Source organism: Microlunatus sp. GCM10028923 (assembly GCF_042666975.1).
Lineage (GTDB): Bacteria > Actinomycetota > Actinomycetes > Propionibacteriales > Propionibacteriaceae > Microlunatus.
This window is the reverse complement of the sequence record NZ_JBHTFF010000002.1, coordinates 280,965-336,945: the sequence shown is the minus strand read 5'-3', so window position 1 is coordinate 336,945 and position 55,981 is coordinate 280,965. Positions and strand designations below refer to the sequence as shown.

General features: G+C 70.9%; 55 protein-coding genes and 1 riboswitch (1 of these 56 running past the window's edge). Of the genes, 29 read left to right on the top strand and 26 right to left on the bottom strand.

Annotated features, from left to right (window positions below):
* Positions 1 to 463 precede the first annotated feature (463 nt).
* Positions 464 to 754, bottom strand: a complete 291-nt coding sequence (locus ACFQU4_RS05745; protein ID WP_377487954.1) for a hypothetical protein — start codon at positions 752 to 754, stop codon at positions 464 to 466.
* Complete coding sequence (locus ACFQU4_RS05740; RefSeq protein WP_377487952.1) at positions 751 to 1,335, bottom strand: TetR/AcrR family transcriptional regulator; 585 nt, start codon at positions 1,333 to 1,335, stop codon at positions 751 to 753. The genes ACFQU4_RS05745 and ACFQU4_RS05740 overlap by 4 nt, the downstream gene beginning before the upstream one ends.
* Positions 1,336 to 1,364: 29 nt before the next feature.
* Here ACFQU4_RS05740 and ACFQU4_RS05735 point away from each other — a divergent pair, with 29 nt between their 5' ends.
* Both ACFQU4_RS05735 and ACFQU4_RS05730 read left to right on the top strand, forming a co-directional pair.
* Complete coding sequence (locus tag ACFQU4_RS05735) at positions 1,365 to 2,168, top strand: class I SAM-dependent methyltransferase (RefSeq protein ID WP_377487950.1); 804 nt, start codon at positions 1,365 to 1,367, stop codon at positions 2,166 to 2,168.
* An 11-nt stretch (positions 2,169 to 2,179) separates the two neighbouring features.
* Positions 2,180 to 2,806, top strand: a complete 627-nt coding sequence (locus ACFQU4_RS05730) for an FMN-binding negative transcriptional regulator (protein ID WP_377487948.1) — start codon at positions 2,180 to 2,182, stop codon at positions 2,804 to 2,806.
* 27 nt (positions 2,807 to 2,833) lie between these two features.
* On the opposite strand, the gene ACFQU4_RS05725 is transcribed toward ACFQU4_RS05730, so the two are convergent.
* Both ACFQU4_RS05725 and ACFQU4_RS05720 read right to left on the bottom strand, forming a co-directional pair.
* Positions 2,834 to 3,118, bottom strand: a complete 285-nt coding sequence (locus ACFQU4_RS05725; RefSeq protein WP_377487946.1) for a hypothetical protein — start codon at positions 3,116 to 3,118, stop codon at positions 2,834 to 2,836.
* Between the two features lie 140 nt (positions 3,119 to 3,258).
* Positions 3,259 to 4,008 (bottom strand): cupin domain-containing protein, encoded by a 750-nt coding sequence (locus tag ACFQU4_RS05720; RefSeq protein WP_377487944.1) that lies wholly within the window; start codon positions 4,006 to 4,008, stop codon positions 3,259 to 3,261.
* Between the two features lie 124 nt (positions 4,009 to 4,132).
* Here ACFQU4_RS05720 and ACFQU4_RS05715 point away from each other — a divergent pair, with 124 nt between their 5' ends.
* Positions 4,133 to 5,128: an ABC transporter substrate-binding protein gene (locus ACFQU4_RS05715; protein ID WP_377487942.1), complete on the top strand. Its 996-nt coding sequence runs from the start codon at positions 4,133 to 4,135 to the stop codon at positions 5,126 to 5,128.
* 2 nt (positions 5,129 to 5,130) lie between these two features.
* Positions 5,131 to 6,882, top strand: coding sequence for a siderophore-interacting protein (locus tag ACFQU4_RS05710; protein WP_377487940.1), 1,752 nt, complete (start codon positions 5,131 to 5,133; stop codon positions 6,880 to 6,882).
* A gap of 59 nt (positions 6,883 to 6,941) precedes the next feature.
* Here ACFQU4_RS05710 and ACFQU4_RS05705 read toward each other — a convergent pair whose 3' ends face one another.
* From ACFQU4_RS05705 to ACFQU4_RS05675, 7 genes are all read right to left on the bottom strand, one after another.
* On the bottom strand, positions 6,942 to 7,145 hold the full coding sequence (locus tag ACFQU4_RS05705; protein WP_179752795.1) for a cold-shock protein: 204 nt from the start codon (positions 7,143 to 7,145) through the stop codon (positions 6,942 to 6,944).
* Between the two features lie 212 nt (positions 7,146 to 7,357).
* Positions 7,358 to 8,332, bottom strand: a complete 975-nt coding sequence (locus tag ACFQU4_RS05700; RefSeq protein ID WP_377487938.1) for an aldo/keto reductase — start codon at positions 8,330 to 8,332, stop codon at positions 7,358 to 7,360.
* 42 nt (positions 8,333 to 8,374) lie between these two features.
* A complete protein-coding gene (locus ACFQU4_RS05695) occupies positions 8,375 to 9,859 on the bottom strand; it encodes a Vps62-related protein (RefSeq protein WP_377487936.1) in 1,485 nt (494 codons plus the stop codon).
* Positions 9,860 to 9,907: 48 nt separating this feature from the next.
* Positions 9,908 to 11,332, bottom strand: coding sequence for an ABC transporter ATP-binding protein (locus ACFQU4_RS05690; RefSeq protein ID WP_377487934.1), 1,425 nt, complete (start codon positions 11,330 to 11,332; stop codon positions 9,908 to 9,910).
* 60 nt (positions 11,333 to 11,392) lie between these two features.
* Positions 11,393 to 11,749, bottom strand: coding sequence for a hypothetical protein (locus tag ACFQU4_RS05685; RefSeq protein WP_377487932.1), 357 nt, complete (start codon positions 11,747 to 11,749; stop codon positions 11,393 to 11,395).
* A gap of 42 nt (positions 11,750 to 11,791) precedes the next feature.
* A complete protein-coding gene (locus tag ACFQU4_RS05680; protein WP_377487930.1) occupies positions 11,792 to 12,214 on the bottom strand; it encodes an organic hydroperoxide resistance protein in 423 nt (140 codons plus the stop codon).
* Positions 12,215 to 12,227: 13 nt separating this feature from the next.
* Complete coding sequence (locus ACFQU4_RS05675) at positions 12,228 to 12,683, bottom strand: MarR family winged helix-turn-helix transcriptional regulator (RefSeq protein WP_377487928.1); 456 nt, start codon at positions 12,681 to 12,683, stop codon at positions 12,228 to 12,230.
* Between the two features lie 111 nt (positions 12,684 to 12,794).
* Here ACFQU4_RS05675 and ACFQU4_RS05670 point away from each other — a divergent pair, with 111 nt between their 5' ends.
* The 8 genes from ACFQU4_RS05670 to ACFQU4_RS05635 all read left to right on the top strand — a co-directional run bounded on the left by ACFQU4_RS05670 (position 12,795) and on the right by ACFQU4_RS05635 (position 20,158).
* Positions 12,795 to 14,030, top strand: a complete 1,236-nt coding sequence (locus tag ACFQU4_RS05670; RefSeq protein WP_377487927.1) for a sensor histidine kinase — start codon at positions 12,795 to 12,797, stop codon at positions 14,028 to 14,030.
* Positions 14,027 to 14,686, top strand: a complete 660-nt coding sequence (locus tag ACFQU4_RS05665) for a response regulator (protein ID WP_377487926.1) — start codon at positions 14,027 to 14,029, stop codon at positions 14,684 to 14,686. Before ACFQU4_RS05670 ends, ACFQU4_RS05665 begins: the two co-directional genes overlap by 4 nt.
* Positions 14,687 to 14,860: 174 nt before the next feature.
* Positions 14,861 to 15,733 carry an ABC transporter permease gene (locus ACFQU4_RS05660; protein ID WP_377487924.1) on the top strand — a complete coding sequence of 291 codons (873 nt, stop codon included), beginning with the start codon at positions 14,861 to 14,863 and terminating at the stop codon, positions 15,731 to 15,733.
* Positions 15,708 to 16,526, top strand: coding sequence for an ABC transporter ATP-binding protein (locus ACFQU4_RS05655; protein WP_377487922.1), 819 nt, complete (start codon positions 15,708 to 15,710; stop codon positions 16,524 to 16,526). Before ACFQU4_RS05660 ends, ACFQU4_RS05655 begins: the two co-directional genes overlap by 26 nt.
* 5 nt (positions 16,527 to 16,531) lie before the next feature.
* Complete coding sequence (locus ACFQU4_RS05650) at positions 16,532 to 17,458, top strand: phosphotransferase enzyme family protein (protein ID WP_377487920.1); 927 nt, start codon at positions 16,532 to 16,534, stop codon at positions 17,456 to 17,458.
* On the top strand, positions 17,455 to 18,597 hold the full coding sequence (locus tag ACFQU4_RS05645; protein WP_377487918.1) for a sialidase family protein: 1,143 nt from the start codon (positions 17,455 to 17,457) through the stop codon (positions 18,595 to 18,597). The genes ACFQU4_RS05650 and ACFQU4_RS05645 overlap by 4 nt, the downstream gene beginning before the upstream one ends.
* A 183-nt stretch (positions 18,598 to 18,780) precedes the next feature.
* Complete coding sequence (locus ACFQU4_RS05640; protein WP_377487916.1) at positions 18,781 to 19,365, top strand: nucleoside kinase; 585 nt, start codon at positions 18,781 to 18,783, stop codon at positions 19,363 to 19,365.
* 100 nt (positions 19,366 to 19,465) lie between these two features.
* The gene (locus ACFQU4_RS05635) at positions 19,466 to 20,158 is read left to right on the top strand and encodes an NAD(P)-dependent oxidoreductase (protein ID WP_377487914.1); all 693 of its coding nucleotides are present in this window, start codon (positions 19,466 to 19,468) and stop codon (positions 20,156 to 20,158) included.
* Between the two features lie 10 nt (positions 20,159 to 20,168).
* Here the strand turns inward: ACFQU4_RS05635 and ACFQU4_RS05630 are convergent, their stop codons facing one another.
* The 5 genes from ACFQU4_RS05630 to ACFQU4_RS05610 form a co-directional block, all read right to left on the bottom strand.
* The gene (locus ACFQU4_RS05630; RefSeq protein ID WP_377487912.1) at positions 20,169 to 20,999 is read right to left on the bottom strand and encodes a helix-turn-helix domain-containing protein; all 831 of its coding nucleotides are present in this window, start codon (positions 20,997 to 20,999) and stop codon (positions 20,169 to 20,171) included.
* Between the two features lie 22 nt (positions 21,000 to 21,021).
* Positions 21,022 to 21,390, bottom strand: a complete 369-nt coding sequence (locus tag ACFQU4_RS05625; protein ID WP_377487910.1) for a VOC family protein — start codon at positions 21,388 to 21,390, stop codon at positions 21,022 to 21,024.
* 88 nt (positions 21,391 to 21,478) lie between these two features.
* Entirely contained in the window at positions 21,479 to 21,907 is a 429-nt protein-coding gene (locus ACFQU4_RS05620) for a GNAT family N-acetyltransferase (RefSeq protein ID WP_377487908.1), read from the bottom strand.
* Complete coding sequence (locus ACFQU4_RS05615) at positions 21,904 to 22,542, bottom strand: IMPACT family protein (RefSeq protein WP_377487906.1); 639 nt, start codon at positions 22,540 to 22,542, stop codon at positions 21,904 to 21,906. Before ACFQU4_RS05615 ends, ACFQU4_RS05620 begins: the two co-directional genes overlap by 4 nt.
* On the bottom strand, positions 22,539 to 22,943 hold the full coding sequence (locus tag ACFQU4_RS05610; RefSeq protein ID WP_377487904.1) for a hypothetical protein: 405 nt from the start codon (positions 22,941 to 22,943) through the stop codon (positions 22,539 to 22,541). Before ACFQU4_RS05610 ends, ACFQU4_RS05615 begins: the two co-directional genes overlap by 4 nt.
* A 163-nt stretch (positions 22,944 to 23,106) precedes the next feature.
* Here ACFQU4_RS05610 and ACFQU4_RS05605 point away from each other — a divergent pair, with 163 nt between their 5' ends.
* From ACFQU4_RS05605 to ACFQU4_RS05595, 3 genes are all read left to right on the top strand, one after another.
* Positions 23,107 to 24,162, top strand: coding sequence for an LCP family protein (locus ACFQU4_RS05605; RefSeq protein ID WP_377487902.1), 1,056 nt, complete (start codon positions 23,107 to 23,109; stop codon positions 24,160 to 24,162).
* Positions 24,163 to 24,189: 27 nt separating this feature from the next.
* Positions 24,190 to 25,545 carry an MFS transporter gene (locus ACFQU4_RS05600; protein ID WP_377487900.1) on the top strand — a complete coding sequence of 452 codons (1,356 nt, stop codon included), beginning with the start codon at positions 24,190 to 24,192 and terminating at the stop codon, positions 25,543 to 25,545.
* 61 nt (positions 25,546 to 25,606) lie between these two features.
* Positions 25,607 to 26,554, top strand: coding sequence for a hypothetical protein (locus ACFQU4_RS05595; protein WP_377487898.1), 948 nt, complete (start codon positions 25,607 to 25,609; stop codon positions 26,552 to 26,554).
* Positions 26,555 to 26,564: 10 nt separating this feature from the next.
* Here ACFQU4_RS05595 and ACFQU4_RS05590 read toward each other — a convergent pair whose 3' ends face one another.
* Positions 26,565 to 27,467: an SDR family oxidoreductase gene (locus ACFQU4_RS05590; RefSeq protein ID WP_377487896.1), complete on the bottom strand. Its 903-nt coding sequence runs from the start codon at positions 27,465 to 27,467 to the stop codon at positions 26,565 to 26,567.
* Between the two features lie 100 nt (positions 27,468 to 27,567).
* Here ACFQU4_RS05590 and ACFQU4_RS05585 point away from each other — a divergent pair, with 100 nt between their 5' ends.
* Together ACFQU4_RS05585 and ACFQU4_RS05580 are read left to right on the top strand one after the other, a co-directional pair.
* The gene (locus tag ACFQU4_RS05585; protein WP_377487894.1) at positions 27,568 to 28,233 is read left to right on the top strand and encodes a TetR family transcriptional regulator; all 666 of its coding nucleotides are present in this window, start codon (positions 27,568 to 27,570) and stop codon (positions 28,231 to 28,233) included.
* A 35-nt stretch (positions 28,234 to 28,268) separates the two neighbouring features.
* Positions 28,269 to 28,763, top strand: a complete 495-nt coding sequence (locus ACFQU4_RS05580; protein WP_377487892.1) for a hypothetical protein — start codon at positions 28,269 to 28,271, stop codon at positions 28,761 to 28,763.
* Positions 28,764 to 28,842: 79 nt separating this feature from the next.
* Here the strand turns inward: ACFQU4_RS05580 and ACFQU4_RS05575 are convergent, their stop codons facing one another.
* A complete protein-coding gene (locus ACFQU4_RS05575) occupies positions 28,843 to 30,249 on the bottom strand; it encodes a CCA tRNA nucleotidyltransferase (protein WP_377488778.1) in 1,407 nt (468 codons plus the stop codon).
* A gap of 186 nt (positions 30,250 to 30,435) precedes the next feature.
* Between ACFQU4_RS05575 and ACFQU4_RS05570 the strand changes: the two genes are divergently transcribed.
* The 6 genes from ACFQU4_RS05570 (at position 30,436) to ACFQU4_RS05545 (ending at position 38,925) form a co-directional block, all read left to right on the top strand.
* A complete protein-coding gene (locus ACFQU4_RS05570; RefSeq protein WP_377487890.1) occupies positions 30,436 to 32,706 on the top strand; it encodes a DUF6049 family protein in 2,271 nt (756 codons plus the stop codon).
* Between the two features lie 64 nt (positions 32,707 to 32,770).
* Positions 32,771 to 36,556, top strand: coding sequence for a murein biosynthesis integral membrane protein MurJ (murJ, locus tag ACFQU4_RS05565; RefSeq protein ID WP_377487888.1), 3,786 nt, complete (start codon positions 32,771 to 32,773; stop codon positions 36,554 to 36,556).
* Positions 36,553 to 37,215 (top strand): RNA polymerase sigma factor SigM, encoded by a 663-nt coding sequence (gene sigM, locus ACFQU4_RS05560; protein ID WP_377487886.1) that lies wholly within the window; start codon positions 36,553 to 36,555, stop codon positions 37,213 to 37,215. The genes murJ and sigM overlap by 4 nt, the downstream gene beginning before the upstream one ends.
* Before the next feature lie 53 nt (positions 37,216 to 37,268).
* Positions 37,269 to 37,736, top strand: coding sequence for a hypothetical protein (locus ACFQU4_RS05555; protein WP_377487884.1), 468 nt, complete (start codon positions 37,269 to 37,271; stop codon positions 37,734 to 37,736).
* 141 nt (positions 37,737 to 37,877) lie between these two features.
* Entirely contained in the window at positions 37,878 to 38,588 is a 711-nt protein-coding gene (locus ACFQU4_RS05550; RefSeq protein ID WP_377487882.1) for a hypothetical protein, read from the top strand.
* Positions 38,589 to 38,649: 61 nt separating this feature from the next.
* A complete protein-coding gene (locus ACFQU4_RS05545) occupies positions 38,650 to 38,925 on the top strand; it encodes a hypothetical protein (protein ID WP_377487880.1) in 276 nt (91 codons plus the stop codon).
* Here the strand turns inward: ACFQU4_RS05545 and ACFQU4_RS05540 are convergent.
* Positions 38,906 to 41,671, bottom strand: coding sequence for an AAA family ATPase (locus tag ACFQU4_RS05540; protein WP_377487878.1), 2,766 nt, complete (start codon positions 41,669 to 41,671; stop codon positions 38,906 to 38,908). The genes ACFQU4_RS05545 and ACFQU4_RS05540 overlap by 20 nt on opposite strands.
* A 130-nt stretch (positions 41,672 to 41,801) precedes the next feature.
* Here ACFQU4_RS05540 and ACFQU4_RS05535 point away from each other — a divergent pair, with 130 nt between their 5' ends.
* From ACFQU4_RS05535 to trxA, 5 genes are all read left to right on the top strand, one after another.
* Entirely contained in the window at positions 41,802 to 42,257 is a 456-nt protein-coding gene (locus ACFQU4_RS05535; protein ID WP_377487876.1) for a DUF6220 domain-containing protein, read from the top strand.
* The gene (locus ACFQU4_RS05530; RefSeq protein ID WP_377487874.1) at positions 42,254 to 44,164 is read left to right on the top strand and encodes a multicopper oxidase family protein; all 1,911 of its coding nucleotides are present in this window, start codon (positions 42,254 to 42,256) and stop codon (positions 44,162 to 44,164) included. Before ACFQU4_RS05535 ends, ACFQU4_RS05530 begins: the two co-directional genes overlap by 4 nt.
* 95 nt (positions 44,165 to 44,259) lie before the next feature.
* A complete protein-coding gene (locus ACFQU4_RS05525; protein WP_377487872.1) occupies positions 44,260 to 45,447 on the top strand; it encodes a hypothetical protein in 1,188 nt (395 codons plus the stop codon).
* An 87-nt stretch (positions 45,448 to 45,534) separates the two neighbouring features.
* Positions 45,535 to 46,587, top strand: coding sequence for a thioredoxin-disulfide reductase (trxB, locus tag ACFQU4_RS05520; protein ID WP_377487870.1), 1,053 nt, complete (start codon positions 45,535 to 45,537; stop codon positions 46,585 to 46,587).
* Positions 46,588 to 46,621: 34 nt separating this feature from the next.
* The gene (gene trxA, locus ACFQU4_RS05515; protein ID WP_377487868.1) at positions 46,622 to 46,945 is read left to right on the top strand and encodes a thioredoxin; all 324 of its coding nucleotides are present in this window, start codon (positions 46,622 to 46,624) and stop codon (positions 46,943 to 46,945) included.
* Positions 46,946 to 46,948: 3 nt separating this feature from the next.
* Here the strand turns inward: trxA and ACFQU4_RS05510 are convergent, their stop codons facing one another.
* Both ACFQU4_RS05510 and ACFQU4_RS05505 read right to left on the bottom strand, forming a co-directional pair.
* Positions 46,949 to 49,192, bottom strand: a complete 2,244-nt coding sequence (locus ACFQU4_RS05510; protein ID WP_377487866.1) for an ATP-binding cassette domain-containing protein — start codon at positions 49,190 to 49,192, stop codon at positions 46,949 to 46,951.
* A gap of 2 nt (positions 49,193 to 49,194) precedes the next feature.
* The gene (locus tag ACFQU4_RS05505) at positions 49,195 to 49,824 is read right to left on the bottom strand and encodes an ECF transporter S component (RefSeq protein ID WP_377487864.1); all 630 of its coding nucleotides are present in this window, start codon (positions 49,822 to 49,824) and stop codon (positions 49,195 to 49,197) included.
* 57 nt (positions 49,825 to 49,881) lie between these two features.
* Positions 49,882 to 49,986: riboswitch (TPP riboswitch) on the bottom strand.
* A 365-nt stretch (positions 49,987 to 50,351) separates the two neighbouring features.
* Between ACFQU4_RS05505 and ACFQU4_RS05500 the strand changes: the two genes are divergently transcribed.
* Complete coding sequence (locus tag ACFQU4_RS05500) at positions 50,352 to 51,143, top strand: hypothetical protein (RefSeq protein ID WP_377487862.1); 792 nt, start codon at positions 50,352 to 50,354, stop codon at positions 51,141 to 51,143.
* 74 nt (positions 51,144 to 51,217) lie between these two features.
* Here ACFQU4_RS05500 and manD read toward each other — a convergent pair whose 3' ends face one another.
* From manD to ACFQU4_RS05475, 5 genes are all read right to left on the bottom strand, one after another.
* Positions 51,218 to 52,456, bottom strand: a complete 1,239-nt coding sequence (gene manD / locus ACFQU4_RS05495; RefSeq protein WP_377487860.1) for a D-mannonate dehydratase ManD — start codon at positions 52,454 to 52,456, stop codon at positions 51,218 to 51,220.
* Positions 52,453 to 53,763 carry a mannitol dehydrogenase family protein gene (locus ACFQU4_RS05490; protein ID WP_377487858.1) on the bottom strand — a complete coding sequence of 437 codons (1,311 nt, stop codon included), beginning with the start codon at positions 53,761 to 53,763 and terminating at the stop codon, positions 52,453 to 52,455. The genes manD and ACFQU4_RS05490 overlap by 4 nt, the downstream gene beginning before the upstream one ends.
* A 36-nt stretch (positions 53,764 to 53,799) precedes the next feature.
* Positions 53,800 to 54,999 (bottom strand): Gfo/Idh/MocA family protein, encoded by a 1,200-nt coding sequence (locus ACFQU4_RS05485; RefSeq protein WP_377487856.1) that lies wholly within the window; start codon positions 54,997 to 54,999, stop codon positions 53,800 to 53,802.
* Positions 54,996 to 55,832, bottom strand: coding sequence for a sugar phosphate isomerase/epimerase family protein (locus tag ACFQU4_RS05480; RefSeq protein WP_377487854.1), 837 nt, complete (start codon positions 55,830 to 55,832; stop codon positions 54,996 to 54,998). Before ACFQU4_RS05480 ends, ACFQU4_RS05485 begins: the two co-directional genes overlap by 4 nt.
* Before the next feature lie 97 nt (positions 55,833 to 55,929).
* Positions 55,930 to 55,981 carry the 3' end of a LysR family transcriptional regulator gene (locus ACFQU4_RS05475; protein ID WP_377487852.1) on the bottom strand. Its footprint extends 824 nt past the window's final position, so 52 of the gene's 876 nt are visible here — the last part of the coding sequence; its start codon lies off the right edge, out of view; it ends in the stop codon at positions 55,930 to 55,932.

Genomic DNA, 55,981 nt, shown 5'->3' with positions numbered 1-55,981 from the left:
CTTGCGGTCGACGGCCGGGCGCCGCGATCCTGTCGACGGCCGGGATGCCGCCGTCGCCCTCGGGCAGGTCCGCCTTCAGCTCGGGCGTCCATCGGCGGATCCGCTCGGTCAGCCGGCATCGACTGGACGCTATGGGCAGGTTTCAGCGCCGGGAACTGCCCTTTGCGTCCAATCAGTGTCGCCAGATCACCGACCGAGAGTGAATCCTGCGATTCGCTTGTCCGGTCGCCCCATCGCGTTGTTCCAGGTCGCCCTCAGCACCCGTGGGTCGTCTCAGCCAGCAGGGCGACGCGGTTGACCCGCCGACAGCTCGCCTCGCCCTTGCGGGTCCCCTCAGGTGAGCGGCATCGCACCCCGCCCGCGTCCGCACTCCCCAATCCGCTGACTGGGCACAACAGCAGCGACACGCCGCCAGAACGCCTGCTTTTGTGCCCGGTCAGCGGAGTCTTTCTTGGAGGGGAGGTCAGGTGAGGTGGGAGACGCGGAGGAGCTCGGTACGGGCCACGGAGCGATCACGGTCCTCGGCCAGGGCGGTGCGGTCCGGGTCGGCCAGGTAGGCGTCGAGCGCGGCCTGGTCGGGCAGGTCGATCACCTGCACCTCGTACGGGAGCTGGTCGGTGTGGTCCGCGTTGGCGACCCGGCTGACCAGGGTCGCGCCATGCCGGCCGAGCAGGGCCAGCACTCGGTCCTCGTACTCCCGGAGGGCCTGCTCCTGACCGGGCCGGGGCCAGAGCAGCACGCAGAGGGTGATCATGAACCCGAAGGTAGGGCAGCTACCACGGTCCGGCGCAGCGCGGCGCGTTCGTCGACCGACTCGTCGGGCGCAGTGAAGATCAACTGGGCGGTCCCGATCATGGTCAGAGCGATCAGATCCGGCTCGACGGATGCCGGCAGCCGACCATGATCACGTTCCAAGGTGAGGTAGTCGGTGATCATGGCGACCGACTCGGTGAGCACCGGAATCCCTGCCACACCGGCTTCCCGGAGCTTCGTCCGCATCCCGTCGCGGGTGATCGTCAACGCCACCGCGGCGAGCGCGATCGGGTCGAACACGTCGACCAGCACGTCCAGCAGGTTGTCCGCGATCGAGCCTTCGCCGACCCGGGCCCGCAGCGCTTCGGCTTGATCATCGACCCGCCCGATCCGGCGCAGGACGAGCTCGGCAAGGAAGCCGTCGAAGTCGGTGAAGTGGCGGTGCAGCACCCCCTTGGCGCAGCCGGCCTCGTCGGTGACGGCGCGGCTGGTCAGGGCGTTCGGGCCGTGGTCCCGGAGCACCCGTTCCGCGGCGGCGAACAACTGCTCGCGGACGTCGCGCAGGGCGATGCCGGTGGGCATCCGTCGCCTCCCAGGGTTAGAGTGGGCACGTGCCCACTATCGAATCGACCGGTCCTCAGGAACCCCATCATGCCCGGCAGCTCGCGGAGTCGTTCGGCACCGATCCGGAACGGTACGACCGCGCCCGGCCGCGCTATCCCGACGCGCTGATCACCCGGATCCTCGCCGAGAGCCCGGGCCGGGACGTGCTCGACGTCGGCTGCGGCACCGGCATCGTGGCGCGCCAACTCCGGGCCGCCGGCGCCCGGGTGCTCGGCCTGGAGCCGGATCCGCGGATGGCCGCCTTCGCCCGGCGGGACGGGCTCGACGTCGAGCCGGGAAAGTTGGAGGCATGGGACCCGGCCGACCGGACCTTCGACGCGGTCGTCGCCGGGCAGACCTGGCACTGGGTCGACCCGGTGGCCGGCCCGGCCCGGGCGGCCGAGGCGCTGCGGCCGGGCGGTCTGCTCGCCGTGTTCTGGAACGGGCCCGAGTTCCCGCCCGACCTCGGCGCCGCGATCTCGGCGGCCTACCGGGAGGTGCTGCCCGACCTGCCGTTCCTGCATCAGGCCGGTTCCGGCACCACGGGCTTCGACGGCTTCCTGACCCGCACCGGTGACGGCATCCGGCAGGCCGGCGGGTTCGCCGAGCCGGCCGAGTGGCGGTTCGGCTGGGAGCGTACGTACACCAAGGAGGAGTGGCTGGACGGCGTGCCGACCGCCGCCGGGCACGAGCGCTTCCCGCCGGAAACCTTGCGCGAGTTGACCGAGCGGATCGGAGCCGCCGTCGACGCGGTGGGCGGCCAGTTCACGCTGACGTACACGACGGTCGCGGTGGTCGCACGCCGAGAGTGACAATGGCTCCCATGTACGTCCCGCCGGCCAACCAGGTCACCGACGAAGCCGAACTCCGTGCCATGGTCGAGGCGAACCGCACCGCCTGGCTGATCACCGCCGACGAGAACGGCCGGCCGGCGGCCACGCTGCTGCCGATCATCTGGCGCGACACGACCGTGATCGCCCACCTGGCCATCGCCAACGAGCACTGGAAGCTGATCCGCGAGGACCAGCCGTGCCTGGTGATCAGTGCCGGGCCGGACGCGTACGTTTCGCCGTCCTGGTACGCCAGCAAGGCCGAGCACGGCCGCGTCGTGCCGACCTGGAACTACACCGCCGTCGAGCTCACCGGCACCGTCCGGGTGCACCGCGATACGGACTGGCTGCGGCACGCCGTGACCGAGCTGACCCGGCTGCAGGAGGGCGAGCGGGAGCAGCCCTGGTCCGTGAGCGACGCCCCCGAGGCCTTCGTCACCGGGCAGCTGCGCGGCATCGTCGGGGTTGAGGTGACCGTCACGGGCGTCGCCGGCAAGGCGAAGCTGAGCCAGAACCGCTCGGCCGCCGACCGGGCCGGAGTGATCGACGGCCTGGCCGCCGAGCCGGCGCCCCGATCCGTCGCGGTCGCCGAGGCCATGCAGAGCCGAACTGGTAGCTGACCAGAGACCGTTGTCACTCGCTCGATCTCAACTCCCGGGGTCGCGCTCCCGGTAGAGCAGCGCCGCCGCGCCCAGGATCGACGTCGGAATGGCGACCAGGACCGCGCCGGCGAGCCGGCCCAGCCGACCTTGGGTACACAGGAGACTGTCTTGATGCCCGGGCTCGTAGGCAGTCTCTGCATCCGGAGTGTGCAGCACCGGGAAGCAGGCGGGCCCGCTCGTGGGATGCAGATTGAAACTCCCCAGCAAGATGAAGCCGATCGCGATCAGCCCGACGACCGCAAACAGCCCTGCCACCACTCGAACTCCCATCACGCCCATCCTTCCCGCAACGCCGGTCAGGATGCCCCGGTTCAGCGACGGAGCCGGGCGCCGATTCCGAATGGCGACATCACGGATCAGAGATGGGCGCGGACCTCGTCATGGCCCGAGCGCGCTCGGCGGGGGCGCGGTCAGCGCGACTGCCCCGCCAACGACCCGAGCGGGTCGGCGGCGAGCGTGCGTTCGGGGAGGCCGGACTCGCGGCTGAGGGCGCGGAGCAGGCCGGTCCGGGTGGCGTAGCCGGCGGCGAGGCGGGCCGCGTCCAGGTCTCGGCCGGCGCGCAGGGCGGCGACGGCGCGGTTGAGTCGGCTCCGGGTCCGCCAGCGGGCGAACGGCAGGCCGGTCTGGTCGAGGAAGATCCGCTGGACCTGGCGCACGCTCAGGTAGTGCCGGTCGGCGATCCGGTCCAGCGTCTCGGTTCCGGTCACGGCCTCGTTCCCGATCAGCCGGGCGACCGGGTGCGTGGGCTCCCGGACCCAGAAGTGCGGTGCGTCCAGCCCGTCGAGCAGGTCCTCCAGCGCCCGCCGGAACGGCGCCACCTCGTCGGCGGTCTCGGGTGCCGCACCGAGAATGGTCGTGATCAGCGCGGACAGGGCGGGCAGGACGCCGAGCCGACGCACCCGCGCTCCCGCCGGCGCGTGATCCGGCGACAACATCGGCCCGACGGCCAGGCTGCCGGCCGGCAGCCGCATCGCGTGCGGCACCTCCGCGGCGAGCCAGACGCTCTCCCCCTCGTGCAGCCGGAGCGGTTCGCCGTCGACGGTGAGCCGGGCGGTGCCGCGGACCACGTGGATCAGGTGCGGCACGTCGTGCCTGTGCTCCTCGTGTCCGAGGAACCGGATCGAGTTCTTCGTCACGACCCGTTCCAGCAGTTCAGTCACGCCCCACCTCAGCCGATCTGTCGCGTCCGTCGCGGAGGACGGCAGTCCTGTCGCGAGCCGTACCAGCTTCGCACATTAAGTTAGGGTGCACTAACTTGCCGGGGGTTCGATGGTCAGGGGTTCCATGTCCAGCACACAGCTGCAGCGGTCCGCGGTGGCCGCGTTCGTCGCGCTCGTCGCCGTCCTGCTCGCCTCCTGCGCCGGCGGTACGGCGACGCCGGCCGCAACGAGCCCGGGTCCGGAGCGGGTGGTCAAGACCGGTCAGGGCGACGTCACGGTGCCGGCCGACCCGAAGCGGATCGTGGTGCTCAACTTCGCCCTGGCCGGCTACCTCTACGCGATGGACGTGCCCGTGCTGGCGACGATCCCGGAGGACGCCGACGCCAAGGAAGGCGTCTTCTCGCCGTTCTGGGCCGAGGACGCGAAGGCCGACGGGACGGTGTTCCTGCCCTGGAGCAGCGACGGGTTCGCGATCGAGGAGATCCTGGCGCTGGAGCCGGACCTGATCATCGGCGGCGGCCAGGGCTTCCCGCTGGCCCAGGCGGTCAAGGCGTACGACCAGCTCAGCGCGATCGCGCCGACGGTGCTGGTCGGCAACGAGCTGCGGTCCTGGCAGGACCAGTTCTCCTTCCTGGCCGAGCAGGTCTTCGACCGCGGCGACCGCTACGCCGAACGGCTCGCCGGCTACCAAGATCGGATCGCCGAGGTGAAGGCCAAGATCACTCCCCCGCCTGGACCGGTCGGCTACCTGAGCTTCACCTCCGACCAGCGCCCGTTCGGGATCGTCGAGGACTTCGGGCTGCCGCAGGAGCTGGCCCAGCTCGGCTTCGAGCCGGCGCCGTTCTTCGCCGACAACGACTTCGAGACGTACGGCGGTGCGGGCGACATGTTCGAGATCTCGCCGGAGCTGATCGACCGGGCGGTCACCATGCCGACCGTGTTCGTGCTCGGCTTCAACGCCGAAACGATCAAGGTCGAGGATCTGGCCAAGAGCCCGATCTACGCCCGGCTACCGTCCTTCAAGAATGATCATGCCTATCATCTGCCCTACTGGGCACTCCGGGCCGACTACCACGAGACGATGGCCCTGCTGGACACCCTCGAAGAGCAGTTCTCCTGATCATGGCCCAGCACCGGATCCAGACCCACCCGATCATCCTGCGCCGGGTCGAGGTGGCCCGCGCCGTCGACGTCACGCCACGGCTGCGCCGGGTCACCCTGACCGGTGATCAACTCGGCGCGTTCAGCCGGGACGGGCTGTCGCTGCCGGCCTTCCACTCGCCCGGCTTCGATGATCATGTGAAGTTGATCTTCGCCGCGGACGGTGATCTTGACGCCGCACTGCCGCGCCAGCTGGCCGACGGGATCGAATGGGGCCCGGCGCCGAACCGGCAGGGCCGGGACTACACGCCGCGGCGGTTCGACCCGGCGACCGGCGAGCTCGACCTCGACTTCGTACTGCACGGCGACGGGCCGGCGGCGAGCTGGGCGACGGCGGCCCGGCCGGGCGACGCGCTGTGGTTCGCCGGGCCGAAGTCGTCCACCGTGCTGCCGGACGACCTGGACTGGATCCTGCTGGCCGGCGACGAGACCGCACTGCCCGCGATCGGCCGGTTCCTCGACGAACGGCCGCTCGACGTACCGGCCCACGTGGTCGTCGTGATCACCCATCCGGCCGCCGAACTGCCGCTGGCGCTGCGGCCGGGCGACACCCTGCACTGGGTACGGGCCCGGCACGCCGACGGACCCGACCTGGAGCAGGCGATCCGCGAACTCGACTGGTGGCCCGGCACCGGCTATGCCTGGTGCGCCGGCGAGAGCCGCGCCCTGCTCCCGATCCGGCGGCACCTGACCCGCGAGCGCGGGCTGCCCAAGAGCCACCTCGACGTGACCGGCTACTGGCACGCCGAGGAGTCCGGCCCCGCCGCCCGCGCGACCGAGTGGCGGCCGGCCGACTACTCGACGGCGACGATCGGCTGGTTCGCGATCCGGTCCGCACTCGACCTCGGCCTGCTGGAGCCGCTGGCCACCGGCCCGGTCGAGCTCACCGACATGGCCGAGGCGGTGGCCGTACCGGCGGACCGGCTCGGCGTCCTGCTCGACGTGCTGGTCCGGTCCGAGGTGCTGGCCACGGCCGGCCCGACGTCGATCACCCTGGGCCGGCTCGGCGAGCAGTTGCTCGACGACGAGCATGATCAGGAAAACTTCACCGGGCCGGAGGCCGACCTGATCCTCGCGCTGACCGAGCTGACGCCCAGCCTGCGCCGGGGCACCTCACCCTGGTCGCGGCAGCACGGGCAGACCCTGCAGGCCACTCTGGACCATGATCAGGACCGGTACGCGGAGCTGGTCGAGCAGGCCAGCCGGCTGCAGTACGTGGTCACCGGGCTGGCCCGACTGGACTGCTGGCGCGGCGTGTCGGAGGTCGCGCTGACCGGGCCGGGCGCGGTGCTGATCGCGGACCGGCTGCGCACCGACGGCGCGGTGCGGGCGACGACCGTGGTCGAACGACCGGGGCCGCTCGCCGTACTCACCGAGGAGCCGGCCGATCACAAGCACACGTTCACCGCCGACTGGCCGGCGACGGAGGTCGCGGTCAGCGTGCTGGCACTCGGCCAGCGGACCGACGACGAGACGATCGACCTGCTGGGTGAGCTGGCGAAGGCGGCGGACCGGGCGGTGATCATCGACGCCCTGCGACCGGACGCGCTCAGCCCGGCGGCCGCACAGCAGGGGCTGCTCGGCTACGCCGGCACCGGACTGCCGCCCCGGTCCGCGGAACGACTCCGCGAGCTCGCCGCCGCGACCGGCTGGACGGCGACCGCCGGCCAGGCCCTCGGCTGGGGCATCGAGCTGTTCGTCCTCGAACGCTGAGCAAAGCGAAACGGCGCCGGTCGCAATGACCGGCGCCGTTCCTCAAGCATTGCGTGCGATCAGATCGCGCGCACCTTCTCGGCCTGCGGGCCCTTGGGCCCCTGGGTGGTGTCAAACTCGACCCGCTGACCCTCGTCGAGGGACCGGTAGCCGGTCGACTCGATCGCGCTGTAATGCACGAACACGTCAGCTCCGCCGCCGTCGACCTCGATGAAGCCGAAGCCCTTTTCAGCGTTGAACCACTTGACGGTTCCTTCTGCCATGGTTGTTTCTCCTAGACATCTTGGGCCGCACCTCACAGCCCAACTGCTGTCGGACCTTGAGGCGCCTGCCCCGTGCCCGCGCAAGATCTCAGGCGCAGTACTTCACCACGACTCAGGAATTGCCAGCGCGAGCAGTCTTGCACAAAGTGGCGACTGTCCGCTTGTCTCTCGGCCCATGAACCTCGCTGACGACTAGGAAGTGCGGAAGAGATTCACAGGAAATAGGGGTACGGGACCTGTTCCGGCCGACTCGCGACGTCCAGCCGGTCCAGTTGGCCGGCGGTGAGTGTCCAGTCGACGGCGCCGAGCAGATCCTCCAGGTAGTCCGGGGTTCGCGGGCCGATGATGGGCGCCGTGACCCCGGGCTGCTGGAGCAGCCAGCGGACCGCGACCTGCGGCATCGTGCGGCCGGTCTGCTCGGCGACCGCGGCGAGTTCGTCGATCACGTGCCAGGTGTGCTCGTTGGCGTACCGGTCCCAGGCGTGGGTGCCGGGGCCGGCCACCTTGCTGTCGCCGGGCGGCGCCGTCATGCCGCGCCGGAACCGGCCGGACAGCCAACCCGACCGGAGCGGGGACCAGGTGATGACGCCGAGCCCCTCGTTCCGGCACACCGGCAACAGCTCCCACTCCGGCGAGCGGTCCAGCAGCGTGTACAGCGGCTGCAGGCAGGACAGCGGCTCCCAGCCGTGCTGGAGACACAGGTCGACCGCCTTCTGCAGCTGCCAGCCGCTGAAGTTGCTGACGCCGAGGTAGCGGACCTTGCCGGACCGGACCAGGGTGTCCAGCGTCGACAGGGTCTCGGTGAGCGGCGTGCTGTCGTCCCAGAGGTGGAGTTGATAGAGGTCCAGGTAGTCGGTGCCGAGCCGGCGCAGGCTCGCGTCGACGGCGTCCAGCAGGTGCTTCCGGGACAGGCCCCGGTCGGTTGGGCGCGGACCCATCGGCGCCCAGACCTTGCTGGCGATCACGTAGTCCGACCGCCGCTGCGTGGCCAGCCACCGCCCGAGCACCTCCTCGGACCGGCCGGCGCCGTAGACGTCGGCGGTGTCGATGAAGGTCCCGCCGGCCTCGGTGAACCGGTGCAGGATCCGCCGGCTGTCCTGTTCGTCGGTCTTCTCGCCGAACATCATGGCGCCCAGGCAGAGTTCGCTGACCTTGAGGCCGGTGTTTCCGAGTGATCTGTAGTCCATCCCGCGACCGTACGAGCTGGAGTGCACTCCAGCTCAAGCCCTTTAGCGAGCTCCCTTTTCGTCGGTCAGGTACCACTGCTTCTTGAGCTTGATCATCACCAGCGCGCCATCCATCGACGTCTTGCCGAGCAGGGAGGACGGCGGGAACTCGTACCGTTTGTCTGAGACCTTCCGAACCCGGTCCGGGTCGATCTTGATGGTCCGGAGCACCTTCGACTCCTGTTCGCTCGTATCGTCCTTCGACATCTCGAAGGCGAACAGGCAGAGCGGCCGGAACTTCGGCGCGGCGATCGAGCAAGCGCTGGGGTCCTTCCGTCCGAGCGCGTGCAGGTAGTACTCGACGCGCTTGATCACAGCCTGCTTGTCGTCCTGCGGCACGTCCCTCGACACCGGCTCGGGACACGTGTCGGTGGTGAACGCCTCCTTGGCCATCTGCTCGGTGTGCTTGATCGGGTTCGGTCCCTCCGGACCGGTCTGGTGCTTGTCCAGGTCACCGGCACCGATCGGACCGCCGACCTCGCCCCAGCCGCCGGCGTAGCCCCACCACGGCTCGCGCTGGACCTCCTTCAGGTCCAGCCAGGTCTGCCAGGTCTGGCCCCTGGAACTCGTCCGGTCCTCGAGCATGCCGAGCGCCTTCAGGGCCGGCGGCAGGCTCTCGATCTTGTACCGGGCGTCTCCGATCGGGTACGAGCCGTGGGTCCCGGTCGCCGAGTACGCCACCGGGTGCCCGTCCTTCCCGGCCACCTTGGCGAAGTCCATCCGGCACTTCGTGTCGTGCTGGGAGAACACCACGCCCTCCGGCTTCCCGGACGCGCCGACCACGACGGTGATCCGCTCCCAGTCGCCCTCGTGGTTGCCGCCCTTGCCCTTCGCGCCCGGAGTCGGATTGGTCCAGGTGTTGTACGGGTAGAAGAACCAGTAGATGTACGCGGTCTTGCCCTGGTTGGCTTCCGTACCCTCCACGTACTCGACGTAGGCGGGCGCCGCGTTCTCGCCCGTGACCTTGCCCGCCTCGTGCAGGAAGTTCAGCGAATCCAGGAAGTAGCCCTCCTTACCGAGGGTCTCCTTGTTGGCGAACGGCCGGGTTCGCTCGGTGGTGTTGTACTCCCGGCCCTCCCGCTGGTCACACTCTCCGTCGACCGTCTTCTGAGCCCGGTACGCGTTCGGGTCGGCGAGCTTCTCCGGCGTGGGCGTCCGATCGACCAGGGTGTCGTCGCAGCGGTCGTCGCGGTTCCAGCGCAGCTCCGAGCTCTTGATGAAGAACACCGCGTCGATCGGCAGGTTCTTCTCGCCCTGGCCCATCCGGACCAGCGGCGCGTACTTCTTCGCCAGTTCGAGCGAGCCGCCGCCGCCCGCCGGGCCTGCCGTGGGCGGGGCCTCACTGGACGGGCCGGCGTTCGACGGCGCAGTGGTCGACGGACCGTTCCCGGGTGGCGTCGCCCCGGAGGACGGGTCCTTCTCCTCCGGGCCGCAGCCCGCCGCGACCAGCACCGCCAGGAACAGGACGAGCGTCAACGCTTTGCGCACGGAACGGAACTCTAGGGCGACGGCACCGTTGCCCGACACCCTTGGCCCTCAGGCGAAGGCTGCGGCCTGGGTCCGGTAGAGCCGGGCGTAGTGGCCGCCAAGGTCCAGCAGTTGCTCGTGGGTGCCCTGCTCGATCAGCCGGCCCCGGTCGACCACGAGGATCCGGTCCGCCGACCGTACCGAGGAGAACCGGTGGCTGATCATGACGATGGTCCGGTCCCGGCGCAGGTCGTCGAGCGTCGCGAACAGGGCGGCCTCGGCCTGCGGGTCCAGCGAGGCGGTCGGCTCGTCCAGCACCACCAGGGACGGGTCCCGGTAGAGCACCCGGGCGATCGCGACCCGCTGCCACTGGCCGAGGGAGAGGTCGGTGCCGCCCTCGAGCTCGACGGTCAGCCGGGTGTCGTACCCCTGGGCCAGTTCGCCGAGGAATTCGTCGGCGCCGGCCAGTTCGGCCGCCCGCCGGACCGCCGCCGGGTCGGCCGTGTCACCGCGGGCCACGTCACCGATCGCGATGTTGTCGGCGGCACTGAACCAGTAGCGGGCGAAGGTCTGGAAGATCGCGCCGACCTCGCCGCGCAGGTCCAGGTCGTGCACCGGCCGGTCGTTCCAGGTGACCGTCCCGGCGTCCGGCCGGTAGAGCCCGCAGAGGAGCTTGGCCAGGGTCGTCTTGCCGGACCCGTTGACGCCGACGATCGCCACCAGTTCGCCGGCCCCGACCGTGAAGGACACGTCGTCGACGGCCCGGCCCGATGCTCCCGGGTACGCGAAGCCGAGCCGGTCCACGACCAGCCGGCGCAGCGGCGGCGCCGGATCGCGACGGATCGCCCGCCGCTCGATGCCGGCCGCGAGCAGCCGTTCGAAGTCGGCCAGCCGGAGCCCGTGCTCACTGAGCTGGCCCAGGCTGGTCGCGATCTGCTGCACCTGGGCCCCGAGCAGCAGCGCGGTCGCCCCGGCCACTGCGGTGTCGGCGAGCGTCGCGGTGCCGCTGCTGACCATCCACCAGCCGAGGCCCAGGACCAGCAGGAAGGTGCCGGCCACGCCCGCGGCGGCGATCACCGAGCGGCGGCCGAACCGGCGGACCAGGCCGACCAGTTCGGTGATCCGCTCGTCGTACAATCTCCGCCAGCGGGTCACCAGATAGGACTCGATGCCGAAGATGCGCACCTCGGCGGCTTGGTCGCGGGAGGACAGCACGCCCTCGAGCTGGAAGCGTTCCCGGTCGCCGGGCGTCCGGCCGAAGCTGAACGAGTACATCTCCTCGGAGTTGGCCCGGCTGACCAACAGCAACGGAATCCCGGACAGTGCGACCACCGGGATCATCGCCGGTACGGTCACCGCGGCGGCAGCGATCAGGCCGATCGCCGCGACCGCCGAGCCGAGCAGCTGCGGCACGGCCATCGCCAACTGCAGCGAGGAGTCGGCGCTGTTCTTGGCCCGCCGCAGCTCGTCGTGGAACTCGGACCGGTGATGCACCCCACGAAGTTCTTCTCCTCCGCTGCGCTCCCCCGAACAACTTCGCGGGGACCCCGCGTCTCACGCGATCGCCTCGCTGTACGCACTCGACTCCAGCACCTGCCGGTGGCTGACGTAGATCACCCGCTCGACCAGCAGCCGGTGCAGCCCGGTGCCGACCAGCTGGCCGAACGCGATCACCGCCACCAGGACCACGATCATGATCAACAGCGGCAGCAGCTCCGGGCCGGCCGACCCGCCGGTCAGGCGCCGGGCCACCTCGCCGCCGGCCAGCACCGCGGCCCCGAGCCCGAGCCCGGAAACGGCCATCGTCGCGACCGTACCGACGAACCACCAGCGCCCGGCCGTCGCCACCAGCAGAATGCCGCGCCGGACCCCGCGCCACCAGCCCCCGTCGGCTCCCTCAGCACTCTCCATGCATGGAGAGTATCATTTCGAAAGCAGTCTTTCGATGTTCGATCAGTCCTCGACGACCTCGAGGGTGACCTCGATGTTGCCGCGGGTGGCATTGGAGTACGGGCACACCTGATGCGCCGCCTCGGCGAGCTCCCGGGCCTGGTCGGCGGGCAGTCCGGGGAGCGTGACCTCGAGCAGCACGGTGAGCTGGAAGCCGCCCTCGCCGTTCGGGCCGATGCCGACCCGGGCACCGACGCTGGAGTCCGCCACCGAGACCTTGCGGGTCCTGGCCACCGCCTGCAGGGCGGAGTGGAAGCAGGCCGAGTAGCCCGCCGCGAACAGCTGCTCCGGGTTGGCGCCGTCGCCGGAGCCACCCATCTCCTTGGGGATGGCCAGGTCGAGATCGACCCGGCCGTCGTCGGTCCGGACGTGGCCGTCCCGGCCGGCTCCGGTGGACAGTGCCTCGGCGGTGTAGAGCGTTTCCATGCTTTCCTTTCGATCAGTTCGAGGTCGGCTGCGGTCGGTCCGCGCCGCTCGGTCCTGCGGTGAATTCGTGTAGCCGGGTCAGCAACTTCCCGGCCTCGGCCGCGTCGATGCCGACCTTGTCGGCCAGGCAGCGCGGGATGTCGGCGAGTTCGGCCTCGAGCGCCGCGCCTCGTTCGGTCAGCCGCACCGTCACCACCCGCTCGTCGGTCGCCTCCCGGGTCCGGCTGACCAGCCCGCGGGACTCCAGTCGCTTCAGCAGCGGCGACACGGTGCCCGAGTCGAGCCCGAGCAGGTCGCCGAGCCGGGTCACGGTCAGCCGACCGTCCCGCCACAGGGCGATCAGCACCAGATATTGCGGGTACGTCAGCTCCCACGGCGCCAAGAGCTCGCGGTAGTGCTGGCTCATCCGGCGGTTCGCGGCGTAGAGCGCGAAGCAGAGCATCTCGTCGAGTTCCGGTCCGCGCTTCATGACCACAATCCTTGCACGCAATTAGATTGCGCACAACTTAATATCTGAAAGGGAGTCGGGACCACCCGGACGGGGGAGGGGGCCGGGGCGGCGGCCGGGCAGGATAGGGCCATGTCCGTCGTCCGCCCGATCGTGCTGAACGTCGCGTACCTGATGCTGGGTGCCGCGATCTTCGTCGCGTTCGTGCTGCTCCAGATCGGCGTCGGTCAGCTGTTGGTGGCGCTCACCCCGCTGCCGATCTGGGCCGTGGTGATCATCGTCGTGCCGCCGATGTTCGCGGTCGGGCTGCTGCCCGGTCTGCGCGAGGTCGAGGTCGCCGCCTGCCGGACCCTGCTCCGGGTGGACCGCGAGTTGATCACTCCGCAGCACCCGACCTGGGAGCACCGGTGGCGGGCCGCCGCCTGGGTGATCCTGCACATCCTGGTCGGCGGCGTGATCGGGCTGGCCCTGGTCGGCGTGCCGGTCGCGCTGGGCGGCTGGGTGGCCAGCGGTGGCGGCGAGATCGGCGCCGACGGCCGGCTGAACGTCGAGCCGGCCTGGGTCGCGCTGGCGATCCTGGTCGGCCTGGTGACCCTGGCCGCGGCGGTCGTCGCGGCCTGGCTGGTCGGGCTGCTGCTCCGCCGGCTGGTGCCGATCTTCCTCGGCCCGACCTGGCGGGACCGGCTGGAACTGGCCGAGCAACGGCTGCTCACCGAGGCCGAGCACCGGCGGTTGGCCCGGGACCTGCACGACGGGATCGGGCACGCGCTGAGCATCATCTCGCTGCAGGCCAGCGCAGGCCGGCGGATCCTGGAAACCCAACCGGACAAGGCCGCCCGGTCGCTCGAGGTGATCGAGACCACCTCCCGGAACGCCGCCGATGATCTTGACCGGATGCTCGCCGTGCTGCGCGACCGGGCGGCACCGCGGTCGCCTGACCCGGGCCTGGACTCCGTACCGACCTTGATCACCGCGCACCGCGAGCTCGGCGTCGAGATCGACGCGGCGGTGGACGTCACCCCGGGACTGCCGACGTTGCTGTCGACGACCGCGTACCGGATCGTCTCCGAGGGACTGACCAACGCGCGGCGGCACGGCAGCGGGGAGCGGACCCGGCTGGAGCTGGCCGCCGACCAGGCCGGGGTCTCGATCATGATCAGCAACCCGTACCGGAAGCGCCGCCAGGCCCGCAGCACCGGCGGCCGGGGGATCACCGGGATGCGGGAACGCGCGGCGCTGTTCGGCGGCACCGTGTCGACGACGGTCGAACCGGGCAGCGACGGTGAGAATGAGTGGGTTCTCCGGGTACGACTGCCGGCGCAGGGCAGCAGTGAATCCGAAGCAGGGCCAGACAGGAGCAGGGCATGACGGGTACGGCAGACGGCGAGATCACGGTCGTCCTGGTCGACGACGAGCCGATCGTCCGGCAGGGCCTGCAGACGATCATCGAGAGCGACCCGCAGCTGCGGGTGATCGGCGAGGCCGGCGACGGCGCCGAAGCGGTCTCGGTGGTCCGGAGCAAGCGGCCCGACGTGGTCTGCATGGACGTCCGGATGCCGAACGTCGACGGGATCCGGGCCACCGAGCTGGTGCTCGGACTGCCGGAGCCGCCGCGGGTGCTGGTGATCACGACCTTCGCCAGCGACGAGTACGTGTTCGACGCGATGCGGGCCGGCGCCTCCGGCTTCCTGCTCAAGCGGGCCGACGCGGACCAGGTGATCTCCGCCGTCCGGACCGTGGCCCGCGGCGACAGCCTGGTCTTCCCCGAGTCGATCCGGCAGCTGGTCGGCCAGCACAAGCCGGAGAAGGCCGGCTACACCGGGCCTGCGCTCACCCCGCGCGAGGCCGAGGTGCTCGGCCTGATCGCGCAAGGTCTGACCAACGCCGAGATCGCGGACCGGCTGGTGCTCGGCGTCGAGACCGTACGCACCCATGTCAGCGGACTGCTCGGCAAGCTCGGCGCCCGGGACCGTACCCAGGCGGTGGTGATCGCCTTCACGACGGGCCTGGTGCCGACCGATTAGGACCCGTTTCGGAACCTGACACGGTGGAATCGGGCGGCAAGGGGTGGGCGTGGCAGACTAGCCTCGCTCGAACGGCCTTGAGAAGGTGGAGACGCCCGGCCGGCACGTGGGGGATTCGCCGAGCCGTGGCGGAATCGACAGGCATGGAGAGTTGAGGATGAAGGCGGTGGTGGGATGAGTACACCGACGCGCACTGACGACCGCGAATTCAATCCGGTGTATCACTCCTACGGCGCACACAAGGCCGGCCTGCCGCCCTTCGTGCCGTATTTCAAGGAGTTGTGGCACCGGCGCGGTTTCGCCGCCGAGCTGAGCAAGGCGACCATGCGGGGCGCCAATTCGACGACGTTCTTCGGCCAGGCCTGGCTGATCCTCAACCCGCTGCTGATGTCCGGCATCTACTACCTGCTGGTCACCATCATCCGGAACCGGCACGACCCGACGTTCTTCACCCACCTGATGCTGGCCCTGTTCGCCTTCACGCTGATCCAGACTTCGGTCAGCACCGGGGCGACCTCGGTGACCGGCTCCGGCAAACTTGTGATGAACACTGCGTTTCCTCGGCTGCTGATCCCGCTGTCGGCGGTGCGGACCGCGTTCTTCCGGTTCCTGCCGACGCTGCCGGTCTACCTGATCGCGCACATCGCGCTCGGCCTGCCCTGGCATCCACGGATGCTGCTGTCGTTCTACTTCCTGGCCTGCATCGTGGTCTTCGGGATGGGCCTGGCGGCGATCTTCGCCACCATGCAGGTCTACTTCCGGGACACGTCGAGCTTCCTGCCGTACTTTCTCCGGCTCTGGCTGTACCTGTCGCCGGTGCTGTGGAACTACGAGATGCTCAGCCAGATGGACCGGATCATCCAGACGATCGTCCAGCTCAACCCCGCCTATCACATGCTCACCGGCCTGACGGACCTCGTGCAGAACGGTCCGATGCCGGGCCCGGTGACCTGGATCGCTTCCGCCGCGTGGGCCCTGGCGGCCGTGGTCGTCGGATTCCTGTTCTTCATGTCGAGGGAGCGTGATTTTGCTGTCCGTCTCGTCTGACCCCGACATCTCGAAGGCGCCGTCTCCGTCGCTCGCGGTGAAGGTCGAGGAACTCTCGATCACGTACCGCACCTCCTTCGAGCGCAAGCCCACGCTGAAACAGGCCCTGATCCGGTTCGGCCGCGGACAACGCGCGGTCAAGGAGGTCAAGGCCCTCCGCGACGTCTCGTTCGAGGTGCCCACCGGCACCGCGATGGGGATCATCGGTGCCAACGGCGCCGGCAAGTCCACCCTGATGCGCGCGATGGCCGGCATCCTGCCGCCGTCCTCCGGCACCATCGAGGTGTGGGGCCGGGCCAGCACCCTGCTCGCCCTCGGCGTCGGCTTCAACAAGGACCTGACCGGCCGGGAGAACATCATCCTGGGCGGCCTGGCCGCCGGACTCTCCCGCAAGGAGGTCGAGGAGCAGGCCGACGACGTCGCCGAATGGACCGAACTGGGCGACTTCATCGACATGCCGATGCGGACCTACTCGTCCGGCATGTCGGCCCGGCTCGGCTTCTCGGTGGCCGTGCACATGAAGCCGGACATCCTGATGATCGACGAGGCACTGTCCACCGGTGACGCGCACTTCCGGGAGAAGGCGAACGCCAAGATGGCCGAGCTGCGGGAGAGCGCGCGGGCCATGTTCCTCGTCTCGCACGGCCTGGGCAGCATCAAGGAGATGTGCACCGAGGCGATCTGGCTGGACAAGGGCAAGCTGATGATGCGCGGCGAGCCGGGCGAGGTCGTCGACGCGTACATGAAGTTCCTCAAGGTCAAGAAGTCGGCGACGACGACCGAGGACATCTGACTTCTTTGTCGATCTTGCGCTCGCTGGCTCAGCCGGGCTGGTTGGCCGCCCTGGTCCGTGAGCGGTACGGGCTCGCGGCCGACTCCGCCGTGCTGGTCCGGTCCTTCGTCAACGACGTCTACCGCGTGCGCGCCGGGACGGCCGATCACCTGCTCAAGGTCTACCGGCACGGCGGGCCTACTCCGGCCGAGGTGGCCTGGGAGATGGCGCTGACCCGGCACCTGGCCGGGCGCGGGATCCCGGTGCCGCAGGTGCGCGACGGGATCGACGGCCGGCCGGTGCAGCTGTTCGACTATCCGGAGGGGCCGCGGCCGGCCACCCTGTCGGAGTACGTCAGCGGGGACAAGCCGCGGCCGCCGTTCGACGATGCGCTCTACCGCCGCTTCGGCGTCGCGGTCGCGGAGCTGCACCGGGCCGCCGCGGACTTCACGAGCGAGCTGCCGCGGCGTCCGTACGACCTGGCGGAGCGGCTGGCCGTGCCGCTGCGGCGGGTGCTCGCGGCCGACGGTCTCGAGCCGGCCGACCGGGAGCTGGTCGAGCGGAGCGCCGGGCTCGCCGAGGAGCGGCTGGCGGGGTTGCTGCCCGGCCTGGAGCAGGGCATTCGCCACGGCGACGTCACCCTGGACAACCTGCTGCTGGCGGGCGAGACCATGATCGTCTACGACTTCGACTTGGCCGGGCCCGGACCGCTGGTGGACGACCTGACCGGGGTCGCCGGAACGGAGCAGTGGCCAGCGTTCCTGGCCGGCTACCGTACCGTCCGGGAACTTGACGATGATCAACTCGCCGCACTGCCGTGGCTCCGGATCGCGGCAACGATCGAGCATCTCGACTTCCACCTCATCCGCAAGCCGGCCATCCTGGGCAGCGAGACGCTCGGCGAAGGTTGGGTGTCCGGCAACCTGGAGGCGCTTAAGCTCCTGGTTCCATGATCACCGACGAGTTGATCACCGGGATCGACGAGCAGATCGTCTTCAGTCACCGGTGCGACGGCGTGTCTTGGTTCCAGACCCGCGCCGACCGACTGCCGGACGGCTCGGTGCTGATGTTGCTGCAGGAGATCATCGACAACGACAACTACCTCGGCTCGCACTGGACCCGGAGCGCCGACGGCGGCCGCAGTTGGAGCCGGCCGGAGCCGATCCCGTCGCTGGCCCGGATCGATCACGGCGGCGGGCTGGAGGAGTCGATCCTCGACGTCACGCCCGGACTGCATCAGCCGACCGGCACCGTGATCGCGATGGGGCAGAACACCTGGTACCAGGACGGCGCCCTGCGCACACCGCTGCAAGATCGCTTCATCCACTACGCGGTACGGGATCCGGCCGGCACCTGGGGTCCGCGGCGGCGGCTGGACTGGGATCATCCGGAGGCGGCCGCGTTCCAGTCGTGCGGCTGCGGGCAACGGCTGGTGCTGCCCGACGGCGACGTGCTGATCCCGCTCAGTTGTGCTCCGTACGGCCGGCTGGACCGGGCCGTGACCACGCTGCGCTGCGGCTTCGACGGTGACCGGCTGACCGTGCGGGAGCACGGGCGGATCCTGCGGCATCCGGTCGATCGCGGTCTGCTGGAGCCGAGCCTGGCGCTGTTCCATGATCAGTTCCTGTTGACCATCCGGGCCGAGGACGGGCTGGGGTACGTGAGCCGGTCGGTCGATGGGCTGGGCTGGGCGGACCCGCGGCCGTGGACGTACGACGACGGGGAACCGCTGCCCACCACGACCACCCAGCAGCAGTGGCTGACCCACAGCGACGGGCTCTACCTCTGCTACACCCGGCCCACCGCGGACAACCCGGCCGTGCCCCGGCACCGGGCCCCGCTGTTCCTGGCCCGGGTCGATCCCGCGACCCTGCGACTGATCCGCAGCACCGAACGGATCGCGGTCCGGCTGCGCGGCGACGGCCGGGCCGTACCCAACACCGTGCCGATGCTCGGCAACTTCGCCACCGTCGCCGCGAGCGAGGCCGAGTCCTGGATCACCGTCGGCGAACACAACCCGAAGACCGGCTTCGACGGCGACACGATCATCGCCCGGATCCGCTGGGCCCGCCCCAACCGCCTGGTGACCTAACAACGTGGAAAGTCGGGGCCACCAGACCCGGCGTAAGTTTCCACGCTCCCGCGTCGAACACGTTCCCTGAGCTTGTCGAAGGGCAAGGCACGGTCTGGCTTGGCCCTTCGACAGGCTTAGGGCGCGTCCTGGAGCGAGGAAATCGGGTCGTGACCGGAGGCCCCGATCACTACGCTCCGCGGGATGGGGGTGCGGAACGTCCTGATCGAAGGCGTGTCCGGCAGCGGCAAGACCGCGGTCTGCACGGAACTGCTGCGGCGCGGCCACGAGGCCATTCACGGCGACCGGGCGCTGGCCAATCAGGGCGATCCGGAGACCGGCGAGCCCGTGACCGATGCCGAACTGGCCGCCCGCGGTCCGTTCGGCGGCCGGCACCGGCCCGGCTGCGACTGCCCGGCCTGCCTGGACTGGGCCGACCGGCATTGGATCTGGGATCTCGACCTGGTGCGGTCCCTGGCCGGTGATCATCGGCAGCCGGTGACCTTCTTTTGCGGGGGTTCGCGGAACCTCGCGAAGATCATCGAGCTCTTCGACGCGGTGTTCGTCCTTGATGCCGATCTTGAGACCCTGCTGCGCCGGCTGGCCCGGCGGCCGGAGCACGAGTTCGGTGGCCGGCAGGCCGACCGCGACTTCCTGGCCGGTCGGTATCGGACCAGGGCCGACCGCATCCTCGATCGACGGCTGCCCGAGGACCGCATCGTGATCAACACCGGCCGACCACTCGACCAGGTCGTCGACGACATCCTCCGGCGTTCCCTCCCTGCCTGACATCACCCGTGAGCGACGCCACAGGCGTTCCCTGTCAGGAATCGGGCCGCCGTTCGGCTCAAGACAGGTAGAGCCGACCACGCACGGAAGGGACAGCCGGATGCGTATCACCGTCTTCGGGGCCAACGGCCTCACCGGCCGCCTGCTCACCGAGCAGGCACTCGCCGCCGGACACGAGGTGGCCGCGGTCACCCGTCGTCCGGACTCGTTCCCGTTGCAGCATGATCAACTCGAGGTCGTCGGTGCCGATGTGCTGGACCCGGCGGCGGCCGACCTGGCCGTCGCGGGTCGGGATGCGGTGCTGTCGACGCTGGGCGTACCCGCCGGTAAGAAGCCGATCAGCACCTACTCGCGCGGAGTGATCAACATCGTGGCCGCGATGAGGCGGCATCGGGTCCGCCGGCTGGCCGTCGTCAGCTCGACCGGGGTCGACCCGCAGCCGTACTCCGACGGCGGGATCCTGTTCAACCGCGTGTTCCTGCCGTACGTGACGCGGGTGCTGGGCAAGACCCTGTACGACGACATGCGGCGGATGGAGGCGCTGGTCCGGGACAGCGGGCTGGACTGGACGATCGTGCGGCCGAGCGGGCTCTACCACCTGCCGGCGGTCACCGACTACACCGTGGTCGAAGGCCAGGCCGACGGCAGGTTCACCGCACGCGCCGACCTGGCCGCCAGCCTGCTGGCTCTGCTGGACGACCGCCACCTGCGCCGTACCGTCAGCGTGATCACCACGGTCGGCAACCCCACCCTGCTCCAGTGGATCCGCCGCGAGGCGCTGGCCAAGCCCTGACCGGCCCCGATCAATCCGAGAAGGCGAACGCGTCCACGTCCCGCCAGCGGATCGGGGTGCAGCCCGTGAAGAGCCGCCAGTCCCGAATCAGGTGTGCCTCGTCGGCGTACCCGACCCGCGCGGCGATCGCGGCGAGCGTGGGCTCCGGTGCGCGATGCTGCAGCCTGGCGTGAACGAGCTCGCGGGCGCGACCGAAGCGGGCGACCCGGGACAGCGCCTTGGGACCGACCCCGAGCTGGCTGACCAGGCAACTCTGCAGGGTGCGGCGGGAGGTCCCGAGCTGCCCGGCCAGTTGCTCGACGGTCAGCCCGCCGCCGGTGGCCCGGATCGTCCGCCAGGCGCGGTCGGCCAGGGTCGGAGCGGAGCGTCGATCACGGCGCAGGGCCAGCAGATAGGCGTCGACGGCGGCGAACCGGGCCGGCCAGCCGTCCAGGAACTCGACTCGTTGCCGCAGCTCCTCGACCGACCGGCCGAGGGCGTCCGCGGCATGGACGGAGACGCCGAACCAGTCGCTCGGCCGGGCACCGAAGAGTTCCGTCAGGCCTCGAGGCGTGAGTTCCACCGTGAGCGTCATGGCCGAGGAGGCATGATCGATCAGCACCGGCGCCAGCTGCAGACCGGCCACCAGTCCCTGGTAGGCGACCCGGTCGGCACCGGTGCGGGACTGCAGCTGGACGACCGGATGATCACGCAGACTCATGATCAACGGCAGCGTCAGCGACGGCGTCCCGAGGTGGATTCCCGGCGTGCAACCGGTGAGCGACGTACCGGTGTAGCTCTCGACCAGCCCCTTCAGCGCAGGGTGCGGACCACGCTGGGCGGAGTCCGAACGCGGCGGCATCTCCTCACGGTAGACCGGCCGATCAGGAACCGCTCGGGTGCTCGTAGATTCCCAGCCGATTGCCGTCCGGATCGCCGAACACGGCCCACCGCGCGTCGTCGGCATGGATGTCCGCCTCGTCGACGCTGCCGCCGAGCTCCCGGATCGAGGCGATGGCCCGGTCGAGGTCGTCGACCATGATGTGCAGCTCCAGGCTGCCCTCGGTCGCCGGCGGGCGGTCGGTCACCCAGGTGCCGGACACCTGCCCGGTGGAGTCGTCGAACGCCGCGGACCCGTCGTCGCGGACGCGCACGTTCCAGTCGAAGACGGCCCGGTAGAAGGCGCCGGACCGCTCGACGTCCTGACTGGGCATGAAGAGGTAGCAGATCTTGCCGTGCTTGACGGTGGCCATCGAACGGTTCCCTTCCACGCTGAACCTGCAGACCAGGAAAGGTTCGCAGCCGGGACGCCGATCCGATTGAACAAATCGGAAATCCGCACTAGAGCGGGCGGCGGAAGCGGACCGGGCCGTTCGGCTGAATGGTGACGTCGAAGCCGAGGGCTCGGTGGAAGGCGATCGAGCGTTCGTTGACCGGAGCGGTGATGGCCCAGACCTCGGTACGACCGTTCCGGCGGGCCAGGTCGAAGAAGCGGTCGTAGAGGTCGGCGGCGAGGCCGGAGCGGCGGAGGTCGGGGCGGACACCGATGAAGTGGACGTACGCGACCTCGGGGCGGGCCGGGGACAGGAAGCCGACCAGGAAACCGGCCAGGCCCTGCTCGTCGTCGGCGACGAAGCTGGTGTCGAAGAAGTGGTCCAGGAACAGCGACTGCAGGACCGAGGCGATCGGCCGGCCCCACCAGTCGTCCAGCACCGGATGGATCCGGTCGTGGTCCTCCGGTGCCGCCTGCCGGACCCGTACCTCGCTCATCCGCCCGCTCCCTCCAGGTCGATCCAGGACTGTCCGACGACCGCGACCTCGGCAACCCCGCCGGACGCCTCGGCGACCACCCGGACCAGGCCGTCCGGGTCGAGCACCGCCGCCGCTATGAGCACCGGGTCGGCCCAGCGGACCTCGGTCACGTCGGCACCGGCCTGGCGGACCGTGTTCTCCAGCTTCCCGGCCTGCGCCGCCGGTACGGAGATCTCGACCAGGGTGCGCAGCTCGCGGGCCAGCGTGCCCGCGTCGGCCAGCGCTGCCTGGGCCGCCGCCGTGTAGGCGCGAACCAGGCCGCCGGCGCCGAGCAACGTACCGCCGAACCAGCGGGTGACCACCGCGACCACGTCGCTCACCCCGGCACCCAGCAACACCAGCAGGATCGGGGTACCGGCCGTGCCGGACGGCTCGCCGTCGTCGTTGCTCCGCTGGATCCGGCCGTCCGGGCCGAGGACGAAGGCCGAGCAGTGGTGCCGGGCGTCGTGGTGGTCCCGCCGGGCCCGGTCGATCACGGCGCGCGCCGCGTCCTCAGTGGACACCCGCTCGACCCGGCCCAGGAAGACCGAGCCCTTGGCCTCGTACCGTCCGGTCCCGGGACCGGCGACCGTGAGCGACCGCGCGAACGTCACCCCTGATCCAGCCGGCGGCGCAGGAACTCGGCCAGATCGCCGGCCTCGCCGTCCGGACCGCCCCGCCCGACCACCAGGGGCGGCGGGGTCGGGGCCAGCTTGACCCCGCGGATCCGGTCGGCCAGACCGCCCGGCACCAGCAGCACGAAGTATTCGCCGTTCTCGCCGATCGCGACGGAACGGTCCCGCCGGAGATACCAGCCGGTCCGGTCGGTCCGGGCCTCCGCCCCCGACATCAGCCGCGCCCGCAGTTGCTCGGTGGGCAGCCCGCGCTGCCGCGCCTCGGCGACGAACGCGTCGATCAGCCGCTGCGCCTTGACCGCCTCGGTCCGCTGCTGGCCCTGCGCCAGGTCGGCCCGGCGGGCGGCGCCCTCGGCGCGAGCGGAGCGCGGATCGGTCACCCGAAAGACCCTACCCAAGCGGAGCCGGACCTGGTGGGCTTCCCTTCGGGAACTCATCGGCTTCGGCCGGAGTTGACTTGCGCAGGCCATTACAATCGGGCAGGCCGCGGACCCGTGGCCTGCACAATCGGGGAAGTTTCAGTCAGCGAAGGGTCTTGACGCCATGCCGGACACGCCGGTCGACCTGTTCACCTTCAGCGAGGAGGAGGAACCGCGAGAGCGTCGACCGCGCCCGCCCAAGAAGAAGCGCCGGGTGCTGCCGGCCGTGCTGATCGCCGTCGCCGGCGTGCTGGTGCTGGCCCTGGTCGCCGGCTTCCTGTACGCATCGTCGCTGAACAAGTCCTTGCTGCAGAACCTGCAGCGGACCGAGGACTCGATGCCGGATCCTCAGGACACCGATCGTCCGGAGAAGCAGCCGTCCCAGGAGAAGGGCGCGGTCAACTTCGTACTGCTCGGCTCCGACAGCCGCGATCCGGACAACAAGAGCGGCAGCGGCCGGTCCGACGTGCTGATCGTGGCCCATCTCAACGCGGCCCGGGACAAGGCGTACCTGATCTCGTTCACCCGCGACCTCTGGGTGGACATCCCCGGCAAGGGCAAGGCCAAGATCAACGCCGCGTACTCGTGGGGCGGCCCGAAGCTGACGATCAAGACCGTCGAGTCGCTCACCGGCTCCCGGATGGACCATCTGGCCTTGATCGACTTCGACGGCTTCACCGAGCTCACCACCGAGCTCGGTGGGGTGACGGTCACCAATGATCAAGAGTTCAGTACGCACGGTTTCCACTACCCCAAGGGCAAGATCACGATCAAGGGCGAGGAAGCCCTCTGGTTCGTCCGGGAGCGGAAGAAGCTGAAGAACGGTGATCTTGATCGGGCCAAGAACCACCGGAAGGTGATCCAGGCGATCGTGGAGAAGGGCCTCAGCCCGGAGACGATCGCCAACCCGCAGCGGTTCACCACCTTCATCGGCGGCGTCGCCTCCCACCTCACCGTGGACAGCGCGCTCACCGACGACAAGATCCGCGAGCTGGCGTTCTCGCTCCGATTGCCGCCGTCGCAGATCTACAGCCTGCAGGCCCCGATCTCGGGCTTCGGCACCTCCGATGACGGCCAGGCGATCGACCTGGTGGACGAGGAGAAGATGGCCGAACTGTCCAAGGCGCTGCGCGACGACACGCTGCACGAGTACGTCGCCAAATACCCTCCGAAGGAATAGTCCGAGGCCGTACGAGAGACTGACCCGATGGAGTGGATCCGCGCCCTGCGTGTGCTGTGGCGACACGGCTACTTCCGGAAGCTGATGGCGGTCCGGATCGCCACCCAGTCCTGCGACGGGCTGCTCCAGGTGGCGCTGGCGTCGTACGTCCTGTTCTCGCCGGAACGCCAGCCCGACGCCGGCTCGATCGCCGCCGTGCTGGCGATCACGCTGCTGCCGTTCTCCGTGCTCGGCCCGTTCGTCGGCGTCATCCTGGACCGCTGGTCGCGCCGCCAGGTGCTGGTCGTGGTCGACCTGATCCGGGCCGTCCTGGTGCTCGGCCTGGCCGCACTGGTCGCCACCGGCCTACGGACCGGATCGGTCGAGGCACTGTTCTACGGCGGCGTGCTGCTCGCGATGAGCCTGAACCGGTTCCTGCTGGCCGCCCTGTCGGCGGCCCTGCCGCACACCATCGAGCCGACCGAATACATGGTCGCCAACTCGGTGGTGCCGACGGTCGGGCCGGCCGGCGCGCTGCTCGGTGCGGCGCTCGGCACCCTGCTCCGGCTGGTGCTGGGCAGCCAGGTGCCGTCGTTCGCGGCGGATGCAACGCTGTTCATCGTCGCCAGCGGCGGGTACGTGCTCAGTGCGTGCCTGGCGCTGCGAATCCCGCGTGATCAACTCGGCCCGGACGAACGCGGCACCCGGACCGCCCGGGACGTGATCGCGGGGCTGGCCGGAGCCTTGCGGCACCTGCGCGAGCGCCGTGCCGCCGGGATCGGCCTGCTCACCATCGGCCTGCAGCGACTGGTCTTCGGCGTCGTCACGGTGGCCACGATCCTGATCTTCCGGAACCACTTCCACAGCATCGACGACGTGAATCCGGCCATCGCCGACCTCGGTCTGTTCGCGGTGATCACCGGGGCGGGATTCGTCGCCGCCGCCGCGATCACGCCGTTGATCACCGCCCGCGCCGGGGTCCGGGCCTGGGTCGTCATCGCGCTGCTGGCGTCCGCCGTGCTGCAGGTGTTCCCGGGCGCGATCTACACCAAGGTCACCCTGATGATCGCGGCGTTCCTGCTCGGCATCACCGCGCAGAGCGTCAAGATCTGCGTCGACACCCTGGTCCAGGCGCACGTCGACGACGACGTCAAGGGCCGGGCGTTCGTGATCTACGACATGATCTTCAACGTCGCGCTGGTGCTGGCCGCCTGCATCACCGCGTTGATCATGCCGCCGGACGGCCGCTCGGTGCCGGTCCTGATCGTCCTCGCGGTCTGTTACGCCCTGCTCGGCGTCGCGTTCCTGCTCGTCACCCGTGGCCTTGACCTGAACGCCGGCACCGAGTCGATGCGGGCGGCGATCGAGGACGAGGAGACCGCCGCCGAGGAGCAGCGCGGCTAGCCGGTCTCGCGGACTTTCCGATCTCGACCCGACCCGGCGCCCGGGAATCTAACCTTGGGCCATGAGGACGCGCGTGCTGGGGGCCACTGTCGCCCTGATCCTGCTGGTCGGCACCGGCTGCGGTACGGGCTCGACGCCCGAGGACCCGGCGGCGCCGGATCCGGCCACCTCCTCCTCCGCACCTCCGGCCCCGGCCCCGTCACCGACTCCGGAGGCGTTGTCGAAGGACGCGTACCAGAAGCTGCTGACCGGATCGGAGAGCGCCGTCCGAAAGGCGTTCGACAAGGTGATGGCGACGAAGTCGATCAAGGAACTCGAGGCCGCCGCGGACGCGCTGGCCAAGACCCTGGCAAGCGAGTCGACCAAGCTCGACGCCACCCTGGCGCCGGACTCCGCGACCACCGCGAACTCCGCCCTGGTCGGGCTGCTGGGGTCGGTGCCGTCCTTCACGGCGAGCAAGCCTGCGGCCAACGAGTGCGGCATCACGCCGACCGCGACCGAACAGTTGATCACCGCCAAACGGAAGGTGCACGGGTCGCTGCCGGACGCCAAACGCAAGGGGCTGTCCGGCCAGTTCAAGAAGGCGGGCTACAGCTGGGGCGGGAAACTGCTGCCGGCCAGCCCGGAGCCGCCGGCGAAGAAGAAGCGCCGCGCCGACAACGGCGAGGTGATCGAACGCAACGGCAGCCGCGGCGACCGGTTCCTCAAGATCAAGAACGACACCGAGCAGGACTACGTGGTCGCCGCCGTCACCAAGAACCCGAAGAAGCCGATGGCCAGTGTCTACGTCCGGGCCGACTCGGAGACCACGCTGTACAACCTGGCCGCCAAGACCTACACCGTCTATTACAAGACCGGGACGGACTGGGACGACGACCGGAAGACCTTCACCCGCGGCTGCGCGTTCCAGCGGTTCCAGCTGTCCTTCCTGCCGAAGTCCAACTGGGAGATCGAGCTGAAGAAGCGGATCGGCGGCAACGCCAGCACCCAGGAGACCGAGCCCTTCTGAGCCGCGCCGGTCAGGCCACGGCCAACGAGGCTCCGGTCAGCCGCTCCGCCTCGTCCCAGAGCCGCCGTGCGGCCTCGGCATCGCGAGCCCGGCGGGGGATCCGGGCGACGCCCGTGGTGCCACGGAACTCCAACAGCCCGGTCGGCCCGTAGTAGCCGCCCTGGACTGCCGCGGGATCGGCCGCCGCGTACAGCAGCGGCTCGGTGCCGATGTCGACCGCCTGCAACCGGAACGGCCCGAGCCCGTCGTAGCTGCGGCGCGGCCGGTCCCGGCCGAGGTTCGGGCCGGCGGACTGCAGATTGGTCCTGGTGACGCCGGGATGCGCGCCGGTGCTGAGCAGCGGCCAACCGCGCTCGGTGGCGATCTCGGCCAGCCGCAGCGTCATCATCACGTTGGCCAGCTTCGACTGGGCGTAGGCGCGGGTCGGTCCGTAGCCGCGCTGGAACTGCGGATCGTCGAACCGGATCGCGCCGAAGTGCGCCATGCCGCTGCTTATCGTCACGACCCGGGGCGCGGCCGCGCGGAGCAGCACCGGCAGTAGTCGTACGGTGAGCGCGAAGGGGCCGAGGAAGTTGCTGCCGTACTGCAGTTCGAAGCCGTCGGCGGTGGTGTGCCGGGTCGGCGGCATCATCACTCCGGCGTTGTTGATCAAGGTGTCCACCCGGTCGACGCCGGCCGCGAAGTCGGCCACCGAGGACAGGTCGGCCAGGTCGACCCGCCGCACCTCGAGGCTGGCTCCCGGATGGTGGTCCAGGATCTCCTGCCGGGCTTGATCACCCTTGGCCGGAGTCCGTACCGCCATGATCACGTGCGCACCGGCCCCGGCCAGCCGAGTGGCTGCTTCCTTGCCGGTGCCGCTGTTCGCACCGGTGACGATGATGATCTTCCCCGTCTGATCGGGTACCTGATACATGAGTCCACCCTTAAGAGACCGTCGGTCTGTTCCATCTGATTCGAAGCTAACAGACCACAGGTCTGTTATCAAGAGACCATCGGTCTGAAATACTGGCGCCATGGCCACCTTCCACCGGGCTCGCAGCGAGGAGCAGCGGGCCGCCCGCCGGACCGCGATCCTCGAGGTCGCTGCGACGATGCTGGCCGAGCAGCCGGTCGCCGACATCACGCTGAACGCGCTGGCCCGCCGGGTTGGGCTCGCCAAGTCCAACGTGCTGCGCTACTTCGACTCCCGCGAGGCGATCCTGCTGGAGTTGCTGACCACCGAGCTGACCGACTGGCTCGCGGAACTGTCCGGCACTCCCAAGCCGCGCGGGGCCGTCGCCACCCGCAGCCGTCGGCTCAGCACGACGATCGCCGAGTCGCTGGCCCGGCGGCCGGTGCTCTGTGACCTGATCGGCAGCCAGGCCGCCGTCCTGGAACGGAACGTCTCGGTCGAGGTCGCCGCGCGGCACAAGCGGGCCTCGCTCGCTGCGATGGCCGACTTCGGCGCGATCGTCCGGCGCAGCCTGCCCGAGCTCGACGACGAGACGGCCCGCCTCTTCGCCGCGGCCACCCAGCTGACGGCCGGGTCGCTCTGGGTGCACGCCCAGCCGACCGAGGTGATGCGGGCCGTCTACGACGCGCACCCCGACCTGGCCACGTTCAAGATCGACTTCGCCGCCGACCTGCAGCGCTTCCTGTCCGTCCTCCTGGCCGGGCTGCTCGCCCAGAAACCCGGCTAACCCGGGATTTCCTCCCTAGACTTCTGCTGGGGTCGGTGCGGAGGCGCACCGCGTCGGCCGGGGAGGCCACCATGGACGTGATCACGCCGGATCGTCAGCTCATCACCATGATCGACGCGCGGCAGCAGGACCTGTCCGGCTACCTGCGCTCGGCCCGGCCACGCGGCAACCGGCTGGCGGTGGCCGGCATCGTCCTCAGCGGCGCGTCGGCCGCGTTCACCGCCGGACCGGCGTTCGGCGGGCTCGGCTTCGCCCAGACCGCGACCGACGTGCTGGGACTGCCGCAGACCTCGATCGTCTGGCAGGTGCTCTGCCTGCTCGCGCTGATCGTCTCGGTCGCGACCACGGTGACGATCAACCTGGCCAACAGCCAGCAGCTGAGCAGCCGGGTCGCGGCCGCGGAGACCTGCTCGGCGGAGCTGGACGGGCTGCGCACCCTGCTCGACTTCGGCCAGATCCCGGTCGGCGACGCGGCCCGGCTCTACCACGGCTACGTCTCCAAGATCGGCTTCCTCCCGGCCGTACGCTGATCGATCACGTGCCCTGAGCCTGCCGAAGGGCCAAGGCAGCTGTGGCCTGCCCTTCGACAGGCTCAGGGAGCGTTGTGGATTAGCGGGCGGCCCACCAGGCACGCAGCTCGGCCTCGGCGCCGTCCGGGCCGAGCGGGCCGCGGTCCAGCCGCAGCTCGAGCAGGAACTTGTACGCCTCGCCGACCGCCCGGCCGGGCGGGATGCCGAGGATCTCCATGATCTGGTTGCCGTCCAGGTCGGGCCGGATCGCGTCCAGCTCCTCCTGGTCCCGCAGCTCCGCGATCCGCTGCTCCAGGTCGTCGTACGCCGAGCGCAGCCGGGCCGCCTTCGCCTGGTTCCGGGTGGTGCAGTCGGCCCGGGTCAGCACATGCAGCCGCTCCAGCTGGTCGCCGGCGTCGCGGACGTACCGGCGGACGGCGGAATCGGTCCACTGTCCGTCCCCGTACCCGTGGAAGCGCAGGTGCAGCTCGACCAGCTTGGCCACCCCGTCGGTCACGTCCCCCGGGTAGCGCAGCGCGGCCAGCCGCTTCCGGACGAGCTTGGCGCCGACCACATCGTGGTGGTGGAACGACACCTTGCCGCCGGACTCGAAGCGCCGGGTCTTCGGCTTGCCGATGTCGTGCAGCAGCGCGGCCAGCCGGTTCACCAGGTCGGGCTGCCCGCCCAGCCGGTCCTCCAGCTCGATCGCCTGGTCCAGCACGGTGAGGCTGTGCTGATAGACGTCCTTGTGCCGGTGGTGCTCGTCGCGTTCCAGCCGCAGCGCCGGCAACTCCGGCAGCATCCGCGCCGCCAGGCCGGTCGATACCAGCAGGTTGAGCCCCGGCCGCGGCTGGTCGGTCAGCAGCAGCTTGGAGAGTTCGTCCCGGATCCGTTCCGCGGACACGATGTCCAGCCGGTCGGCCATCTCGGTCGCCGCCCGGACCGCGTCCGGCGCCGGCTCGAAGCCGAGCTGGGAGGCGAACCTGGCCAGCCGCATCATCCTGAGCGGGTCGTCGCTGAACGACTGCTCCGGCGTCGCCGGCGTCCGCAGCCGACGCTCAGCAAGATCATCCAGGCCCCGGTACGGGTCGTGGAACTCCTTGTCCGGCAGCGAAACGGCCATCGCGTTCACGGTGAAGTCGCGGCGGACCAGGTCGCCCTCGAGGGTGTCCCCGAACGCCACCTGCGGCTTCCGGCTGTCCGGCCGGTACGCGTCGGCCCGGAAGGTGGTGATCTCCACGATCCACTCGTGGCCGCCGACGTCGAACTTGGCGCCGATCGTGCCGAACTCCTTGCCGATGGTCCAGACCGCCTTGGTCACCGACCGGAGCAGCCGCTCGATCTCGTCCGGCCGCGCCGAGGTGGTGAAGTCGAGGTCGTGGCCGAGGCCGCCGAGCAGCGCATCCCGGACGCTGCCGCCGACCAGGAACAGCCGGTGCCCCGCCGCCGCGAAGACCCGGCCGAGATCATCGGCGATCGGCGCGATCCGGAGCAGCGCGGCGACCACGTTCGACTGGGCGGCAGAGGATGTCACGAGCGAAGACTGTAGTCGCGCTCGGCCGCGGCGCCGACCGGGATTCGCCGAATCACGAACATTGGCTGAGAAGGCGCTGGGGACCGTTGCGCGGCCGACTAGGGATTGCGTTGCACACCCTAGGATGTCGGGGTGGGGAGTCCGGAAGCTTGGGGGGCAATGGTTGCGTCCCGACGACCCCGGCGCTCGACGCCCGACCGGCCCTCATCGTCCGACCGGTCCGTGTTGCTCCGGGTGTTGTCGCTCGCGCTGTCGTTCGCGCTCGCCGGCCTCGTCGTCGCCGGTACGGCTCCGTCGGCCGCAGCCGACGATCCGGACGCCCCGGTCTCGATCCGGATCACCGCGATGACGCCCAGCCTGCCGACGCCCACCGACACGATCACGCTGGCCGGCGTCGTCACCAACACCGGCAAGAAGCCGATCGACAAGCCGCGGGTCTACTTCTGGCGGAACCAGGCGCCGATCACCGACCAGGAAGGCTTCCGGACCGCGCTCGACTCGACCCCGACCGACCCGCTCGGGGCCCGGGTCACCGCCGACATCCAGAACCGGTTCCATCTGTGGACGGAGGCCGACCCGACCCTCGACCCGGGCGAGTCGGTGAAGTTCACCGTGTCGGCGACCCCGGAGCAGCTGGACCTGCCGGACACCAGCGGCGTCTACCTGATCGGCGTACACGTCCTGGACGGCACCGACCGGGCGCCGGCGATCGGCCGGGCCCGGCTGTTCGCGCCGATCCTCAGCGAAACACCGGAGCAGGTGCTGCCGATCTCGTCGGTGGTGGTCCTGAACTCCCGGCCGAGCCGGCTGCAGGACCGGGTCTTCACCGACGACCACCTGGCCGACGAGGTCGGGCCGGGCGGCCGGCTGACCCAGCTGCTCGCCGCGGCCCAGAACCCGGGCAGTACGTTCGCCGTCGACCCGTCGCTGATCGAGGAGCTGACCGCGATGCGGTCCGGCTACCAGGTCCGGAAGGAAGACGGGAGCCTGACCGCCGGGATCGGCACCGAGCGGGCCACCGCCTGGCTGCAGGGCTTCGATCAGCTGCTCGACACCAACCCCGGCTATCGACTGCAGTACGGGACGCCGGACCTGGCCGCGCTGGTCCGCTCGGACCGCACCGAACTGCTGGACCGGGTCAAGGCCGCCGGGGCCGCCGTACCGGAGACGTCGGCGTTGCCGCTGCTGGTCTGGCCGGGCGACGGGGCCGCCGACGCCGCGACCCTGCAGGCGGCCGCCGAGCTGGACCCGGCCGGCATCCTGCTCTCCGACAGCACCACCGGCAGTTCCGCGCCGCTGCTCCGCGACGGTGACGGCCCGCCGATCATCAACTACCAGGGCTCCGACTCCGCCGGCGGTCCCGGGCCCGACCCGAGCAACACCGCCGTCCACCAGCGGCAGCGGACGCTGGCCGAGACCTGGATCGAGGCCGGCACGGCGGACCCGGAAGAGCTGGCCGGGCGGGTCCGGTTGATCACGACACCGACCGAGGCCGGCACCGAACGTCAGCTCGCCGCGCCCTGGCTGCGCTCGGTGCCGCTGCCGGCGCTGCTCCGCCAGCAGCCGGAACGACTGACCGACAAGCTGGCCTACCCGAAGGCGGCCCAGCGGGCCGAGTTGCCCGCCAAGGGGCTGCGTGAGGTGGACGACCTGGCGGACGCGTACCAGACCTATGGCGAGCTGCTGCTCGACCCGGCCCAGGCGAAGAAGGACGCCGACGCGGCCGTCGCGAAGGCGGTCTCGGCGACCTGGCGCGGCGACGACGGCTGGACCGGCCTGGTCGAGGCCAGGCTGGACCAGGTCGACCGGGTGATCGGCGACGCGGTCAAGATCGGCCTCGTCGAACGCTTCACCACCACCGGGCAGAACGACATCAGCTTCCCGATCACGGTCACCAACACGCTGCCCGGCACCGAACCGCCGGGCGACCTGAACTCGATCCGGGTCGGCATCACCTTCACCTCGGCCCAGTCGCAGCGGCTGACGGTGAAGCCGATCGACCCGGTCGTCATTCGCGCCAACCCGGAACGGAACGCCTCGGTGACCAGGAACACCCAGATCGAGGCGCGGGCGAACGGCCCGGTCGAGGTCACCGCCCAGCTGGTCACCGCGTCCGGCCGGCCGGTCGGCAAGCCGACCACGGTCGAGGTCACCGTCACCCAGGCCGGCACCGTCGGCTGGGTGATCGCGATCGCCGCCGGCATCGTGCTGATCGGGACCACGGTGTTCCGGATCCAGCAGGTGGCCCGGGAGCGGGCCCAGGAGCGGGAGGACGGCGACACCGTGGAGCTCGCCGCGGTCGCGGTCGACCCGGCCGAGCAGCCGCCGGCAACCCCGGAGCCGCCCGCCGCCCCGGTCGGCGCGGCCCGACCCGACCCGGCCCAGCCGGACCCGGGGCCGGCCGACGGCCCGCGGCGGGCACGCCCATGACCCGCACCCCACGCCGGGTCACCGTTCCGCCGCGCTCCCACGAACCCCGCAGCGGGGAACCCGCATGAACTCCGCCCGCAATCCGGCCGCGACGTCCGGCCGCGCTTCGTCGAACGTCTCCGGCGGCTCCGGCCGGTCGGCCGACCCGCCGCGAGGCCGGTCCCGGCTGGTCTCCGCCACGGTGCTGATGGCGGCCGGGACGGCCGTGTCCCGGATGCTCGGCTTCGGCCGGTTCGCCCTGCTGGTGGCGCTGTTCGGCAACGCCACCCGGCAGGCCGACATGTTCAACTACGCCAACACGGTGCCGAACAGCATGTACATCCTGCTGGCCGGCGGCATCCTGAACACCGTCCTGGTGCCGCAGATCGTCCGGGCGATCAAGCACGACCCGGACGGCGGCGACGCGTACACGAACCGGATCATGACGCTCGGCATCCTGGTCCTCGGCGTCCTCACGGTCGTACTCACGCTGGCCGCGCCGCTGGTGATCTGGATCTACACGCCGGAGTCCTGGCACGTCCCCGAGCTGGCCCGCAGCTACGACTCGACGGTGCGGCTGGCGTACTACTGCATGCCGCAGATCTTCTTCTACGGCATCCACGTGCTGGCCGGTCAGGTGCTCAACGCCCGGGACCGGTTCGGTCCGATGATGTGGTCGCCGATCGCCAACAACATCATCTCGATCGGCGTCCTGGCCGTCTTCTTCGTCGTCTTCGGCAGCGGCGACGGGACCAGCGCGTTCACCAGCCAGCAGGAGATGCTGCTCGGCTTCGGCTCCACGCTGGGCATCGTCGCCCAGGCGATCGTGCTGCTGCCGTACCTGAAGGCGGCCGGGTACCAGTTCCGGCCGCGGTTCGACTTCAAGGGGACCGGGCTCGGCCGGACGGTCCGGCTGGCCAAGTGGACGCTCGGCTTCGTGCTGGTCAACCAGGCGGCGCTGGTGGTGATCCAGAAGGTGGCCGGCGGCGCGACCACAGGCGGCACCGGTGGCGGTCTGACCGTCTATTCGTACGCCTACGCCGCCTATCAACTGCCGCACTCGCTGATCGCGGTGTCGCTGGCCACCGCGATGCTGCCCTCGGCGTCCCGGCTGGTCGCGGCCGGTGACCTGGCCGGCGTCCGGGACGAAACGCTCGGCACGATGCGGCTGCTGCTCACCGCGATGGTGCCGGCGGCGGTCGCCTTCTTCTCCCTCGGCGTGCCACTGGCCGAGTTCGTGTTCGGCTTCGGCAAGGGCACGAGTGACGCCTACCTGACCGGCTGGACGCTGATGGCGTTCGCGTTCGGGCTGGTCCCGTTCAGCCTGCACTACCTCTGTCTGCGGACCTTCTATGCGCTCGAGGACAACAAGACGGCGTTCCTGATCCAGATCGCGATCGGCGCCGCCAACGCCTCGCTCGCGGTGCTGATCGTGCTGTTGCTGAACTCGCCGGCCACCACCGCGGTCGGGTTGGCGGTCGCGCACGTGGTCGCGTACACGATCGGGCTGGTGCTGGCGGTCGGCGTGCTGTCCCGGCGGCTGTCCGGGATGCCGGTGGGCAGCCTGGCCGGGCACGCCGGGAAGCTGCTCGCCGCGGTCGCCCCGGCCGGTGCGCTGGCGTACGGGGTCACGGCGGCGTTCAAGCTCTGGTCGTCGGCGAAGCTGGTCCAGGCCCTGGCGCTGGTGGTCGCCGGCGTGGTCGCCATCGTGGTGTTCCTGCTGCTGGCGCGGCTGTTCAAGATCTCCGAGGTCAGCCAGATCCTCGCCTTCGTGCTGCGCCGCCGGCAGCCGGCGCCGGCCCCGATCGAGGACGAGGCCAGCATCCAGACCGTGATCCGTCCGTTGCGCGAGTTCTACGGCGAAACGGGTGCCCCGGAGCCTAGGATCGTCCCAGATGCGAACCAGACCGGACGTCGGGCGGCCTTGCATCCTAAGATCGTTCCCGACCGGTCACCTCATGGCCGTCCTATCACGATGTCAGCTAAGCCCGGGTCCGAGATGACCACACCAGTCGCGCCCTCGGCTGACACCCCGGACCAGGTCGGTCCGGAGGAGTCCCCGAGCGCCGCTGCCGCGACGCCTCCGACGGACGATCCGGGCTGGGGCGATTCGGGCGGGGACGACACCGCCCCCGGTTCCACGATGACCGCCCCCGGCACCGTCCTCGCCGGCCGCTACCGGCTCGAGGAGATGCTGGCCGCGGACGACCCGACGATCACCTGGCGAGCCTTCGACCAGGTGCTCTCCCGGTCCGTCCTGGTGCACCTGCTGCCGCCCCAGGATCCGCACGCGACCGAGGTACTGGACGCCGCCCGGCGCGGCGCCGCGGCGACGGACTCCCGCTTCCTCCGGGTGCTCGACGCCGTCTACTCCGACGACGCCCGGATCGGCTCCTACATCGTCTGCGAGTACGCCACCGGCCAGCCACTCAGCGCCGTCCTGGCCCAGGGCCCGCTGACCGGGCTCGAAGCGGCCTGGGTGACCCGCGAGGTGGCCGACGCGCTGTCGGCCGTGCACGGCTTCGGCCTGTTCCACGAGCGGATCAACCCGGAGACCGTGGTCGTCACCCCGACCGGCAACGTCAAGATCATCGGCCTGGTGATCGAGTCCGCGCTGCGGCCGGTCCGCGGCCAGCCGGCCGAGGGGCACGGCGAGGCGGCCGACGTGTACGACCTCGGCCGGCTGCTCTACTCCTGCCTGGTCTCCCGCTGGCCCGGCGGTCCGGCGTACGGACTCGGCGCGGCCCCGTTGCTCGGCGGCCGCTGGGCCACCCCGCGGCAGGTCCGGGCCGGGGTGTCGCCGGCACTGGACCAGGTCACCGACCAGATCCTGGGCCGGCCGCCGCGGCACCACGCGCCGCAGCTCGAGACCGCGAACGAGGTCGTCAACGCGCTGACGAAGGTGCTCGGCACTGCCGACGCCACCGCCGACCTGGAGCGCCGGCTGCGCCAGCCGATCCCGCGGGTCCGGCCCGACGAGACCGGCGAGATCCCGATCAGCGAACAGCCGACCGGGATGATGGCGGCGGTCGACCGGCCGGATTCGCCGATCTCCAGCACGCCCGACAACGACCCGACCGAGGAGCAGGTACGGCAGGCCGGACCGGCGCTGCCGATGGCCGGCTCGATCTCGCCGACCAGCCCGGAGTCGGCCCGTTCGACGATGATCCGGCAGCCACCGCCGCCGGACGGCGCGACCGCGCTGGTCCCGCACGTCCGCCCGCGCAACGGCAACGGGACGCCGAGCAAGCCGCAACGCTGGATCATCCTGCTGGTGGCCCTGGTCGCACTGCTGGTGATCGCGGCGATCGTGGCCACCTTTGTGATCCGCCCGAGCGGCCTGCCGAACCCGATCAGCAACCCGCCGCAGCAGACCAGCGAGGCGCCGTTGCCGCCGGCCGACCCGGTCCTGGTGCCGATCAAGGACGCCCGCGACTTCGATCCGCAGGGCGACCCGTCGGACGAGAACCCGGACGAGGTGCCGAACGCCTACGACGGCGAACCGGACTCCCGCTGGCGCACCATGCAGTACCGCAACGACCCGAAGCTCGGCGGCCTGAAGCGCGGCGTCGGCCTGGTCTTCGACCTGGGCGCGGAGGTGCCGGTCCGCGAAGTGAAGCTGATGCTCAGCGGCAAGGGCACCGACTTCGAGGTCCGGGTGCCGGAGAAGGAGGGCCTGAACAAGCCCCCAATGGGTACGGACAAGGACTGGCGCGTGATCGCCGAGGTCAACAACGCCGGCGAGCAGGTCGACGTACCGCTGGAGCAGCCGGTCACCACCCGGTTCGTCCTGGTCTACCTGACCTCGTTGCCCGAGGAGGAATCCCAGCGTTTCCGAGGCGGGATCCACGAGGTCGAGGTCTATCGGTGACCGGATCGCCCCCGGGCGGTCCCAGTGATTTCGAACTGCTGCGCGCCCATGTCGCCGGGGACTCGGAGGCCTTCGCGACATTGGTGGGACGGCATCAGGAACGGCTCTGGGCGATCGCCCTGCGGACCATGCGGAACCCGGAGGAGGCGGCCGACGCCCTCCAGGACGCGTACATCTCCGCCTTCCGCCGGGCCGGCAGCTTCCGCGGCGACGCCCAGGTCACGACCTGGCTGCACCGGGTTGTCGTCAACGCCTGCCTGGACCGGATCCGGCGCAACAAGGTCCGCCGGGCCGAGCCGCTGCCGGAGGACCCGGACCGCGCCGCCGAACTCGGGGTGACCGCCTCCACCGACCCGATGGAGGTCAAGGAGGAGCGCAGCGACGTCGCGGCCGCGCTGCGCCAGCTCAACGCCGACCAGCGGGCGGCCCTGGTGCTGGTCGACATGGAGGGCTACTCGGTCGACGAGGCCGCCTCGATCCTCGGCTGCGCGCCGGGCACGATCAAGAGCCGCTGTGCCCGCGGCCGGGCCAAGCTGGCCCCGTTGCTGCGGCACCTGCGCGTGGAGCCCGACGAGCCGAGTTCCGAGGCCCCCGAGCCGGAGCCGGCCGGGCCCCGGGTCCGGACGCCGGGGCGGCAACGCGACGGTCCGGCGCCCTGATCTCCCGCCCCACCATCGCGCCCCTGACCCAGGGCCGACCGAGAGAACCCCGCATGTCCCACCCGCTCGACCTGGCCTACAACTGGCGGACACCTGTCCTGGTGTCCACCGTCGGCCTGTTCGCCTGCATCATGCTGCTGGTCGGTCAGCGGGCCGACGGCTGGGTGCCGGTGCTGACGGTGCTGGTGGTCAGCTGGCTCGTCCTGGTCGCCGTGGTCTGGTACCGGACCCGGGCCTACCTCGAGGTGGACGCCGCGTCGGCGACCGTGCGTCGCTTCCGTACCAAACACCGGGTGGTCGGAACGGACATCACGGCGGTACGGCGACTGCGGACGCTGTCCGGTCCCGGCTACCGGCTGACCCTGGCCGACGGCAGCCACCGGGTGGTCGCCACCTCGCTGCTCCGCGAAGGCGGACCGACCCTGTTGCGCTGGTTGGTCCGGTACGCGCCGCAGGCGACCCGTGATCCGGCGACGGAGGCGGCGATCGACCGGCTCCGGACCCAGGGAATGCTTGACTGAGCGGCGGTGACCAATGATGAATGAGCCCCCGAAATCTCTTCCACCAGGCCGGGAACCAGATCCGGACCCGGTGACGTCCAAGCGCACGGCGCTCCGGCGTCACGCCCCCGTTCTTCCCCCCTCCAGCCCAAGGAACTCGTTGTGGCCGCTCACCTGACTGTGGACGAACTGGCCGACGCCGCCGCCGGCCTGCTCGACGCTGCCCGCGTTGCGGAGATCGACGCTCACCTGGCCGGTTGCCGGCAATGCTCGGCCAGCAAGGCCGACCTCGACCAGGTGAGCGTACGGCTCGCCGCCGAACCCGTACCGGCGATGCCGGCGGCCGTCGCCGACCGGCTCGCCGAAGTCATCGCGTTGGAACAGCAGCGGCGCAGCTCGGGGGCTGCCGACGCCGCCGACCTGCACCGCCGCGAGCTCGCTGACCGGCCCAAGCCGAGCCTCGGCACCGTGGGCAGCGACCTGGACAAGCCGTCCCGGAGCCGCTTCTTCGGCCGGGCCCTGGTGGCCTGCGTCGCCGCCGTCGGGATCGGCTTCGGCGGGTACGCGATCAGCGCCCGGGCCGGCCTCGGCGAGCCGGAGGCGATCCAGTCGCCGCTGACCACCAAATCCCTCGCCTCGCAGGCCGAGTCGCTCCGCTCGACCAAGGACCTCGACGCGCACTGGCTCTCCCAGTCCTGGACCTGCGCCCAGAAGGTGACCGACGGCCGGATCACCGACATCGCCCGGGTCACCGTCGACGGCGCCCCGGCGCTGCTCGTCTACACCTCCGCCGGCGGCCAAGCTCAGGTCACCGTCGTCACCGGTTGCCCGGACGACCCGAAGGCCGGCGCAACCACTCCGCTCCCTCGCTGACCCCGCTGCGGTAGGGCATCGCCCGATTCCGGTCGCCTCCAGCCGCGGCAAGGTCGGGATCGTGAGCCGCACCTATCTCGTCGAGTGCTACAGCCCGGACCCGACCGCGCCCGCCGATGCCGTGGTCCGGCTGACGACGGCCACCCGGGAGTTGCGGGACCTGCGGGTCGAGTTCCTGGACGGGATGGTGCTGCCGGGCGACGATGTCGCCTTCTACCGGTTCTCCGCCACCGATCCCGCGGCCGTACTCGAGGTGTGTGTCGCGGCAAGGGTGTCGGTCAGCAGAGTCTCCGAGTACGTCCTCGTGGCGGGACCCGTCAGCGCTCCGGCCCGTTGAGCTCGGGGATCCGGCGGCCGAGCTCGGCCCGGGAGTGGATGCCCAGCTTCCGGTAGACCCTGGCCAGGTTGGCCTCGACGGTCTTGGGGTGGATGAACATCGCCTGGGCCACCTCACGGTTGGTCCGGCCGGCCGCGGCCAGTTCGGCCACCCGGCGCTCGGACGGTGTCAGTTCGGTGCTGCCACCCCTGGGAACGTTGACCCGGTCCAGTTCGGCCCGAGCCCGGTCGGCCCAGAGCCTCGACCCGAGCTCGTCGAACGTCGCGAGGGCCGCTCGGATCGCGTCGGCCGCCAGGCGCTTCTGCCGCCGTCGCCGGTGCACCTGGCCGAGGACCAACTGCGTCCGGGCCCGCTCGAGCGGCATCGGCAGCCGCTCGTGTTCGATCAGCGCGCGTTGGCCGGCGGCGGCCGCTCCGTCCAGGTCGCCCCGGGCCGCCGCCAGCAGGCAGCGGCAGCGGCCGCTGAGGGCGAGCGCCCAGGCCCTGTCCAGTCGGCGGCCGACCTCTTCGAGCTGATCCACCAGGGTCGTCGCCTCGTCGAGCCGGCCGGTCGCGATCAGCGCCTCGGCGGCGTCCGCGGCGAACGGCGCTGCGGCCGGCTCCCCGTACCCCATCTCCACGGCCGCCGCGGCGAGCGGCCCCAGCAGTTCGGCCGCGGCCCGGTGATCACCGACGGACAGCTCGACGAATCCCAGCGTGACCAGGGGCCAGACCGTGACGGCCAGGCAACTGCCGCGCTCGAAGATCGCCAGCGCCGCCCGCGCCGCGGCCCGGGCGGTGTCGGCGTCACCGAGGTACGCGCTGACCATCGACCGGGTGGACTCGGCGATCGCCCACGGCAGGTCGGTCCCGAGTTGCTGCGCTCGTTCCAGCGTGTCGTCGGAGAGGCTGCGCGCCGCCGCGAGATCGCCTCGCCAGCATTCGATGACGACGAGATGGAAGGCGCCGAACATGAGGTCGCTCTCCTCGCCGCGATCCAGGCAGCGCCGGCGTAGGGCCAGCAGGGTGTCCAGACCCTCGTCCAGCCGGCCCGACCAGGCCAGCACCAGCCCGTTGATCAAGGACGGGCGCAGCATCGCCGGGGTCGGCCGGTCGAGTTGTTCCAGTGCCAACGCGCGGTCCAGCGTCGGTTGGTCGTGGCCCTGGCCGGCGACGAAGTTGATCATCACGGAGGACGCGAGTGCCTTGGCCAGCTCGCCGGGATCGCCGAGCCGTTCGGCCTCGGCCACCATGGGCACGGTGAGCGTCCGCGCAGCCGGGATTCGGCCGAGATTGACCAGCACATAGACCAGCCAGTTGGAGATCTCCACCCTGAGCCGCAGATCGTCGCCGGCCTCGTCGAGTGCCCGCTGCAGGCAGTCGGCCGCCTCCCGATAGCTGTCGTCGTGCGCCCGGACCGTCGCCAGCAACAACAGCGCCTCGGCCCGGGTCCGGCCGGCCGGCAAGCTGTCCGGCAGCGGATCGAGCAGCTCGCGGGCCCGCACCGGATCGCCGGCGTCGAACAGGTAGCCGGCGAGCCGGATCCGGCGCGCCGCGGTGTCGGCGCCCAGCCGCAGGGCCAGTTCGAGGAGTTCCGCGGCGGTCGCCGGGGCGCCGCGCCGGCGGGCCAGCGTCGCCGCGTCGTCGAGGGCGTCGACCGTCTCGAGGTCCGGCCGGACGGCGGCCAGGGCCAGATGCCGGGCCTGCTCCTCCGCGGCGCCGACCAGCCCGGCCAGCCGGCGGTGCATCGCCCGTACCTCGGCCGGGGCGGCCGCTCCGAGCACTCCCGTGATCAGCAGTGGATGGTGGAATCTGACCTTGGCCCCGACCAGGTCGATCAGGCCCTCGGTCTCGCCGGCCTCCAGCAGCCGCTGCGCCGTCGCCGCGTCGACCGCCAGGGCCTGCTGGACCAGTTCGACGGTCGGTTCCGCCGCTGCGGCCGCAGCGAGCAGCGCTCTCCGGACCGGCGGGTCGAGCCGTGCGATCCGCGACACGACCAGGCCGGCCAGCGACTTCGGCAGCACCAGGTCGGGCCCAGTCGGCGTCCCGCCCAGGAACTCCCGGACGAGTTCGAGTGCGTAGAACGGATTGCCGCCCGAGACCTGATGGATCCGCGCCATGGTCGGCCGCGGGAAGGACCGTCCGGTGCGACTCAGGATCAGCTCGTGCAGCGCGCCGAGACTGAGCGGCCCGATCCGCAGCCGCTGTAGCCGGTCCGGGTCGGGCAGCGTCAGTGCCGGCGGGGTCGGCTCCCCCTGCTCGGTCCGTACGGTAGCCAGCAGCCCGACCGGCGCCTTGGTCCGCCGGATCGCGAACTCGATCACCTGCACGCTGCTCCGGTCGGCCCATTGCAGGTCGTCGATCGCCAACAGCACCGGCCGTCGGGTCGCCAGCCGGTCCAGGATGCCGAGTACGGCGGCCCCGGTGGCGCGGTGGCCGGTCGGATCGGTCCCGGCGGAGGTCCTCAGCAGCACCTGGTCGATCGCCCGGCGCTGGGGGTCCGGCAGCGTGTCCAGCACGGCATCGTCGACGTCACGCAGGAGATCGGCCAACGCCGCGTACGGCAGTGCCGACTCGGCCGCGGCCGGTTGACCGGACAGCACGATCCGAAGGCCGGAGGCTTCGTCGACCGCGGCCCGCCACAGCGTGGTCTTGCCGATCCCCGGTTCCCCGTCGATCAGCAGCACCCGCGCTCCCGTGACGGCGGAGGCCAGGAACTCCCCGACCGTGACCAGCGCCGCCGCGCGTCCGATGACCCCGACGTCCATGGGCTCAGGTTCCCACCGACCGCGGCCCGGTGGGCCAGATGCCTAGGGAAATGCCCGATTTCGACGGGTGCCGGGCCACTTAGCGTCGGGCGTGGGTCCGACGACGACCCCACGACAGAGGGGAATACTCATGCGAAGGGCCTTTCTGGTGCTTTCGATCATGGTGATCGGTGGCCTCGTCCTGCAGTTCTACCTGGCCGGGGTCGGCGTCTTCAGCATGCCGGAGGACGAACTGTTCCATCTGCACGGCAACAACGGGCGGATCGTCCTGCCGGTGTTGATCATCCTGTGGATCGTCTCGGGCTTCCTGGCCCGGGCGGGCCGACGGACGATCGGGCTGACCTTCCTCGCCCTCGGCCTACTGGCATTCCAGACCGTGTTGTTCATTCTGACCGGGGTGATCACCGGAGCGGCGCCGCCGCCGGACGGCCAGATCAACACCGCCGGAACGATCATGCTGGCCTTCCATGCACTGAACGGGTTGTCGATCTTGTTCATCGGCACCGTGGTGGCCCGGCGGGCCTGGCGACTGTCCCGCCAACCGGCACCGGCTGCCGAAGCTGAAGTACTCGCGCCGATACCGTGATCAGCTCGGGCCTCCAGCTGTTGATCTTGGCGCTGGCTGCGGGCGCTGCCGCCGGCTGGGCGGTCGCCACGCTCCGATCGTCGGCGGGCCTCGGGCTGGCTCTGGTGGCGGCCCTGGCCGGCACCGGGCTCAAGATCATCGGGGTGGTCGCGTTGTGGGGCCATGGCTGGTGGTTCGTCGGTGAGAAGGTGATCATCGGGCTGCCACTCACCCTGGTCACCGCCGGCTGGGCCACCGTTGCCGCGATCCGGGACGCCAGAGCCGGCCGGCCGCGCAGCACTCCCACCCGGGTCGCTCTGCTGGCGGCGTCGTACGGGGCGGGAGCCGATCTGCTGACTCAACTGCTGATCGGCTATCCGCTGACACCGGCAGCCGGCCTGGCCATGATCATGATGGTGCTGGCCGCGACCGTGATCAGCTGGGTTGTGCTGACCCGGCGAGCCGATCGGCGCACGATCTCGACTGTGGCTGCGGCGGGCTGTCTGATCATGATCTTGGTGGCGGCCGTGCCGTGGCCCGCCGCGCCCACGGCGAACGCCCACAGTCACGGCGGCCATGATCATGATCATGGACCGGGGGCAGGGGACCCGCCCGGCGACCAGGTCTCGGTGGCCGAGTTGCGGACACCGGCCTCGGTCGCCGGGCGACGGGTCCGGATCACCCTGGAGGCGGCCCAGCAGACGGTCGCCCTGCCGTCCGGTCGGACTCTCGAGGCCTGGACGTACGGATCGCTGCCGGGGCCGGCCATCGTCGCCGAGCAGGGCGACGTCATCGAGGTGACGCTGCGCAACCGGGACCTGACCGCCGGAGTCACGCTGCACTGGCACGGCTACGACGTGCCGAACGGCGAGGACGGGGTGCCCGGCGTGACCCAGGACGCGGTCCGGCCGGGCGAGACGTTCAGCTACCGGTTCGTCGCCGCCCAGGTCGGGACCTACTGGTACCACACCCATCAGCGCTCCGCCGGTGCCCTGCGGCGCGGCCTGTTCGGCACCCTGGTGGTGCATCCCCGGGACCGACCGCGGGCCGACGTCGACCTGACCCTCCCGTTCCACAGCCGCGGCGGGATCGCCCTGCTCGGCGCGACCGACACCGTGCGCCGACAGCCGGTGCCGACCGGCCGGTCGGTCCGGCTGCGCCTGATCAACACCGACCAGGAGACCCGGCAGTTCGTCGTCTCCGGGACCGACTTCCGGGTCGCTGCCATCGACGGAACCGACCTGGCCGAACCGACCCCGATCCGCGCCGAGCTGCTCCGGCTGCCGGCCGGCGGGCGCTACGACGTCACGTTCACCATGCCCGCGACCCCGGTCCGGGTCGGAGCCGTCGGCTTCGACTCGGTCGGCCTGATACTCGCCGACCCGGCCCGCCCGACGGCTCCGGCGGATGACCCACTGCAGGTCACCCCGAGCCGAACCTTCGACCCGCTCGGCTACGGCTCGGCGGCCGGTGCGGAGCCACCGCCGACCGGATTCACCCAGGAACGCACGGTCGTGCTCGATCGCCTCCCGCGCTGGCACGACGGTGGTCCGGCGCTGGCGTACACGATGGACGGGCAGGTCTACCCGCACGTCCCCGCCACGGTCGTGCGCCGGGGCGACCTGGTCCTGTTCCGGATCGTCAACCGCGGGTTCGAGACCCACCCGATGCATCCGCACGGCCATCATGTCCGGGTGCTCCGGGTGAACGGCCGGGCGCCGACCGGGAGCCCGCTCTGGCTGGACACCTTCGAGGTGCAGCCGGGCGAGGTCTGGGAGGTGGAGCTGCGGGCGGACAACCCGGGTATCTGGATGGACCACTGCCACAATCTGGAGCATGCGACGCTCGGCATGATGACCCACCTCGTCTACGAGGGCGTCACCTCGCCGTACCGCGAGGGCGGCACCGCCGACAACGAACCCTCCTGAGGGCGGAACGCTTCCGCTAACATGGGCGCCTATACGAGCCGGTGACTCGCACCGGCAATGGGTGGGTGGGCAGCCTCCTGGAGGTATGCCCATTTATGTTGCAGCCCTATCGGAAACTCTGGTCAACCCCTGCCGTCGTACCGGCTCTGTCCGCCGTCTTTCTCAGTGCCCTGCCGATCGGCATGGCCAGCCTCGCGATCATCCTCAGCGTCCAGCAGTGGACGGGATCCCTGCAGTGGGCCGGAACCCTGGCCGGGGTCTTCGGCGCCGGTAATGCCCTCGGCCTGTTGATCCAGGGCCGACTGCTCGGCGGCCGGAACCCGGCGAAGTTGATCATGATCATGAGTCTGCTGTCGGCGGCCGGGTTCGCGTCCCTGATCATGATCGGGTACGCCGACGGACCGCCCGTGATCATGATCGGCGTGGTCGGCCTGGCCGGCCTCTCGGTGCCGGCGATCACCACCGCGGTCCGGGCCTGGCTGCCCACCGTCGTGCTCGACCCGGCCGGCCGCACCGCCGGCTATGCCCTGCTGACCGTCCTGTTCCAGGGCGCCGTCCTGATCGGCCCGCTGCTGGTCAGCCTGGCCGTCGCGATCGCCCTGCCGGCCGCCGGGCTCGGCCTGATCGCCGTGCTGATGCTCGGCTCGGCCGTGCTCTACCGATCCGCCGTACGCTCTCGCGGCGGGACCACCCGGCCGGCTGCGGCCCGGTCCGGGTCCGGGTCGCGGTGGTGGCGCGGCGGCCTCGGCTGGCTGCTCGGGATCAACGCCTGCGTCGGGCTGGCGGCCGGGGTGACCGCCGTCGCGATCCCCGGCGTGACCTCCGCGGCCGGCCTCGCCTTCCTGGCCGGGGCGATCGCCTCTGCCGGCGCGCTGGGCGACGTGGCCGGCGCCCTCGGCTACGGTGCCCGCGGCTGGCCCGGGCGGCCGATGACCCGGCTCGCCGTCGTCACCGGCGTCGCCGCCGCGATGGCCGCGCTCGCCTGGGCGGTCGCCGGCGTCCCGTGGCTGCTGCTGTTCACCGGCTTCTGCGGCGGCCTGCTCGCCGCGCCGCTCGGGGTGTTGCTCTCGGGGCAGCTGGACCGGGTGGTCCCGGCGCCGGACCTGGCCCGCGGCTACTCCTCGCTGGTCTGTGCCGGCCTGCTGGCCGGTGCGGCGGGCAGCGGGCTGGCGGCCGCGGCGCTGCCGTACCTCGGCGAGCGGGGGCTGCTCCTGCTGCCGCCGGTGGCGCTGCTGGGGGCGGTCGGCGTGGCCGTGCCGGCCCGCTGGTCCGTGCCGGAATAGTCGGCCCGGTGAGGGCGTTTGACCGCTGTAGGGTTGCGATGGCGGAAGCCGTACAGCTCCGAAAACGACACGACCACAAGGATCTCGATGAGCAACCTCTCCGGCATCGTTCCGGCCGTCAACGCGATCACGCTCTCCACCCCGGCCGCCGAGACGGTGGCCACCAAGCCCTCGGGCGAGGTGCGCGACGTGATCATCATCGGCAGCGGACCGGCCGGGTACACGGCGGCGATCTACGCGGCACGGGCCGCGCTGAAGCCGCTGGTGTTCATCGGCTCGGTCGACGCGGGCGGTGCGTTGATGAACACGACCGACGTCGAGAACTACCCCGGCTTCGCCGACGGCATCCTCGGCCCGGACCTGATGGAGAACCTGCGCAAGCAGGCCGAACGGTTCGGCGCCGAGCTGGTCGCCGAGGACGTCACGGCGGTCGATCTGACCGGCGACGTGAAGACGGTGCAGGACGCGTACGGCAACACCTTCTCGGCCCGCGCCGTGATCCTGGCGATGGGTTCCGGCTACCGGAAGCTGGGGCTGCCGGACGAGGACCGGCTGTCCGGGCACGGCGTCTCCTGGTGTGCCACCTGTGACGGATTCTTCTTCCGGGACAAGGACATCGCGGTGGTCGGCGGCGGCGACTCGGCCGTCGAGGAGGCCACCTTCCTGACCCGGTTCGCCAAGTCGGTCACGCTGATCCACCGGCGTGATCAACTTCGGGCGAGCAAGATCATGGCGAAGCGGGCCGAGAACGATCCCAAGATCAAGTTCGGCTGGAACTCCGAGATCGCTGAGATCAAGGGCGAGCACGCGCTGGACTGCGTCACGTTGCGGGACACCCAGACGGGTGAGGAGCGGGAACTTCCGATCTCCGGCCTGTTCATCGCGATCGGCCACGACCCGCGGTCCGAGCTGGTCCGCGGCCAGGTCCACCTGGACGACGAGGGTTACGTGCTCACCCAGCCCGGCAGCACCCGGACCAACCTGCCCGGCGTGTTCGCCTGCGGCGACCTGGTCGATCACACCTACCGGCAGGCGATCACCGCGGCCGGCACCGGCTGCTCGGCCGCGCTGGACGCCGAGCGCTATCTCGCCGACCTGGCGGACGTGGCCACCGAGGCCGCCGTCCCGGCCGGCGTCTGAACAGTCAGCACCGAAGAGGAGAGCAGGGAGAGACATGGGCTCCGTCAGCGAAGTCACCGACGACACCTTCGAGGAAGTCGTCCTCAAGTCCGACAAGCCGGTCATGGTCGACTACTGGGCCGACTGGTGCGGCCCGTGTAAGCAGGTCGCCCCGGTGATCGAGGAGTTGGCGCAGGCGCACGGCGACAAGGTGACCTTCGTCAAGCTGGACACCAACACCAACCCGGTCACGCCGTCCAACAACCACGTGCTCGGCCTGCCCACCATCCAGGTGTACGTCGGCGGCGAGCTGGTCAAGGCCTTCAAGGGCGCCAAGTCCAAGTCCGTACTGCTCGGCGCGATCGAGGAATACCTCTGACGGTCAGCCGAAGCCGAGGCTGAGCAGGATCGGCGCCGCGGTCAGCAGGACCGCGACGCCGACGGCCAGCCAGTCCACGCCGCGCCACGGTGACGGCAGGGCGAAGGTCCGGCGGCGGGCGCCGGCGAAACCGCGGGCGTCCATCGACAGCGCCGACTGCTGCGCCGACCGGAGCGCGTACACGAGCAGGGCGAAGGTCATCCCGGCCGCCTGCCGGACCCGCCCGGCGGGCGACCGGCCGGGATCGAGACCGCGGATCCGCCGTACGTCGGCCATGGTCCGCCACACGTCCAGCAGATGCTGCAGCCGGAGCAGGCCCGCGGCGGCCGCCACCACCGGCCGGTGCGGCACCCTGCACCGCTGAGCCAGCGCGTCGCCCAGCCGACTGGGCGGCAGGGACGGAATCAGCAGCACCCCCGGAATCACCAGGCAGGCGATCCGGGTCACCTCGGCGGCCGCCACCGGCCACGCGTCCGGTGCCAGGAAGCCGCGCTCCGAGAAGGCGAGCGCCGACCAGCCGACCGTGATCGCGGCCAGCGTCACCGGGACCAGCCGGGCCAGGGTCGGCCGGACGCCGCGGACCGCCAGCGGGGCCAACAGCAGCGACAGCGCGAGGGTGATCAGCCCGACCCGCCAGTCCGACACGAAGAACGAACCGATCGCCGCCCCCAGCGCGATGATCAACAACGCCACCGGGTTGCACCGCGCGGCGGGCGGATCACCCGGTTCGACGACCGGCGCGATCCGGTGGTCCGGCCGCTCGTCAGGCGCTTCGCCGGTTCCGCCGAGCTCGACGGTCCGATCGGCCCGGGCGGCCAGTTCCTGATCATGAGTCGCCACCACGACCACGGCACCGTCGGCACGGAGGGCGTCGATCACGCCGGCGACCGCGGCCCAGGTGCCGCGATCCTGGCCGACGGTCGGCTCGTCCAGCAGCACCAGGTCCGGCCGGTGGGCCACCGCCGCGGCCAGGGCGACCCGGCGCTGTTCACCCCCCGACAGCGTGTACGGGTCGGCGCCGCGCAGCCGGTCCAGCCCGAGGGCGGCGAGGATCGCGTCGGCCCGGGCCCGCGCCGCCCGGAGCGCCTCCGGGTCGTCGGCCAGCACCGCCTCGCTGGTGGCCAGCACCTCCGCCTCGACGGTCCGCCGGGTCAACTGCTGCTCCGCGTACTGCGGCTGCCAGGAGACCCGGCGCGCCAACTCCCGGGACCGCCTCGGCAGCGCGGCCCCGGCGACGGTCACGCTGCCGGTCCGGGCCGGGCGCAGGCCGGCCAGGACCCGGAGCAGGGTCGACTTGCCGGACCCGCTGGGTCCTCGTACCGCCAGCAGGTCACCGCGCCGGACGTCCAGGTCCAGTCCGTCGATCAGCGGCTCGGCCGCGGAGCGCTCTCGGCCCGGGGCGTCGACGGCGAGCCCGCACACCCGCAGCCCCACCGCCGGACCCGATCCCGAGGCCGAGGCCGGCCAGGACACCGGGACCGGCTCCGGCCGCGGCGCCTCCGGCACCCAGACCCCGGCGGCGGCCAGTTCGGCGCCGCGTTCCGCGAGCACCGCGTCGGCCGGACCGTCGGCGAGCAGGCTGCCGTCCGGGCCGAGCACGATCAGGCGGTCACAGAAGTCGAGCCAGTCCCCCGGCCGGTGGTCCACCACGACCACGGTGACCGGCCGGTCGGCGACCGCCTCGACCACCGCCCGCCGGACCGTCGCCGCGCCCTCCGGATCGAGCATCGCGGTCGGCTCGTCGAGCAGCAGCAACGCCGGGTCCAGCGCCAGGGCGCCGGCCAGCGCGAGCCGCTGCGTCTCGCCGCCGGAGAGGTCGGTCGACCGCCGCACCGCCGGGTACGGGAAGCGCACCGCGTCCAGCGCCCGCTCCGAGCGGGACAGGATCTCCGGCCGGTCGGCGCGCCGGTTCTCCGGCCCGAACGCGACGTCCCGGCCGGCGTGCTCGGCGACCACCGCGTGCCCCGGATCCTGCAGCAGCAGCCCGGCCCGGCCGGGCCGCTCGTCGGGCAGCCGCAACGCGCCGGTCAGCTCGCCGAGGCTCTCGTCGGCCAGCCCGGCGAGCAGCCGGAGCAGCGTCGACTTCCCGGATCCGCTGGCCCCAGCAAGCAGCACCCGTTCGCCGGGCCGCAGGGTCAGCGTCAGGTCGCGCAGCGTCGGCTCCCGGCGCCCGTGCGGCCGCCAGGTCAGTCCGGTCGCGACGACCTCGCCCGCCGCGACCTGGACCGGTTTCGACTCCGCCGTCACGGTCAGACCTGGTGCGCCGCCGCGCGCTCCCGGCCGGGCGGGAACGGCGCCAGTACGCCGGTCGCGGCGAGCGCCTTGACCAGGGCCAGCCCGACCAGGCCGCCGAGCAGCGCGCCGGAGATCATCATCATCACCGCGTACAGCAGGGCGTACGGCAGCGCCCATTCCTGGTAGTAGGTCAGCCACTCGTACGGCGTCTCCAGCAGCCCGGCCAGCAGGCCGCCGAGCATCGCGGACAGGGCGGTGAACCGGCGGTAGCCGAAGAGCAGGAAGCCGAGCTCGACGCCGATGCCCTGGAACAAGCCCGAGCCGAGCGTGCTGATCCCCCACTGCCCGCCGAGCAGCGGCTCGACACTGGCCCCGACCAGCATCGCCAGCAGCGCCGCACCGGGCCGGCGGATGATCAGGCCGCCGACGACGGCCGGCAGCCACCAGAAGCCGCCGAGCAGCCCGGCCAGCGGCGGCAGGGCGAGGAACAGCGGTCCGGTCAGGTTGGTCACCTGGGCCCAGCCGATGAAGGCGATGCCGAACGCGACGCCGATCATCACCGCGGTGATCAGATCGACGGTACGCCAGCGCAGCAGTGGCCCGACCGCGCGATGCGGGTCGGAGGTGGTGGTCTCGGTGGTCATGATCATGGTCCTTCCAACGGTCGATGGAAGGGAAAACCGGACGGTGACCCGTCGCGGCTCGAGAAAGGCCCGACTCCCTACGCCGGTGTCAACCGGATCAGGTTCGAGGGTCTGCGATGTGTCGCACTCTCAGCGCCCTACGGCGCTCCCCTGTCGTTCACCACCACGATAACGCCCCGATCACAGTTTCCTCGAACTGGTTGCTTGTGCAGGGTTCCCGTGGGCCGGGCGGCTCGGTAGTCTGAGCCCTTCGGATTCGAGCCGGGCACCCCGAGTGTCCATGGGAGGGCGCTCGAATCCGAAGGTTTGACAACGGACGTTGATCGGGGACGTTCGCCGTTGTTGTAGGAACGCGCAGGGGGCCCGATCGCGCGTCGAGGAGGTCCTACTCGGTGTCAGGCCGACCCACACCCTCATCCGATCACTCACCCCACCCACGGCGCGCGGCGACTCCGCCGGCGCAGGGCGGAGCCCCCGAACCCAAGAGCACCCCACCACCCCGCAGGTCCGGCCTGCGCCGCCTGCTGGTGATCGGCGCCGGCTTCGGTCTGTCGCTGGCGGTCAGCACGACCGCCGTCCTCGGCCAGAACCAGCCGGTCAGTTCGAGCGTCGCGCCCGGCACCCGGATCATCCTGCCCGGCATCTGGAGTGCCGGCGCCGAGGAGCCCGGCCAGTCCGAGGCCGAGCGGCTGGCGAAGGAGCGGCAGGCGGAGCTGGACCGGATCCGGCTCGAGGCTGAGCAGAACCAGCAGCCGACGGACCCGCCCCAGACCAACGAGGCGTACGAACCGCCGTCGACCCCGCCGAGCGAGCAGCCGCCGAGCGAGAAGTCGCCGGATCCGACCCCGCCGTCGGCGACCGAGCGCACCCCCGAGGGTCAGTCCGGTGATCGGGACGAGCCCTCCGACGATGCGCCCGAGCGCCCCGCCTCGAGCCGGACCGCGACACCGAAGCAAACCGAGGAACCCAAGGCGACCCAGACGACCCGGCCGCCGGCGACCAAGGAGCCGACCAGAGAGCCGGCTCCGACGACCAAGGAGCCGGAGCCCACCCGGGATCCGATCACGAAGCCTGAGCCGACCAAGGAACCCGAGCCGACGAAGGCGCCCAGCACCACCAAGGCCCCCGAGCCGACCGAGGATCCGGAGCCGACGGAAAAGCCGTCGCCGACCGGCGATCCGGAGCCCTCCGGCGAGCCGACCGACGAACCGAGCAAGGACCCGACCGGCAAGTCGACCAAGCCGCCTCGCGGCGACGACGATGACGATGACGATCGAGACTGCAAGATCATCGACCTGCTCGGCCTCGTCTGCATCTGAGCCAGTGCCGTCACGGCACTGAAAGCCGAAAGCCCTGAGTCCCAACGGCGGGACTCAGGGCTTTCGGTATCTGATCACCAGTCGTGTACGGTCCCGTCGGCCAGCCGGTTGAACGGCAGATAGGCCATCTGGTACGGGTACTTGCCGGCCTCGTCCACGTCCAGTTCGACACCGATCCCGGGCTGCTCACCCGGATGCAGGTAGCCGTCGTCGAACGTGAACGACTGCTTGAAGGTGGCGTTCGTCTTCTCGCCGTGCTTCATGTACTCCTGGATCCCGAAGTTGTGGATCGCAAGATCAAGATGCAGGGCCGCGGCCATGCCGACCGGCGAGATGTCGGTCGGGCCGTGGATGCCGGACTTGATCTGGTACTGCGCGGCGAACTCCAGGATCTTCTTCAGCTGCGTGATGCCGCCGGTGTGGGTGACCGCGCTGCGGACGTAGTCGATCAGCTGCTCGCGGATCAGGGTCTGGTAGTCCCAGACGGTGTTGAAGATCTCGCCGATCGCCAGCGGCGTCGTGGTGTGCTGCCGGACCAGCCGGAGCGCCTCCTGGTTCTCGGCCGGGGTGCAGTCCTCCAGCCAGAACAGGTCGTACGGCTCCAGGGCCTTGCCCAACTTGGCCGCCTGGATCGGGGTCATCCGGTGATGGCCGTCGTGCAGCAGCGGCAGCTCCGGTCCGAACTCGTTGCGGACCGCCTCGAAGACGGTGGGCAGGTGCCGCAGGTAGGCCCGGGTGTCCCAGTCCTCCTCGGTCGGCAGACCGGACCGCTGGGCCGGCTCGTAGTCGTACCGCTTGCCCTTGTTGCCCGCGGCGGTCTGGTTGGCCGCGACGCCGTAGATCGCCTTCAGGCCCGGCACGCCGGTCTGCACCCGGATCGCCCGGTAGCCCTGCTCCTGGTGGGACCGGATGCTGTCGAACAGCGCCTCGGTGGTCGGCCCGCTGGCGTGCCCGTAGGCGAGGATGCCATTGCGGCTGGCCCCGCCGAGCAGCTGGTAGAGCGGCAGCCCGGCGGCCTTCGCCTTGATGTCCCACAGCGCCACGTCGACGGCGGCGATCGCGGCCATGGTGACCGGGCCGCGCCGCCAGTAGGCGCTCCGGTAGAGGAACTGCCAGGTGTCCTCGATCCGGTGCGCGTCGCGGTTGATCAACAACGGCACGACGTGGTCGGACAGGTAGGACGCGACGGACAGCTCGCGGCCGTTCAGCGTGGCGTCACCGAGGCCGGTCAGTCCGTCATCGGTGGTCAACTTCAGCGTGACGAAGTTGCGGTCCGGCGAGGTGACGATCACCTCGGCGCGTTCGATCTTCACGACTTCTCCTGTAATTCGGTGAGCCGGGCTTCGGTGTCCCGGGCAAGATCATTATCGTCGGCCGCTTCGGGCCCGAGCACGCTGAGGGCCAGCCGGACCCGATCGGCGTCGCCGGCCGCGGCGGCCAGCCGGGTGATCAACTCGGCGGCACCCGCGTCCTTGACCTGATCGGTGGCCAGGTGCCGGATCCAGGCGGCGACCGCCACCGGCAGCCCGGCGCCATGATCAAGTCCGGCCGCCCGGCGCCGCCGGTACACCTCGCCGAACCGGACCGGGAACTTCTGCGACCCGTCGGCCGCGATCTGGGCCAGCCGGTGCTGGATCCGCGGATTGCCGAACCGCTCGCGCAGGGCTTCGGTCGCCTCGGTGATCTCCGCCTCCTGGAACGGCAGCACCGCGGCCGCGTCCCGCCAGACGTCTTCCATCGTCGCGACACAGGCCGGGTCGTCCATCGCCTCCGCGATGGTGGCCAGACCTCGCTGCAGCCCGTAGTACGCGAGCAGCGAGTGGGCGCCGTTGAGCAGCCACAACTTCCGCTGCTCGTACGGCTCCACGTCGTCCACCAGCCGTACCCCGGCCGTGTGCCAGGCCGGCCGCCCGGCCGGGAAGTCGTCCGTGATCACCCACTCGCTGAACGGCTCGGTGACCACCGGAACCTGATCATCCCAGCCGGTCAACTGCTTGGCCACGACAAGATCATCGGGCGTGGTGGCCGGCGTGATCCGGTCCACCATGCTGGACGGGAACGTGATCGACTCGGCCACCCAGTCGGCCAGCCCGGCGTCGCCACCAAGATCACCGACCAGCTCCAGCACCCGGCCGCGGAGCATCGCCCCGTTGTCGGTCAGGTTGTCGCAGCAGAGCACGGCGAGCGGCGCACCGCCGGCCCGGAACCGGGCCCGCAGGCCGTCCAGGATCCGTGCCGGTGCGGAGATCCCCGGCTCGCCCGCGATCAGCCGATCCCGGTCCTGATCATGGATCCGGTACGCGGCCTCGGTGACCGTGCTGGTCAGAACGCCGGTGGCCGGGTCGGCCAGCGCGGCCAGCCAGGCTTCATGATCACCACCCGGGACGGCGGCGCCGAGACTCTCGATCACGGTTGCATGATCACCATCGGCGGCCCGTTCGATCAGGGTGTAGCGGCAGCCCTGGGCGGTCAGGGTGTCGGCCAGCTCGACCTGCCGACCGGTGAAGGCAGTGATCAGCCAGGGATCGCCCGACTGATCTTGGTTGGCCCGATGGGTGTACCAGGCCTGGTGGGCGCGGAAGAACGCGCCCAGTCCGAGGTGCACGGCGCGTGCGCTCATTCTTGGAATTCCTTGCTTCTCAAAGGTTCCGGGCGTTCAGGCGTCCGCGGTGACGGCCGGGCGGCCCTTGATCACGGGCTCGACGTCGTCGTACTTGCCGTTCAGCACGTCGTCGAAGGCGACCGGCTGGCCGAGTGTCGCGGAGATGTAGATCGCCCGGACCAGGGCCAGCGAGAGCAGCGCCTCGTTGGTGTCCACCAGCGGCCGGCTCTCGCCCCGGATCGCCGCGGCGACGTCGTCGTACTGGCGCAGATGTCCGGCCAGGAAGGAATTCGGGTCGTTGCGGCTGCCGGAGAACTCGTCCTCGCCCTGGCTCGCCTGCTCGGCCTGGTTGGCCCGGGACTTCGCGCTGCGTAGGTTGGCGTCCACCTCGCCGTCGCCGGCATGCAGGTACTTCAGCTGGTCGTTGTCGATGATCGCCGAGCCGAGCGAGCCGTGCACCTGCAGCCGGACGGTCAGGCCCGGGTAGGCCGCGGTGGTCAGGTGCAGCGCCGCGAGGGCACCGGACTCGAACCTGATCGTCGCCGTCGCGGTGTCCTCGATCTCGATCCGCTCGTGGGCCAACTGGGCCGTGTGGGCGAAGATCTCGGAAGGCCGGCCGAGGAACCAGCGCAGCAGGTCGACCGTGTGCACGCCCTGGTTCATCACCGCGCCGCCGCCGTCCAGCGCCCAGGTGCCGCGCCAGTCGCCGGAGTCGTAGTACTGCTGGCTGCGGAACCAGGCCATGCTCGCCATCGCCGACGTGACCGTGCCGAGCTTCTTCTCCTCGATGATCTTGCGGACCACCTGGCTGCCCGGGTCGAACCGGTGCTGGCTGATCACGCTGACCACCTGGCCGCGCTGCTCGGCGGCCTCGACCAGCCGGGCGAACTCGACCCCGCGCTGGACGCTGACGTCCAGCGGCTTCTCGATCACCACGTGCACGCCGGCGGCCAGGCACTCCTCGGCCTCCTCGATGTGCAGCCCGCTCGGGGTGCAGATCGCGGCCAGGTCTGCCCCGGCGGCGAGCGCGTCGGCGATGCTGCCGTACGAGCCCGGCCGGTCGGCGCCCTGCTCCACGACGACCTCGGCCACCTGCTCCATCGCCGCCGGGTCGGTGTCGACCAGACCGGTGACGACGAAGTCGGGGTGCTTGGTCGCGACGAGGGCGTGGTGCTTGCCGATCACACCGCAGCCGATGATCACGATCCGGGTCGGTCCGGGCGTGGTCGTACGGACGGGTTCTTGGGCCGTCATCGAAGGTTCACTCCTTGAGTGTGGGTGAGTTGAGCAAAGGCGGCGGCCGCGCGTCCGAACGCGGCCGGGCCGGAGAATCCACCGAGCTGACCGGCGACGGTGAGGTGCGGCTCCAGTGAGGCGAAGCCGTCGAATCCATGATCACGAAGCCCGGCCACGGTCTCGGCCAGCTCCCCGTCGCCCTCGCCGGCCGGGACGACCTTGCCGTCGGCGGCCCGGGCGTCCTTGACCTGCAGGTACGCCACGTGCGGCCGCAGCAGTTCGAAGCCGTCGGTGTAGGGCCGCACGCCGCACTGGACGAAGTTGGCGTTGTCCCAGGCGATCTTGAGTGCCGGCGAACCGACCGCGGTGATCAGGTCGTGCACCCGGGACGGAACGTCGCCGTAGATGCCCTTCTCGTTCTCGTGCAGCAGCACCAGCCCGGCTCGGTCGGCTCGTTCGGCGAGCGCACTCAGGTGGTCGATCACCTGGTCCCGAACCGCCTCGACGGCAACGCCCTCGCCCCGGTAGAAGGAAAAGATCCGGATGAACCCGGCGCCGAGCGCCTGAGCGGCCTTGATCGCCGCGTCCAACCGCCCGAGTTCGTTCTCGATCGGTGCCGAGACGTCGACCTTGCCGATCGGCGAGGCGATCGCCGAGACACCCATCTCGCGTTCACTGAGGACGGCCCCGAGGCGGGAAAGTTGATCATCGTCGAACTCGACGATGTTGGTCCGCCAGGCGCTGCGGACCTCGAGGTGCCGGGCGCCGAGCGCCTGCAACACCGCGACCTGAACGACGGGGTCAGGGTCGATCTCGTCCCCGAAACCGGACAAGGTCCACGTCGTGGTCACGCCTCCCGACCCTAAGCTGGGCCCAGTCTGCAGGGCAAACGCTTGCCATCAGTTGCCAACGGTTCCGTTCGGGCCGTCCCGTGGACCGGAACGGAAGTCAGGTCCCGGGCTGCGCGCAGTGGAAGCAGGCGTCGGTGACCACCTGGACG

Bases quoted from the DNA above. Each gene is read 5' to 3' on its own strand.
- ACFQU4_RS05745 (WP_377487954.1), bottom strand. From the start codon at position 754: ATGATCACCCTCTGCGTGCTGCTCTGGCCCCGGCCCGGTCAGGAGCAG.
- ACFQU4_RS05740 (WP_377487952.1), bottom strand. From the start codon at position 1,335: ATGCCCACCGGCATCGCCCTGCGCGACGTCCGCGAGCAGTTGTTCGCC.
- ACFQU4_RS05730 (WP_377487948.1), top strand. From the start codon at position 2,180: ATGTACGTCCCGCCGGCCAACCAGGTCACCGACGAAGCCGAACTCCGT.
- ACFQU4_RS05725 (WP_377487946.1), bottom strand. From the start codon at position 3,118: ATGGGAGTTCGAGTGGTGGCAGGGCTGTTTGCGGTCGTCGGGCTGATC.
- ACFQU4_RS05715 (WP_377487942.1), top strand. From the start codon at position 4,133: ATGTCCAGCACACAGCTGCAGCGGTCCGCGGTGGCCGCGTTCGTCGCG.
- ACFQU4_RS05710 (WP_377487940.1), top strand. From the start codon at position 5,131: ATGGCCCAGCACCGGATCCAGACCCACCCGATCATCCTGCGCCGGGTC.
- ACFQU4_RS05705 (WP_179752795.1), bottom strand. From the start codon at position 7,145: ATGGCAGAAGGAACCGTCAAGTGGTTCAACGCTGAAAAGGGCTTCGGC.
- ACFQU4_RS05700 (WP_377487938.1), bottom strand. From the start codon at position 8,332: ATGGACTACAGATCACTCGGAAACACCGGCCTCAAGGTCAGCGAACTC.
- ACFQU4_RS05685 (WP_377487932.1), bottom strand. From the start codon at position 11,749: ATGGAGAGTGCTGAGGGAGCCGACGGGGGCTGGTGGCGCGGGGTCCGG.
- ACFQU4_RS05680 (WP_377487930.1), bottom strand. From the start codon at position 12,214: ATGGAAACGCTCTACACCGCCGAGGCACTGTCCACCGGAGCCGGCCGG.
- ACFQU4_RS05675 (WP_377487928.1), bottom strand. From the start codon at position 12,683: ATGAAGCGCGGACCGGAACTCGACGAGATGCTCTGCTTCGCGCTCTAC.
- ACFQU4_RS05670 (WP_377487927.1), top strand. From the start codon at position 12,795: ATGTCCGTCGTCCGCCCGATCGTGCTGAACGTCGCGTACCTGATGCTG.
- ACFQU4_RS05665 (WP_377487926.1), top strand. From the start codon at position 14,027: ATGACGGGTACGGCAGACGGCGAGATCACGGTCGTCCTGGTCGACGAC.
- ACFQU4_RS05660 (WP_377487924.1), top strand. From the start codon at position 14,861: ATGAGTACACCGACGCGCACTGACGACCGCGAATTCAATCCGGTGTAT.
- ACFQU4_RS05645 (WP_377487918.1), top strand. From the start codon at position 17,455: ATGATCACCGACGAGTTGATCACCGGGATCGACGAGCAGATCGTCTTC.
- ACFQU4_RS05640 (WP_377487916.1), top strand. From the start codon at position 18,781: ATGGGGGTGCGGAACGTCCTGATCGAAGGCGTGTCCGGCAGCGGCAAG.
- ACFQU4_RS05635 (WP_377487914.1), top strand. From the start codon at position 19,466: ATGCGTATCACCGTCTTCGGGGCCAACGGCCTCACCGGCCGCCTGCTC.
- ACFQU4_RS05630 (WP_377487912.1), bottom strand. From the start codon at position 20,999: ATGCCGCCGCGTTCGGACTCCGCCCAGCGTGGTCCGCACCCTGCGCTG.
- ACFQU4_RS05625 (WP_377487910.1), bottom strand. From the start codon at position 21,390: ATGGCCACCGTCAAGCACGGCAAGATCTGCTACCTCTTCATGCCCAGT.
- ACFQU4_RS05620 (WP_377487908.1), bottom strand. From the start codon at position 21,907: ATGAGCGAGGTACGGGTCCGGCAGGCGGCACCGGAGGACCACGACCGG.
- ACFQU4_RS05605 (WP_377487902.1), top strand. From the start codon at position 23,107: ATGCCGGACACGCCGGTCGACCTGTTCACCTTCAGCGAGGAGGAGGAA.
- ACFQU4_RS05600 (WP_377487900.1), top strand. From the start codon at position 24,190: ATGGAGTGGATCCGCGCCCTGCGTGTGCTGTGGCGACACGGCTACTTC.
- ACFQU4_RS05595 (WP_377487898.1), top strand. From the start codon at position 25,607: ATGAGGACGCGCGTGCTGGGGGCCACTGTCGCCCTGATCCTGCTGGTC.
- ACFQU4_RS05590 (WP_377487896.1), bottom strand. From the start codon at position 27,467: ATGTATCAGGTACCCGATCAGACGGGGAAGATCATCATCGTCACCGGT.
- ACFQU4_RS05585 (WP_377487894.1), top strand. From the start codon at position 27,568: ATGGCCACCTTCCACCGGGCTCGCAGCGAGGAGCAGCGGGCCGCCCGC.
- ACFQU4_RS05570 (WP_377487890.1), top strand. From the start codon at position 30,436: ATGGTTGCGTCCCGACGACCCCGGCGCTCGACGCCCGACCGGCCCTCA.
- murJ (WP_377487888.1), top strand. From the start codon at position 32,771: ATGAACTCCGCCCGCAATCCGGCCGCGACGTCCGGCCGCGCTTCGTCG.
- ACFQU4_RS05555 (WP_377487884.1), top strand. From the start codon at position 37,269: ATGTCCCACCCGCTCGACCTGGCCTACAACTGGCGGACACCTGTCCTG.
- ACFQU4_RS05540 (WP_377487878.1), bottom strand. From the start codon at position 41,671: ATGGACGTCGGGGTCATCGGACGCGCGGCGGCGCTGGTCACGGTCGGG.
- ACFQU4_RS05535 (WP_377487876.1), top strand. From the start codon at position 41,802: ATGCGAAGGGCCTTTCTGGTGCTTTCGATCATGGTGATCGGTGGCCTC.
- ACFQU4_RS05525 (WP_377487872.1), top strand. From the start codon at position 44,260: ATGTTGCAGCCCTATCGGAAACTCTGGTCAACCCCTGCCGTCGTACCG.
- trxB (WP_377487870.1), top strand. From the start codon at position 45,535: ATGAGCAACCTCTCCGGCATCGTTCCGGCCGTCAACGCGATCACGCTC.
- trxA (WP_377487868.1), top strand. From the start codon at position 46,622: ATGGGCTCCGTCAGCGAAGTCACCGACGACACCTTCGAGGAAGTCGTC.
- ACFQU4_RS05505 (WP_377487864.1), bottom strand. From the start codon at position 49,824: ATGACCACCGAGACCACCACCTCCGACCCGCATCGCGCGGTCGGGCCA.
- ACFQU4_RS05490 (WP_377487858.1), bottom strand. From the start codon at position 53,763: ATGAGCGCACGCGCCGTGCACCTCGGACTGGGCGCGTTCTTCCGCGCC.
- ACFQU4_RS05485 (WP_377487856.1), bottom strand. From the start codon at position 54,999: ATGACGGCCCAAGAACCCGTCCGTACGACCACGCCCGGACCGACCCGG.